We start from the raw sequence: 57,671 nt of genomic DNA, 5'->3' as shown, positions 1-57,671 counted from the left end.
TGGCGTGAGCGCGCCCAGGGCCAGGAACAGGCCCGAGCCGATCTGCCCGGCGCCCGCGGCGAGCGCGGTGAGCGTGCCGCCGCGGAAGCCGTCGTGCCGGAACTCCTCCGTCCCGCCCGCGAGGCCGTTGCCGCCGAGGCGGAAGCTGACCTTCTGCACGCCGTGTCCGGCGATGAGCAGGCCCACCACCACGCGGATGATCAGCAGTCCGGTATCCATCGTGTCCTGTTCCTGTCCCTGGTTCTGTCGCGCTTCTGGGTGTGCTTCCGGACGTGGGCCCGGGTGTGTGTGCGGGGGTGCGTGCGGGTGCCCGCCGGGTCCGGCCTCAGAGGACGAAGCAGGGGTCGAACGGAAGCTCCCGCTCGACGGCCCGGCCGCGCGAGACCCGCCACCGGTGGTGCAGCTCGGACTCCGCGACGACCTCGCCGAGCAGCTCGGCCTGGCGGGCGCCGGTGGACTGGTAGCCGCCGAAGCGGGCGACCGGGCTCCAGGCGGGGCTGACCGGCGGGAGCTCCTCGTCCATGCCCTCGTACTCGGCCGCGGCGTGCACGATCCGGCCGCCGACGACGGTCAGCACCGACTCGATGTGCGGGATCTCCTGCTCGGGCACGGTGAAGAAGTCGTCGGACAGCACCGCCAGGTCGCCGTAGTACCCCGGCCGCAGCACGCCCTTGACGTCCTGCTCGCCGGTGAGGGCGGCGCCCGCGGCGGTGTACATCGCGAGCGCGGTCGAGCGGTCCACCCGGTTCTGCGGTGGCCGCAGCGCCAGGCCGCCGACCGTGCGGCCGGAGACCAGCCAGTGCAGGGCCACCCACGGGTTGTAGGAGGAGACCCGGGTGGCGTCGGTGCCGGCCGCGACGTTCAGGCCCCGGTCCAGCATGGCGCGGATCGGCGGGGCCTCGGCGGCGGCGCCGGCGCCGTAGCGGCGGGCGAAGGCCTCGCCCTGGAAGGAGAGCCGGTTCTGCACCGAGAGCGCGCCGCCGAGCGCCGCGATCCGGTCCAGGCTCTCCGCGGAGACGGTCTCCGCGTGGTCGAACAGCCAGCGGTTCCCGGCCGGGAAGAGGCCCTCGGCGGCGAGCTTCTCGAACACCGCGAGGTCGCGCCGGATCGTCTCGTCGTAGGTGGCGTGCAGCCGGAAGCCCCAGCCGTTCTCCATGAGCAGCCGGACGGCCTTCTCGAACTCCGGCTCGTACGGGCCGAGTTCGGGGCGCGGCTCGGTGAAGTTCTCGAAGTCGGCGGCGGCCCAGGTGAGGTTCTCGCCGGCGCCGTTGAGCCGCAGCCAGCCGTCGCCGTCCTCGGGGCGGACCGTCTCGATCCAGCGGGTGAGGTCGTCGAGTTCCTGCCCGGCGGTCTGCGGGAACAGGTGGTAGGCGATGCGCAGCGAGAGCAGGCCCTCGCGGGCGAGTTCGGTGACCGTCGCGTAGTTCTCCGGGAAGTTCTGGAACCCGCCGGCGGCGTCGATCGCGGAGGTCAGGCCGAAGCGGTTCAGTTCCCGCAGGAAGTGCCGGGTGGAGGCCTTGCGGTCCTCGGGCGCCAGGGCGGGGGCCTTGGCGAGCGTGGAGTAGAGCACGAGCGCGCTGGGGGCGGCCAGCAGCATGCCGTTGGGCTCGCCGTCGCGGCCCCGGACGATCTGGCCGCCCTTCGGGTCGGGGGTGCCCCTGGTGTAGCCGACGGCCTTGAGCGCGGCGCGGTTGAGGATCGCCGACTGGTAGAGGTGCAGGACGAACACCGGGGTGTCCGGCGCGGCCTCGTTCAGCTCGGCGGGCGTCGGCAGCCGGCGCTCGGCGAACTGCTCGGCCGACCAGCCGCCGACCACCCGTACCCACTGCCCGGCGGGCGTGCGGGCGGCCTGCTCGCGCAGCATCGCCAGCGCCTGGCGCAGCGACCGCACGCCGTCCCAGCGCAGTTCGAGCACGTAGCTGAGGCCGCCCCGGATGACGTGCAGGTGCGCGTCGTTGAGGCCGGGCACGACGCGCCGGCCGAGCGCGTCCACCACGGTGGTGGACGGTCCGACGAACGGGGCGACGTCGGCGTCGTCCCCGACGGCGGTGATCACGCCGCCGCGGATGGCGAGGGCGCCGGCCTGGGGGCGGCGGGTGTCCCCGGTGTGGATCCTGGCGTTGCGGACGACGACGTCGGCGGCGTTCGCGCCCGCGTCCTCCTCCGTGCGGGGGACGAGCCCGCCGACCGGCATGACAGACACCTCGAAAGCCTCCTGTGCTGGGGTGCGGCCGCCGCCCGGTGCGGGCGGTGGCGGACGGGGCGGGAGCGGGCCTGGACGCGTGGGTCCGGGGCCGGTCCGGCCACCTGACAGGACGGTAGGCAGGGGGCGGGGCGGGGGATTTCCCCACAGCGCACTGCCTCCGACCCGGCAGCGCACCGTCCGCGGAAGGGCGGCCGGACACGCGGCGAGCCCCGGCTCCCTGCGTCCGGGCGGGACGGCGGGAGCCGGGGCTCGCGGGGTGGCGGTGCGGGTGTGGGCGGTTCAGCGGGCCTGGCCGGGCCGGACGGGGGTGCGCGGGGCGGGTCGGCGCTGGGCCGGGACGACGGCCACCGCCGGGCGCAGCGGGTGCAGGGCGAGCACGGCGCGGGCGATCGCGTCGGAGTCGCCGAGGGTCACCGAGTTGACGCCCGGGCGGATGCCGGCCGCGGTGACCCAGTGCACCGCCTCGGTGGGGATCCCGTAGGCGAAGCGGCGCGGGTGGGCCCGCCCCCGCGCGTCCAGCAGGTGGTACGGGCGCTCGGTGACCGCCAGCCCGCCCGTCTCGTACCCGGGCCCGGCGGTGTCGGGGATCCGGTAGACGCCGGCCTGCCCGTCGTCCAGCAGGCCGCGCAGCAGGCGGTCGCCGGTGCGGCGCAGGTCGGGCTCGGGCAGCCGGGCCTCGACCAGGACGCCGGCGCGCAGCGGCGGGGCGTCGACGGCGGGCGAGTGGGCGGTGAAGGCGGGCTGGGTGCCGCGCGGGTCGAGGGTGATCCGGAGGTCCGGGCCGAGCAGGTCGACCACCCCGGCCTCGATCAGGGCGCGCAGTTCGTCGATCCGGGAGGCTGGCGGGCCGATGGACAGGAAGGCGTTCAGCGGGGTGTACCAGGACTCCAGGTCGTCGCGGTAGGAGGAGCCCTCGATGCCGCCGTGGTCGACCGCCAGCCGGATCTCGTTGCGCAGGTCGCGCAGCACGTCCAGGGCGGCCTTCAGCGGGCCGCTGAGGTTGCCCGCCCGGGCGTCGCGGACGTCGCGCTCCAGGCGCTCGATGATCCAGGCGCGGTGCGCCGCCCGGGAGGGGAAGCGCCGGCCCGCGTACGGGTTGGCCAGCGTCTGCCAGTCCCAGCGCTGTTCGGCGCGCACGCCGTAGCGGTCGAGCAGGCCCGTGGCGCGGCCGGGGCCGTCGGCGGCCAGGTACTCCTCGGCGAGCCGTTCGCCGTCCTCCGGGCGGCCGGCGGCCGCGAGCAGGGTGGCGTAGTAGACGGCCTCGACCTCGCGGGCGACCAGCGGCCACAGGTCGCGGGCGAAGCGCACCGGCTCGCCGGCGGCGGCCCGTTCGCGCAGCCGGGCCGCGTACGCCTCGGTGAGCAGCCGGGGGCGGTGGCGGCCGTGCGGGCCCTTCTCGTTCTCGCCGCGCGCGTGGTACGGGACGCCGCGCCGGGAGCCGGCCAGGATCAGCGGCTCCTGTCCGGAGGGGTGGTAGACGAGCCGGCCGTCGCGTTCGGCGAACCGGCCGCCGCGGCCGCGGGTGAGCAGGGCGAGGTGGTCGAAGAAGTTGAGGCCCAGGCCCCGGAACAGGACCGGGCGGCCGGGCAGCAGGGCGGCGAGGTCGAGGTCGGCGGGGTTGGCGGGCGGCAGGTGGACCAGGCCGTGCGCGGTGGCGGACCTGGTCAGGGTGCGTTCGGCGGCGGTCGGGGCGGTCGCCAGGTGGCCGAGCGCCAGTACCACCGCGTCCAGGTCGGCGATCCGGCGGCCGTTGGCGAGCACGAGCACCTGGGCGGCGCCGGGCAGCGGGTCGGCGTCGGTGAGCCGCACGGCGCGGGTGCGGTGCTCGACGATCCGGCAGTGCGCCGGGGCGGCGGCGCGCACCCGGCGGTGGACGTCGCGCAGGTAGCGGCCGTAGAAGGCGCGGGTCGGGTAGGCGTCGGGTGTGAGGGCGCGGGCCTCGGCCCGCACCTGCTCGTCGTACTCGCCCGGACCGCCTTGCGGGACGGTCGACTTGGCCCACTCGTAGAGGCTGGGGCCCTGCTCGACCGGGCCCTCGATGGTGACGCTCGGGTCGGTGTAGACGGTGACCTGGGAGGCCACGGTGTTCATCAGCAGCAGGCGGGACTGGTTGGTGCGCCAGACCCGGCCGGCGCCGGGCGGGTAGGGGTCGACGAGGTGGACGGTGAGGGCGGCGGCCGAGGGGCGGGCCCGCTCGTTGGCGAGCAGGCGTTCGAGGACGGACAGGCCGCGCGGGCCGGCGCCGACGACGGCGATCCGGCGGTGGCGGGCGGTCGGGCCGGGGGAGTGGGGAGCCATGGGGTGAATGTCCTCCCGTGCTTGGGGCCGTTCGGACGGTGCGGCCCGGTCGGGCCGTTCATCGGGGTGACGCCCCGCCGGCGAAGGCGGAGTCCGGCGGGGCGTCGGTACCGGAGGGGTGGGGCGGGTGCGTCCTACGGGTGGCGCAGCAGGATCTTGCCGAGGCTCTCCCGGCCCTCCAGCCGGGCGTGCGCGGCGGGGGCGTCGGCGAAGTCGTAGGTGCGGTCGATCCGGGCCCGCAGGGTGCCGTCGAGGAGTCCGGCGAAGACGGCTCCGGTGCGGGCGGTGAACTCCTCGCGGGTGAGCACGTGGTCGGTGAGGCTGGGCCAGGTGAGCCGCAGCGAGCCCTTCTGGACCAGCGTGAACGGGTCGATCGGGTCGGGCTTGCCGCTGGCCCGGCCGTAGACGACGAGGGTGCCGCGCGGGCGCAGCGAGTCCAGGCTGTCGAGGAAGGTGTCTTTGCCGACCGAGTCGTAGACCGCGTCGGCGCCGGCGCCGCCGGTGAACCGGCGGACGGCCTCGCGGAAGTTCTCCCGGTCGTAGCGCACGACGGCGTCGGCGCCCAACTCGGTGACCAGCGCGGCCTTCTCGTCGCTGGAGACGGTGCCGATGACGTGCGCCCCGGCCCGCTTGGCGAACTGGACCAGGAACTGCCCGACCCCGCCGGCGGCGGCGTGCACCACGACCACCTGGCCCTTGGCGACCGGGTGCGAGTCGTGCGCCAGGTAGTGCGCGGTGAGCCCCTGGAGCATCGCGGCGGCGGCCGTCCCGGAGTCCAGGCCGTCCGGCACGGCGGTCGCCAGCCGGACCGGTACGGTCACGAACTCGGCGTAGGCGCCCGGGAGTTCGCCGTAGGCGACGCGGTCGCCGACGGCCAGCTCGGTGACGCCGGGGCCGACGGCGTCGACCGTGCCGACGGCGTCCATGCCCGGGACGAACGGCAGGGCGACGGGGAAGACGCCCTGGCGGTGGTAGACGTCGACGTAGTTGACGCCGATGACCTCGGTGCGGATGCGGATCTCGCCGGCGGCGGGCTCGGTCACCGGCACGTCGTCGACCTGCAGCTGCTCGGGGCCGCCGGGGGCGTGGACGCGGATCGCCTTCATGGGGTGGTACCTCGGCTGTTCTGGTAGGCGGGTCGGGTGGTGGTGTTGACGGGAACGGGCGGCGACGGGATGCCGTCGCCCGGGAGCGAAGGGTGGTCGGGGTCGGCCGGGGCGGGCGTGTCGCGGGCCGCGGCGGCGGGGCCGGATGCCGTGCCCGGCGCCGGGGCGGGCCGGTTGGCGAGCAGCCCGCCGCCGATCATCAGGGCCCCGCCCAGCAGTTGCAGCGGCGTCGGCGCCAGGCCGAGCGCCAGCAGGGCGACGAGCACCGTGAACGCCGGCTCCAGCTGGAGCACGCTCGCCGTCTCCCACGGCCGCAGCCGCTCCAGCGCCAGGTGCAGGGTGACGTAGGCGAGGCAGAAGTTGGTGACGGCGAGCAGGAGTTGGAGGCCGAGGGTGCCGGCCGTGGGGTGCCAGCGCAGCGGGCCGGGCGCGAGCAGCAGGACCGGCAGCAGCACGACCGCCGCCGGGACCAGCCGCCACAGGCCCAGCTGCAGCGCCGGCACCTTGGCCATCAGCGCCTTGGCGGGCAGGAAGGCCAGGCCGGCCAGCACCGCGCCCGCCAGCACCAGCGCGTCGCCGGTGCCGACGGCGGTGAAGCCCGCGCCGGGGTCGCGCAGCACCACCAGTACCCCGCCGGCCAGGGTGACCGCGAGTCCGGCCGACTGCCACCCGCGCAGCCGGTCGCCGAGCAGCAGCACGGAGGCCAGGACGGCCGTCGGGCCCTGGAGCTGGATGAGGAAGCCGCCGTTGACCGGGCTGGTCCGGCTCAGCCCGCTGATCACCAGGGCCAGCGAGAGGCCGGTGCCGATCACCGAGACGAAGCCCAGCCGGAGCCACTCCCGCCCGGTCAGGCCGCGCGGGACCAGCGGCCGGCGCCGTGCCGCCAGCTGGGTGGCGAGCAGCACGGCACCGATCGACAGGTTGATCTCGGTGGTCAGCAGCGGGTCGATCTCGCGGGTGACCCGGTTGGCCAGCACGGCGCCGGCGCCGAAGAAGGCGGCGGTCAGCAGCGCGAATGCGTACCCCTGCGCGCGCACGGTGGGCTCAGCGCGCCTTCACGCGGACGGTGTGCCCGCGCTCGACGCCGTACCGGGCCGCGAAGTCGCCCTGGTTGAGGGCGAGTCCGAGCTGGTCGCGGCTGGCGATGTAGGCCAGCGGCTCGCCCTCGCCGGTCTCGCCGAAGGTGCGGCGCAGCGGGGTGGTGATGCGGCTGTCGCCGATCTCGATCTCCAGCTCGGTGTCGAAGGCGATTCCCCGGGCGTCCAGGAATTCCCGGGTGATGCTTGTCCAGACGTTCCCGTAGTTCTTGTCGAGAATCGCCACCTCGCCGATTATCCAGTCGCCCTCGACGACCGGCTCGGCGACCTCCAGAAGGGTGATTTCGGAGGCGTCGATTTCCTCGCCTATTTCGCTGAACGGTACTCCGTCGGCGATGTGCGCGGCGGCCGAGATGACGATGTCGCGGCCGTAGAACGTCGGGTCGATGACGGGCCGGCGGACCTTCTCGGCGGTGATCCGGCGGACCTCGGCGACGCCCGCCTCCCGGACGATCCGGGTGAGCAGGCCGTTGTTGGGGGCGAAGTAGGTGTGGCCCTGCGGGGTGCGCAGGCCGATCGCGTTGTCCTGGACGCCGGTGTGCGGGAAGGTGACGCAGGCGAAGACCGCGTCGGCCGGGAAGTAGCGGAACGAGTCGCGGATGTACAGGCCGGCCTCGTAGATGTCGAACGGCGTGACGTCGTGCGTGATGTCGACGATGTTGGCGTGCGGGGCGATGCTGAGCACCATCCCCTTGCAGATGCCGACGGCGTCGTCGACGAGGCCGAAGTCGGTGAGCAGCCCGACGATCGGTCGGGGCGCGAGCAGGCCGGGGCCGGTGGACGTGGCGGGGGCGCTGGTGGAAGCGGACATGCTGAACCCTTTCAGGATTACCGAAACGGGGTGGCGTGCCAGGCGGTCCGGGATTTTTTCCGGCGGTGAATCGCCCGGGTAAAGGACGGTTCAAGCGGCGCGAGATTGAAGCGAGGCTAGCACCCGGTCGGCCGCGAAGAAAGCGTGTGCTGTTTCGGCTGTATGAAGTCGTTTTGAAGAAACGGAACGATACCGGCCGTTTTCCGGGAAAGCGGCCGCGCCGCTCGTGTGTTCGTGTGCCGGTGGATGCGGTGCGGGCGTGAACCGCCGCGGGCCGGGGCAGCCATCCGGGAGCCCGTGTCGCGCCCACCGCGGAGGTCCCGGATGCCACCCCTTCCCCAACGCGCCCTGCTCGCCGTCCTGTTGGCCGTGCTCGCCGCCGGCTGGGCGCCGACCCCGCCGCGGTGACCGGCACCGGACCGCTCGACCGCTGGAACACCAACCTCACCGGCGCACCCGTCGGTTACCCCGACCGCGCCACCACCGCCGGCACCCCGGACTGGCGCCGGCTGCGCACGCCCCGCTCCTACGCCGCCACGGCCGCCGCCCCCTTCCCCCGGACACCCCCCAGCGCCTCGCCTTCGACCTGCTCCCCACCTCCGCCCTGTTCCGCCCCGGCGACCGCGTCCGCCTCACCCTGGCCCCCGCCAACCCCTCCTCCTTCGAGCCCCGGCCCGCCGCCGTCACGGCCCTGTCCTGGTGGGAGCCGCGCCGGCCGCGCCGCCGCCACGGGCTGACGGTCCGCGTCGCGCTGGGGCGCGAACGGCCGGATTATTCGCCGTGCCAGGCTCGATGACGGACCGTCGGTCCGTTCGAGCGGCCGGGTTGCGGGTGGGCGGCACGGCGTGATTGGCTGCGGCCCGTTCGCCGTCGTGATCACATCCGGCACACCGGCCGGACCGCCGCCGAACTCGCGCCGCCGTCCTGGTGGGATGCCCTGACAGGGTGGGCGGGGGGCGCTACGGTGGGCGGGGGCGAGAGGGGCGCGTGGGGGCAGGCGTGGAGCTGGCGGTGACGACGGGCGTGCGGCCCGAGGGCGGGCTGCCGCCGGTGCGGCAGGGGTACGAGGTGTCCGGGCGGCGACCGGGCGGAGCCGCGGCGGTGAGCGGGGGGAACCCGCACGCCGAGCAGCGCGCCGTGGTGCTGCCCGCCGAGGCCGCGCAGGCCGCCGTGGACATCGCCGCGCCGCCCGGGACGGACAACCTCCCGCCCCTTGTCTCCGGGGAACTGATCGGCCGGGCCAGGGAGCTGGAACAGATCGCGGACGCCTCGGCGGCCCGCGCGGTCACCGTGCTGCACGGGCTCGCCGGCGTCGGGAAGACGGCCCTCGCCCTGCACCACGCCCACGCGCGGCGCGCCGGCCACCGCCTGGTGTGGTGGATCACCGCCGAGTCCGCCGAGCAGCTCGCCGAGGGCTTCGCCGACCTCGCCGTGCGGCTGCACCCCGCGTGGGCGCTCGGCGCGCCGCCCAGCCGCCAGGTGGAGTGGGCGCTCGCCTGGCTGCGCGCGCACGACGAGTGGCTGCTGGTGTACGACAACGTCGAGGACCCGGCCGACCTGACGCCCTACCTGGCACGGCTGGCGGGGCGCGGGCGCCACCTGGTCACCAGCCGCCGGGTGAGCGGCGCCCACCCGGCGGTCCGGGCGGTGCGGGTCGAGGTGCTGGACGGCACCCAGGCGGCCCGGCTGCTCTGCGCCACGGCCCGCCCCGGGGCGCCGGCCGACGACGGCGACCTCGCCGAAGCCCGGGCGCTGGCCGAGGAGTTGGGCCATCTGCCGCTGGCGCTGGCACAGGCCGGCGGGTACCTGCAGCAGACCGGGGCCGACTTCGGCGCCTACCGGGACCTGCTGCGCTCGGCCACCGCGGTGCGGCTGGAGAAGCGGACGGCCGCCGACCCCGTGCCGGACGCCGTCGGCACCCTCGCCCGGCTGTGGCGCACCACCCTGGCCACCGTCCGGCACACCGCCCCGTTCGCCGTGGAGCTGCTGCGCATCCTCGCCTGGTACGCGCCCGAGGCGCTGCCGCGCGAGGCACTGCTGCCGTTCGGCGAGCGCCGCCCCGAGGAGGTGGACGCGGCGCTGCGGGTGCTGGCCGACTACCACCTGATCACCCTCGGCCCGCGCACGGTGGCCGTCCACCGGCTGCTGCAGACCGTCCTGCGCGGCACCGACCCGGACGGGCGGGTGCGCCGGCGCGCCGAGCGGAACCTGGCCGGCGCGGTGACCGGACTGTGGGCCGCCGCCGACCGGCCGCTGCGGCGCGCGCTGCTGCCGCACATCCGCGAGCTGGCCGCCACCGGCCCGTCGGCCGCGCCCACCGAGCGGACCGTGGCGCTGTACCGGCTGGCCGCCGACGCCCTCGCCGAACCGGAGCAGCGGATCTTCGCGGTGCCGCTGCTGGCGGCGGTGGCGGACGGCGAGAGGCGGCTGCTGGGCGCCGGGCACCCCCGCGCGCTCGCCACCCGGGGCCGGCTCGCCGAACTGCACGCCCGGGTCGGCGACCCGGTGCAGGCGGTGGCGTACTGCGCGGCGCTGGTGGCCGAACGCGAGCGGGCGCTCGGCCCGGACGACCCGGCCGTGCTCGCCGACCGGCACTGGCTGGCCCACGCCCGCCGCCGGGCCGGCGAACACCGGCGGGCCGTCGAGGAGTTCCTGGCGGTGGCCGCGGACCGGGCGCGGGTGCTGGGCGCCGACCACCAGGACACCCTGGCCGCCCGGCGCGGGCTCGCCTACGCGCTCCAGGTGGCCGGCCGGCACCGGGAGGCGGTGGCGGAGTTCGAACGGCTGCTGGCCGACCGCGTCCGGCTGGGCGGCCCCGACGACCCGGCCACCCTGGCCTGCCGCAACAGCCTCGCCTACGCGCGGCTGACCGCCGGGGAGCACCGGCGGGCCGTGGAGCTCTACCGGCAGGCGGTCGCCGACCGGGCGCGGGTGCTGGGCGCCGAGCACCCCGACACCCTCACCGGCCGCTGCTGGCTGGCCGCCGCGCTCGCCGTCTCCGGCGACCACCCGGCGGCGCTCGCCGCCTACGAGGAGGTGGTGCGGGACCGGGTGCGCACCCAGGGCGCCGATCACGCGCAGACCCTGGACGCCCGGGTCCGGCTGGCCGCGGCCCGCGCCGAGGCCGGGCAAGCGGCCCTTGCGGTCGCCGAGTTGGCGGCCGTGGTGGCCGACCTCGGCCGGGTGCTGGGCGCCGGCCACCCGGACACCCTGGACGCCCGCACCCGGCTCGCCCGGTCCTGCGGCGAGGCCGGTTCCCACCGCCGCGCCGTCGCCGAGCACGCCCTGCTGGCCGCCGACCGCGCCCGGGTGCAGGGCCCGGACCACCCCGACACCCTGGAGGAGCGGAACGCGCTGGCCGAGGCCCGGCAGGCCGCCGGGCAGTACGGCCGGGCCCTCGCCGAACGGCGGCGGCTGGTCGCCGACCGCGAGCGCGTCCAGGGCCCGGACCACCCCGACACGCTGGAGGCGCGGGCCGCGCTGGCCCGGCTGCACGGCGAGGCGGGGGAGCGGCGGACGGCGGCCGTGCTGTGCGCGGAGCTGGTGGCGGACCGGGTGCGGGTGCAGGGCGCGGACCACCCGGACACCCTGGACGCCCGGTGGTGGCAGGCGTGGCTGTTCTCGTCGGCGGGTGAACACGCCTCGGCGGTACGGAACTTCGAGGAGCTGGCGGCCGATCGCGGGCGGGTGCAGGGGCCGGACCATCCGGCGACGCTGAACACCCGGTGGTGGCTGGCCTGGTCCTGCCGCGAGGCGGGCAGGCCGGCGCGGGCCGTCGCGCTGTACGAGGCGCTGCTCGCCGACCGCGAGCGGATCCAGGGCGCCGAGCACCCCGACACCCTCAACACCCGCTCCGGGCTGGCCTGGGCCTGCCGGGAGGCCGGTGACCCCTGGCGCGCCGTCGGAGTGAACACGGCGCTGCTCGCCGACCGCGAACGGATCCAGGGCCCCGGGCACCCCGACACCCTCAACACCCGCTCCGGCCTGGCCCTGGCCCGCCACGAGGCGGGGGAGCGGCGGGCCGCCGCCGAGCTGTGCGCGGAGCTGGTGGCGGACCGGGTGCGGGTGCAGGGCGCGGATCACCCGGACACCCTGGACGCCCGGTGGTGGGAGGCCTGGCTGCTCTCGTCGGCGGGTGAACACGCCTGGGCGGTGGAAGAGTTCGAGCGGCTGGCGGCCGATCGCGGGCGGGTGCAGGGGCCGGACCATCCGGCGACGCTGAACACCCGGTGGTGGCTGGCCTGGGCCTGCCGGGAGGCGGGACGCTACGGGCCGGCCGTCGCCCGCTACGAGGCGCTGCTCGCCGACCGCGAGCGGATCCACGGCCCGGACCACCCGGACACCCTCAACTGCCGCTCGGCGCTGGCCTGGTCCCACCGGGAGGCGGGCGAGCACGCGCGGGCCGTCGCGCTGGCCGAGGCGCTGCTCGCCGATCGCGAGCGGATCCACGGCCCCGATCACCCCGACACCCTCAACTGCCGCTCGGCGCTGGCCTGGTCGTACCGCGAATCGGGGGACCACGCACGGGCCGTGGTGCTGGCCGAGGCGCTGGTGGCCGACCGCGAGCGGATCCACGGCGTCGGGCACCCCGACACCCTGGCCGCCCTCGCCGACCTCGCCACCGCCTGCCGGGAGGCCGGCGACCACCGCCGCGCCGTCCTGCTCTGGACGTCCGTCGCCGCCGACCACGAGAACCTCCAGGGCGCCGCCGGCCGCCCGAAGCAGTTCGCCGCCCGGCTCGGCCTCGCCCTGACCCACCGGGCGGCCGGCGACCACCCGCGCGCCCTCGACGTGCTCGCCGAGCTGGTCGCCGACCGGACGCGGACGCAGGGCGCGGACCACCCGGACACCCTGGACACCCGCGGCTGGCAGGCCCGCGCCGCCCACGAGGACGGCCGGCACACCCATGCCGTCGCCCTGTACGAGGCGCTGCTCGCCGACCGCGAGCGGGTCCAGGGTCCCTTCCACCCGGCGACCCTGGACACCCGGGCCGGGCTCGCCTGGTCCTACCGGGGCGCCGGCCGGCACCGGGAGTCGGTCGCGGCCTACCGGGCGCTGCTCGCCGACCGCGAGCGGCTCCAGGGCCTCTCCCACCCGGCGACCCTGGACACCCGGGCGGGGCTCGCGCTGTCCCACCGGGCCGCCGGCGACCACGCCGCGGCCGTCGCCGGGCAGACCGAGGTCGTCGAGGCCCGGCGGCGGCTCCAGGGCGCGGACCACCCCGCCACCCTGCAGGCCCTCGCCGACCTCGCCCAGTGCCACCGGGAGGCCGGCGACCGGTCCCTGGCGATCGAGTCCTACACCGCCCTGGTCGCGGACCGCGAACGGCTGCAGGGCCCGGACCACCCCGCCACCCTCAACACCCGCTGGTGGCTCGCCCAGACCTGCCGCCAGAACGGCGAGCACGCGCGGGCCCTCGCGCTGTACGAGGCGCTGCTCGCCGACCGCGAGCGCGTCCAGGGCCCCGACCACCCGGACACCCTCAACACCCGCTCCGGCCTGGCCTGGGCCTGCCGCGAGGCGGGCGACCACCGGCGCGCCATGGAGCTGAACGAGGCCCTGGTCGCGGACCGCGAGCGCGTCCAGGGCCCGGACCACCCCGCCACCCTCAACACCCGCACCGGCCTCGCCCTCGCCCTCCAGGAGGCCGGCCGGTACGACCGGGCCGCCGAGCTGCACGCCGGGATCGTCCGGTGCCGCGTCCGGCTGCAGGGCGCGGACCACCCGGAGACCCTCAACGAACGGGCCAACCTCGCCGAGGCCCGCCAGCGCGGCGGACACCTGCGGCAGGCCGTCGCCGACTGGGCGGAGCTGGTCGCCGGCCGCGCACGCCTGCACGGACCCGACCACCCCGAGGTGCTGCGCGCCCGGCTCTGGCACGCCTGGGGCCTGCAGAAGGCCGGCGACGACCGGCAGGCGCTCACCCTGCTCCTGGCCCTGCTCGCCGACCGCGAACGGCTCCAGGGGCCGGACCACCCCGACACCCTGCACACCCGCTCCGCCGTCGCCTACGCGCTGCGCGAGGCCGGCCGGCCGCTCGCCGAGCTCGCCGAACGCGCCCGGCTCGCCGCCGACCGCGCACGCCTGCACGGACCCGACCACCCCGAGACGCTCGGCGCGCGGGCCGGCGAGGCCTGGGCCCACCGCGAGGCCGGCCGGCACCGGTCCGCCCGGCGCCGGTACGAGGCCCTGGTGGCCGACCGCACCCGCCAGCAGGGGGCCGACCACCCCGACACCCTCGCCGAGCGCGCCAACCTGGCCCTGCTCCACCGGTTCGCCGGGCGTCACGGCGAGGAGGCCGCCGCCCGCACCCGGCTGGTCGCCGACCGCGAGCGCGTCCAGGGCCCCGACCACCCGGGCACCCTGACCGCCCGGCAGTCCCTCGCCAACGCCCTGCGCTCCGGGCACGCCTACGCCGCGGCCGAGGAGGCGTACCGCGCCGTCCTCGCCGACCGCACCCGCCTGCTCGGCGCCGACCACCCCGACACCCTGGACTGCCGCGAGGGCCTGGCGCGCACCGCCCGCGAGGCCGGCCGGCACGGCGCGGCGGTCGACGCCTACCGGCAGCTGCTCGGCGACGCGGCGGCGGCGCTCGGTGCGGACCACCCCCGGACTCTGGCGCTGCGCGGCGACCTCGGCGACACCCTGCGCGTGGCCGGGCGCCCGGCCGAGGCGGTGGCGGTGCTCGGCCCGCTGGCCGAGGACTGGCGGCGCGTCCTGGGCGCCGGCACCCGGGGCTTCCTGCGGACCGCCCGCCGGCTGGCCTATGCCACCCACCTCGACGGCCGGCCCGAGGACGCCGTCACCCCGCTGGGTGCGCTGCTCGCCCCGGCGGCGGAGGCCCTGGGGCCGGACCACGACGCCGTGCTCCGCTGCCGGGAGGCGCACGCCCTGCTGGTGGCGGTGGGCGACCGGCCGTTCCGGGGCGTGGTGCTGCTGGAGGAGCTCGCCGAGGAGTGCGAGGCGAGCCACGGCCCCGAGCACCGGCTCGCCCTGAGCATCCGCCAGAGCCTCGGCTGGGCCCGGCACCGGGCCGGGGACCACGACGGCGCCGTCCGCCAGTACCGCGCCGTCCTGACCGCCCGGACCCCGGAGGCCTCGCCGGCGCTGCTGGCGGAGGCGCACCGGGACGGCGGCGGCCCGCTGCCGGAGGCCGGGACGACGCGCCCGGGCGGTGTCGAGTTGTTCCCCACGCTTGCGGTCGGACTCGCGGAGGCGCTCGCCGGCGCCGGTCACCGGGGCCCGGCCGAAGACCTGCTGGTCGGCGTCCGCACCGGCCGGGAGGCCGTGTTCGCGGACGGCCACCCGCTCGCGGTGGAGGGACGGGCGGCGCTCGCCCGCCTGCGCGCGGGCATGACCGGCGGGCCGAGTGGGGCGGGCGGGTCCGCGCCGGCCGCCCCGCTCGGGACGACGGGCGGCCCCGGCGGGCCGGCCCTCGGCGCGGGGCCGGCCGGTCCGGCGGGACCGCTTCCGCCCGCGCCCGCGGCCTCGGCCGCACCCGCACCCGCACCCGTTCCGGCACCTGTCCCGGCGCCCGCGCCCGTACCCCGTACGCCCTGGCGGCCCCGGGTCACCCTGGTCGACGAGTGGCCCGAGGTGGGCGTCCCCGCGCGGCTGGAACTGCGCTGGGAGCACGACGGCGCGGCGGCGGGCGATCCGTGCCCGCTGCCGGAGCTGTACCTGGTCGCTTCGACGGCCGGCGACGCGGTCGTCGAACCCCCCGCCGTCGACCACGATCCGGCCGAGGGCCCCGCGGAGTTCACCCTCACCGCGGGCTCGCCCGGCTCGCACCGGGTCCGGTTCACCGTCTACGAGCGGGAGTCGGGCGTGGTCCTCCAGGACCTGGCGACGGTGGTCGAGGCGGCGCGGGCGATCCGGGTCACCCGGGTCGGGTGGGGGAGGGACGACGGCGCGTTCGGGGTGGTCGTCGTCAATCCCTGGTCGCACCCCCACTCCGGCACCGAGGTCCACGGTCGGGAACGCACGTTCCACCACACCGGTTCCGACCACGTGTACGTCCACGCCGAGGACCGCGACCCCTCCACCCACCACGCGCCGTGGCCCCCCGAGTCCGCCGACGAATCCGTCCACCCCGCCCACGATCAGGAGTAGCCAGGTGTCCCGGGACCTCGCGGTCGAGATCCGGCGGAACCCGTCCGCCGACTACACCCAGCTGCCCGGCCCCTCCCGCCGGCCGGGGCCGCTGGACCTGCTGGTGTCGCTGCGCCGCTCCAACGGCGGCCTGTACGTGCACGCCTTCCGCCCCGCCGAGCGCTCCCCGCGCACCCGCGCCCACCACGCGCAGCTCGACATCGGGGAGGCCGAACTGCTGCGCCGGGCCGGCCGGCTGCGCGGCATCTGGCGCGACCGGCTGGTCGGCTACGCGCAGGTGGACGAGCACGGGCTGCCGGTCGGCTACCCCTTCGCGCAGGCCGCCAACCTGGCCGCGACGCCGGGGCTCGCCGAGAACCGGATGGGCGAGCTGGTGGAGGAGGGCCGCTTCGTGCTGCAGAAGCTGCTCGCCGGCCCGGGCCGCGACCTCGGGGGGTTCCGGGAGTTCCTGCTCGGCGCGCTCACCGAGGAGGGGCCGCTGCGGATCAGCTTCGACTCCGAACTGCACCTGCCCTGGCCGCTGCTGGCCGTCGACAGCGGCGCCGCCCAGCCGTGGGAGGACTTCCTCGGCCACCGGCACCAGGTCGAGCAGACCGGCGACGCCTACCCCCGGGTCCAGGCGCCGTACCCGGTGCGCGACCGTCCGGTGACCAGCCTCAACACCGACGCCACCCTGGAGTCGGTGGGCCGGGCGCCGGAGGTCCGCAAGCTGCTGGAGGAACGCACCCAGCTGACCGTGCGCACCGAGTCCGAGCGCTTCCTGGAGGCGCTCTCCCGCGCGGTGCTGGACGAGGACCTGATGTACTTCTGGTGCCACGGCCAGTTCGTCGAGAACGGCACCGCCTACGCGCAGCTCGCCGTCCGGCTCTCCGACGGCCGGGACATCGACGCGGACCTGGTGCGCCGCTACCGCGAGCCGCACCAGGACGCCCCGGAGGCGCTGTTCCAGCCGTTCGTGCTGCTGAACGCCTGTCACACCGGCCAGTCGGCGGCCGCCGAGCTGGAGCACCTGGGGCGCGCCCTGGTGGAGCTGGGCGCCACCGGAGTGCTCGGCCCGCAGATCGAGATCCCCCAGGTGTTCGCCGCCGAGTACGCCTTCGCCTTCCTCGACCTGTACCTGACGGGGGAGCTCACCGCGGGGGAGATCGCCCGCGGGCTGGCCCGGCACTTCGCCGACGTCTACCGCAACCCCCTCGCCCTCACCTACTCCCTGCACTGCGGGATCGACAGCATGCTGGAGCTGACGTCATGACGCACGCCGTGGTGGATCTCGACGAGAACGGGCGGCTGCTGGTGCCGGGCACCCGGACGCCGGTGCCGGAGGCCAGGGTGGCCGAGCACCTGGCGCGCCATCTGAAGGTGCCGGAGCGGGCCACCGACCTCTACGTCTACGTGCACGGCTGGCAGACCGGCGCGCAGGCGGCCGGGCGGACGGCGGACGCCCTGATCGCGCGGGCCGTCGAGCTGGGGCGCGCGGCGCCGACGGCGTACCCGGGGCTGGCGGCGCGCGGGTACCGGCCGTGGTGCGTGGTGGTGCGCTGGCCGTCGTCGAGCCTGCCCACGCCGGCCGGCTACCGGCGGATCCGGGACCGGGCGCACGCGATGAGCGGGCCCGGGCGCGGGCAGGCGGGCTTCGTGATCGGGCACCTGCTCGGCTACCTGGACGCGGCGCGCGGCCGGCCGGACGCCCCCGAGGTGCTGGCGAACCGGTCGGGACAGTACCTGCACCTGGTCGGGCACTCCTTCGGCGGCCGGTTCCTGTGCGAGGCGCTGCAGTGGGCGGCCGAGCGGCCGGCGGCGGGGCCGCAGGTGCTGGGGTGGAGCGGGCGGACGGACCCGGCGCGGCCGTTCACGGTGGACAGCGCGCTGGTCTTCCAGATGGCCGCGCCGAGGGACGCCTTCGACCGGCTGTTCCCGCGGCTCTTCCCGGCGCCGGGGCGGCCGGGGGCGCCGCTGCGCGGGCCGCTGGTGCTGACGCACTCGCGGTGGGACCGGGCGACCGGCTTCTGGCACCTGCGGGCCGAGGGCCTGCCGGGGATCGGGCACTCGGGGGCGGGGACGGCGCCGGTCGGGCAGTTCTCGACGGCGCTGCTGGCGACGGAGACGCCGTACGCCAAGCGGCTGCTGGACCATCCGATCGTCAACGTCGACGCGGGCCGGGTGTTCCGGGGGAGTGCGGCGTCCCGCCGCCTGGCGCCGGCGGGCGCGCACTCGGACTTCCAGCACCCGGAGTCGGCGCACCTGCTGCTCAGCCTGGCGGCGTTCTCCCGCTGACACGGGGGCATTGCGTCCGTTTGCCCGATTCGGTCCGTCTCATCACCTGATGATCACTTGTCCGCCGGAACCGCGACGCCCCCCGTACGGCGCGGGCCGGTCCAATCCCCTCCGTACACAGCCGGTGTGTCCAGCCGGTCCAGTCCAGCGTACGGAAGGCAGTCCAGACCATGGCCCGCACAGACGACCAGGCCTCGCACGACCAGGAGTTCCGGGAGGCCGCGACCCGGCTGGGGATCGGCCGCCGCCGCTTCCTGACCGTCACCTCGGCCGCCGCCGCGCTGGCGTTCACCACCAACCTGCCGGGCGCCCACGCCGCGGACGCCGAGATCGCGCCCCGCGCGCTGACCGAGAACCCGTTCACCCTGGGCGTCGCCTCCGGTGACCCGCTCAGCGACGCCGTGGTGCTCTGGACCCGCCTCGCCCCCCGCCCGCTGGAGCCCGGCAACGGCCTGCCGCCCACCGGCGTCGTCCGGGTCGACTGGGAGATCGCCCGCGACGACCGCTTCCGCAAGGTCGCCCGCCGCGGCACCGCCAAGGCGTACGCCGAGTTCAACTACGCGGTGCACGTCGACGCGGACGGCCTCGACGCCGACCGCGTGTACTGGTACCGCTTCAAGGTCGGCGGCTGGACCAGCCCGGTCGGCCGCACCCGCACCTCCCCGGCGCGCGGCCGCCACATCGACGAGGTCCGCTTCGGCCTGGTCTCCTGCCAGGCCTACGAGGACGGCTACTTCACCGCCTACCAGCACCTGGCGAACGAGGACCTCGACGCGGTCTTCCACGTCGGCGACTACATCTACGAGTACGGCATCGACGCCGTCGGCGGCGACCGCAAGTACACCGACCGCACGCTGCCGTCGCTGTTCAACCACGAGACCACCACCCTGGAGGACTACCGCCTGCGGTACGCCCTCTACAAGAGCGACCCGGACCTCCAGGCCGCGCACGCCGCGCACGCCTGGTACGTCACCTGGGACGACCACGAGGTGGAGAACAACTACGCGGCCGGCGTCCCGGAGAAGAACCAGTCGGTGGACGCCTTCGTCGCCCGCCGCGCCGCCGCCACCCGCGCCTACTGGGAGAACATGCCGCTGCGCATGCCCAAGCCGGACGCCACCGACCTCAAGCTGTACCGCCGCCACCACTACGGCAGGCTGGCGCAGTTCGACATCCTCGACACCCGCCAGTACCGCTCCGACCAGGCCAACGGCGACGGCTGGCAGTTCCCCACCCCGGAGTCGGAGGACCGGACCCGCACGCTGATGGGTGCCACCCAGGAGCGCTGGCTGCTGGACGGCTTCCGCAAGTCCAAGGCGGTGTGGAACGTCGTCCCGCAGCAGGTGGTCTTCTCCCGCCGGAAGAACACCACCGAGGCGAAGTCCCGGCTCTCCATGGACGCCTGGGACGGCTACCCGGCCGCCCGCGAGCGGCTGCTGGCCGGCGCCGAGGACATCGGCGTGGAGAACCTGGTCGTCCTCACCGGTGACGTGCACGTCGCCTATGCGATGGACATCAAGCGCGACTTCGACAACCCGGACTCGCGGACCGTCGGCGTCGAGATCGTCGGCACCTCGATCGCCAGTGACGGCGACGGCCAGGAGCACCCGGGCAACTGGGCCACCCTGACGGCCGCCAACCCGCACATGAAGTTCTACGACGGCCGGCGCGGCTACACCGCGATCACGCTCAACGAGGAGCACGCCCGTGCCGACTACCGGGTGATCTCGCACATCACCCGCCCGGGCGGCACCGTCAGCACCGCCGCCTCCTTCGTCAGCGAGGCCTACAACCCGGGCATGCAGCGCGCCTGACGCCCCCCGCCTCCGGCCCGGCCGTACCGTTCCCCGACACGGTACGCCCGGGCCGGTCCGCGTCCGCCCCACCTCCGCCCCGCCGCTGCTCCCGGAACCTCCGTCCGTTCCCCGGGAGGGTTCGTGGACGATGCGGAGGAGTCGTGAACCTGCGGTGATCGGCCGTTGATCGGCCGTAGAGCAGGGCCGTGGACCATCTGCGGCAGGGGAAGCCCGGGTCGACGGTCACCACCGCTCGGCGCCGTCCTCGGCGTGCCACGCGGTGGCCCGAGCCCCTGGTCCCCGTAGTTGGCCAACCCACGGAAGGCGGACGGAGCATGGACGGCGTTCACACCCTGCAGTCGACGGCGGGCTTCGGAGAGCTGCTCAGGATCCGGCGCGAGCGCATCGGCCTGACCCAGCAGGTGCTCGCCGATCACGCGACCCTGAGCGTCCGGGCGATCCGCGACATGGAGAGCGGACGGGTGCAGCGCCCCCGGCAGGAGACGGTCCGGCTGCTGGCCGACGCGCTGCGGCTGGAGGGCCGCAGCCGCACGGTGTTCGAGGCGGCCGCGCGCCGCCAGGTGCCCGTCGAGGAACCGCGCGACGAACCGGCCGCCCCGCCGGTGGCCCGCGGCGCGATCGTCGGCCGGGAGCCGGAGGTCGACCTGCTGACCGAGGCCCTCGCCGAGCACGGCGACCGGCTGGTCACGGTGACCGGCCTCGGCGGGGTCGGCAAGACCCGGCTGGTCCTGGAGGCGGCCCGCCGGCTGCACCTGACGGCCCGCTGGTCGGTGCGCTGGACGGACTGGGCGAGCCGGCCCGGCATGGGCCCCGAGCGCCGCGCCGAACTGGTCCGCGCGATCGGCAGCCGCCCCACCCTGCTGGTCCTGGACGGCGCCGACACCGGCGTGGAGCCCGCCCTGCTGGACGAGCTGTTCCAGCGCTGCCCCGGCCTGCGGGTGCTGATCACCGCCCGGGTCGCCCAGCCGCTGCCCGGCGGCCAGGTGATCCCGCTCGCCCCGCTGCCCACCCCCGGGCCGGAACTCGACCACGACCCGGTGGCGCTCGCCGAGGTCGGCGCCGTCCGGCTGCTGCTCTCGCACCTGCGCCGGCTGCGCCCCGGCTACCGGCTGGAGCCCGAGGAGGCGCCGGCGGTCGCCGCGCTCTGCCGCCAGCTCGACGGACTGCCGGGCGCGCTGGAGCTGGCCGCCGGCTGGTCGACCGTGCTCTCGCCGCGCCAGCTGGTGGCCCGGCTGGCCGAGGGCCCGTTCCAACTGGCGCCGCCGCCGGCGGGGTTCGGCGGGCGCGGCGGGGTCGGCGAGGCGCTGGACGCGGCGCTCGACCGGCTGACGCTGGGCCAGCGCGACCTGCTGGCCCGGCTGGCCGCCGAACCGGGGGACTGGTCGGGCGAGGACGCCGTCGAGCTGAGCGGGCGACCGCCGCAGGAGTCGCTGGCCGCCGTGCACGAGCTGCTGGCGAGCGGGCTGATCCGCAGCGTCCCGGCCCGCGACGGTGTGCGGTTCACCGTGCTCAACCTCTGCCGCCGCCTCTTCGGCGCCGCCGGCGTGTACCCGGTGCTGGCGGCGGCGAGCTGAGGCCGGCGCCTCCCCGCACCTCCCGCGCCTCCCCGCACCTCCCCGCACCGATACTGCCCGTCACTTGCCGGACGAGCTGCCGGTCCGTCCGCCGGTACCTCCCTAGCGTTCTGTCCGTCACCCACCGACCACTCACCGACAGCAGAGGTTTGCGCCGTGGACCAGTTGGAGCAGCAGCGCACAGAGGCCGAACCGGCCGGGCTGGACGTCGTCGTGTCGACCATGGCCTCGGACTCGCACACCTGGAACCTGGTCTTCCTGCAACTGCTGCTGGAAGAGCTCGGCCACCGGGTCACCAACCTGGGCGCCTGCGTGCCGGACGAGTCGCTGGTCGCCGAGTGCCGCCGGATCGAGCCGGACCTCATCGTGCTGAGCAGCGTCAACGGGCACGGCCACCGCGACGGTCTGCGGGTGATCGGCGCGCTGCGCGGCTGTCCCGAACTGGCCCGCACGCCGGCGGTGATCGGCGGCAAGCTCGGCATCGCCGGGCCGGGCGACCCGGACCGGCAGCGGTCGCTGCTCGCCGCCGGGTTCGACGGGGTCTTCGAGGAGGGGCGCTCGGTCGCCGACTTCCGCTCCTTCGTCCGGTCGCTGCCCTCGGCGGCAGCGCCGCCCCTGTCCGTGCCGCCCCTGTCCGCCCCGCCGCTGGGCGCCCCGCTGTTCGTGCGGACCGCCGTCGGAGGGGCGCGATGACAGGACTCGCCGCCCCCGCCAGAACCGGCTTCGGCGCCTTCGTCGCCCGCGCCCGGGCCGCCGGCGCCCTGGTGGTCCAGCCCCGGATGGGCATGGCCGACCCGCTGCGGATGCGCGACGGCCTGCTCGCCACCCGGGGCGCGGACGCCGTCACGGTCGGCACCATCACCCTGGACAGCTACACCCGCACCGGCGACCTCGCCGCCGCCCGCCGGGCGCTGGCCGACGGCGTGGGCCTCAACGGCTACCCGATCGCCGGCCACCCGGTGGACGTCACCCGGGCGGTGCTGCGCGGGGTCGCCGGCGAGGGCTTCCCGGTGCAGGTCCGGCACGGGTCGGCGCAGCCCGAGCACATCGTCCGCGCGCTGCTCGCGGTCGGCCTGGACGCCACCGAGGGCGGCCCGGTCTCCTACTGCCTGCCGTACAGCCGCACACCGCTGCGCGAGGCAGTGGAGAGCTGGCGGCGCAGCTGCGAACTGCTCGCCTCCATCCGGGAGTTCGGCGCCGAGCCGCACCTGGAGACGTTCGGCGGCTGCCTGATGGGCCAGCTCTGCCCGCCGAGCCTGCTGATCGCGGTCAGCGTGCTGGAGGCGCTGTTCTTCCGGCAGCACGGACTGCGCAGCGTCTCGCTCAGCTACGCCCAGCAGCCCGACCCGCGCCAGGACGAGGAGGCGCTCACCGTGCTCGGGCGCCTCGCCGGCGAGCTGCTGCCCGACGTCGACCGGCACCTGGTGCTCTACGCCTACATGGGCGTCTTCCCGCGCACGCCCGGCGGCGCCCGGCTGCTGCTGGAGGACGCCGCCCGGCTGGCGGTGCGCACCGGCGCGGCCCGGCTGATCGTCAAGACGACGGCCGAGGCGCACCGGATCCCGACCGTCGCCGAGAACGTCCGGGCGCTGGAGACGGCCGCCGCGGCCGCCGGCGCGGAGCACCGGCGCCCGCCGCTCGCCGTGCCGGACACCGGCATCGAGGCGGAGGCGCGGGCGCTGATCGGCGCCGTGCTGGAGCTGGACGCCGACATCGGCCGCGCCCTGGTGCGTGCCTTCGCGGCCGGCTACCTGGACGTGCCCTACTGCCTGCACCCCGACAACGCCGGCCGGGCCCGCAGCTCGCTCGGGCCGGACGGGCGGCTGCACTGGTCGGACGTCGGCGCGATGCCGATCGCCGGCCTGGCCGGCGGCCCGCGCCCGCCGATCCTCGGCTCCGCCGAACTCCTCGGCGCGCTCTCCCACGTCCAGTGGAGCTACGACAGCCGCGCCGCCGACACCCCGGACCTCGACCGAACACCCGCCGCACCACGAGAGTTGGGACTCACCACGCCATGACCACCGACGGGCCCATCCCCGCGACCGCCGCGACGCTCCCCGACCCCGGCCGCCACCTGACCTCCCCGACCACCCGCGCCGCGCTGCGGATCCAGCACCAGCTGCTCTCCGCCGCCCGCGAGTTCCTGCGCGGCCGGGGCTTCACCGAGCTGCTCCCGCCGATCATCGGCCCGGTCACCGACCCCGGTTCGCGCGGCTCCAAGCAGGTCGACGTCGACTTCTACGGCCACCGTTACAAGCTGATGACCAGCGCGATCCTCTACAAGCAGGCCTCGCTGCTGGCCTTCGACAAGATCTTCTGCATCGCGCCGAACGTCCGGCTGGAGCCGCTGGAGACCGCCGGGACCAGCCGCCACCTGGCCGAGTTCCACCAGCTCGACGTCGAGGTGGCGGGCGCGAGCCGGGACGACGTGGTGCGGCTGGTGGAGGAGCTGGTGGTGCACATGGTCGCCCGCGCGGTGCGCGAGCTGCCCAAGGAGTTCGCCGAACTCGGCCGTGACACGGACGCGTTCGCCGAGCTGCTGAAGGGCTCCTTCGGCCGGATGCGGCACGCCGAGGCGGTCGCCGAGCTGCGGGGGCTGGGCCACCCGCAGAGCCCGGACGCCGAACTCGACTGGGACGGTGAGGCGCTGCTCTCCGCGCAGCGGGACCGGCCGTTCTTCGTCACGGACTACCCCAAGGGCTCGCGCGGCTTCTACGACCGCGAGAACCCCGAGGACCCGGGCCTGCTGAGCAACTTCGACCTCATCGCGGCCGAGGGCTACGGCGAGCTGTGCAGCGGCAGCCAGCGCACCAACGACTACGCCGAGATCGTCACCCGGATGCGCGAGACGGGGGAGAACCCGCAGAAGTACCGCTGGTACCTGGACCTGGTCCGCGAGGGCGTGCCCGGCAGCGCCGGCTTCGGCATCGGCGTCGAGCGGCTGACCCGCTACGTGGCCGGGCTGGACGCGGTCTGGCAGGCCAGCGCCTTCCCGAAGGTGGCGGGGGTGGTGTCGCCGTGAGCGAGCGAACCACCAGGGGCGGCGTCTATCGCGAAGCGGCTGCCGAGCGAAGCGAGGTGGGAGCATGAGCGACCTCTCGGCACCCGGCTTTCCGGAGGAGGAGGTCCGGCAGCGGGCCCGGGCCGGGACGGCGGCGGCCTTTCCGCCGCCCGGCACGTACGGGCAGGTGCTGTTCGGCGCCGGGCGCCCGGCCGGCGGGCCCGGCGCGGACGCCCTGGACGCGCTGCGGATCGTGCCGCCGGTGTTCGTGCCGCAGCGGCTCGCCAAACTGATCGACCTGGGCCGCGAGCCGGACTACCGGGACGTCGAACTCACCACTGCCATCGGCGGGTTCGGCTCGTCCCTGCCGGTGTACGTGTCGGCGACCGGCTCCACCCGGGCGGCCGGCGGGGATCTCGGACTGGCGCTGAGCCGGCAGGCGGGCGCGCTCGGCCTGCCGATGGTGATCGGCGAGAACGTCGTCCCGGTGAACGGCTACGGCCGGCTCGGCGAGGCCGCCGACCGCGCCCTGCTCGGCCGGCTGCGCGCCTACGCCGAGGACCTGCCGGACGGGCTGGGCGGGGTGGCCGTCCAGCAGTCCACCGAGGACGCCGACGCCGAGGTGTGGAACCTCGTCTACAGCGACCCGGCGGCCCTGCCGCTGCTCGAATCCGGGCGGCTCGCCTTCGAGTTGAAGGTCGGGCAGGGCGCCAAGCCGGGCCTGGGCGGGATGACCGTGCTGGACGCCGAGGCCGCCGCCCGGCTCGGCGACCGCTACGGCATCGACCCGGTCTTCGGCGAGGACGGCCGGGTGCTGCGCGCGAGCACGCCGGGCACCTTCACGGCGGAGATCCTGCGCCAGCAGGTCCGGCTGATGCGCAACAACTTCCCCCGGGCCCGGGTCTGGGTGAAGCTGCACCCCGGCCGGGACGTCGCCGAGGCCGCCCGGGTGGCCGCCGAGGCGGGCGCGGACGCCGTCACGGTGGACGGCGCGGAGGGCGGCACCGGCTGGGCGCCGGGCGCCTTCCCGGCGCAGGTCGGGCTGCCGCTGGCGGAGTGCCTGCGCCGGCTGGCGGCCGCCGGGCCGCCGCCCTGCCTGCTGGTGTCGGGCCGGATGTGGGAGGGCGGCCGGGCGGTCAAGAGCCTGGCGCTGGGGGCGCGCGCGGTGGGCCTGGGCCGGGCGGCCCTGCTGGCCGCGGCCGAGGACCCGCAGGCGGGACTGATCCGCTTCGCCGACTGCCTCGCACTCGAACTGCGGCTGCTGATCAGCGCGCTCGGAAAGTACGCGCCGGCCGATCTGGACCGGGCCGACGTGTGGTCCCCGGATTTCCCGTCGGAATTCTGAGCAGCACCCCCTCGATCATCGAAGAGCGGATTTCCCCGAGCCCGCCGAGGCGCCCCCGTGCGCCCCGGCGGGCCGCTCGCGTTTCCTCAAGTCCCTTTCACTAAGCGGCAGTTGAAACTGCCGATCGTCTTCCGGGAGTTCTGCCGATCGGCCCCGGAAAGCCGCCCTATCGTCGAACCACTGCCCGCAGCGTCGTCAATTCATCGGGGTTGGATGATGGAATCTCGCGGTTTCCCCTTCATATCCGTCGCGCGCCGGTTCCCGGACCGGCCGGCCGTACGGCTCGGCGCCCGGACCGTCAGCTACCGGGAGCTGGACGAGCTGAGCGGCGCCCTCGCCGCCCGGATCGCCCCCGGCCGGACGGTGGCCGTCACCGGCCGCGACCGGCTGGACCACCTGGTCGGTCTGCTCGCCGCCCTGCGCGCCGGGGCCGTCTGCCTGCCGCTGGACCGGGAGGCCCCCGAGGAGCGCAACCGCTGGATCCGCGAGGACGCCGGCGCCACCCTCGCCCTCACCGACGGCGAGCTCACCGGGCTCGCGCCGTCCGAGGGCGCGGCCGCCGCCCCCGGCTACCTCATCTACACCTCCGGCACCACCGGCCGCCCCAAGGGCGTGCACGTCCCGCTCGCCGCGCTGACCGGCCACCTGGCGGCCGCCGTCGGCCGCTTCGGCCTCACCGCCGAGGACGTCGTGCTGCACCTCGCCCGCCCCACCGTGGACGTCGCCGTCGAGCAGACCCTCACCGCGCTGTCCGCCGGCGCCTGCCTGGTCGTCCCCGAGCGGCAACTGCTGGGCCCGGACGCCCTGCTGGACCTGCTGGACGCCGAGGGCGTCACCGTCGCCAACCTGCCCGCCGGCTACTTCCAGGAAGTGGTGCCGGCCCTGCGCCAGCGCGACCGCGCGCCGCGCGCCCTGCGGCTGATGATCTCCGGCAGCGACCGGCTGCACCCCGGGGCCGCCGCCTCCTGGTGGGCCGCCACCGGAGTCCCGCTGCTCAACGCCTACGGGCCCACCGAGACCGTGATCACCGCCACCGTGCACGAGCTGGCCGGTGCCACCGGGGCGGACGCCGTCCCGATCGGCACCCCGCTCGGCGAGCGCCGCGCCTACGTGCTGGACGACCGGCTGCGGCCGGTCACCGCGCCCGGCGAGGCCGGCGAGCTGTACCTGGGCGGGCCGCTGCTCGCCTCCGGATACCACGGCCGCCCCGGCCTGACGGCCGGCCGGTTCGTGGCGGACCCGTTCGCGCCCGAGCCGGGCGCCCGGATGTACCGCACCGGCGACGTCGTGCGCCGCGAGGGCCCGGACGCCCCGCTGGAGTTCGTCGGCCGCGCCGACCACCAGGTGAAGATCCGCGGCTTCCGGGTCGAGCCCGGCGAGATCGAGCAGCTGCTCGCCGCCCGCCCCGGCATCGCCGGCGCCGTGGTCACCGCCCACGAGGGCCGGCTCGCCGCGTACGTCACCGGCGAGGCCCCCGACCCCGGGGAGCTGCGCGCCCACCTGGCCGAGCGGCTGCCCGAGCACATGGTCCCGGCCACCGTCACCGTGCTGGACGCCTTCCCGCTGACCACCGGCGGCAAGGTCGACCGCGGCGCGCTGCCCGAGCCGCAGGCCGTGCCCGCCGCCGCCCCGGCCGGCCGCCGCCCGCCGCGCACCCCCGCCGAGCAGCTGATCGCCGCCGTCTGGGCGGACGTGCTGGGCGTGCCCGAGGTCGGCGCCGACGACAACTTCTTCCACCTGGGCGGCGATTCGCTCACCGCCGTGCGGGTGGTCGGCCGGGTCTTCGACGTCTTCGGGATGATCTCCCCGTACCTCATCTTCGACGCCCCGACGCTCGCCGAGTTCGCCGCCGCCGTCACCGCCTCCGCGCAGGGGGAACGGCCGCCGCTGACCCGGGCCGGGGCCGGTTCGGCGCCGCTCTCCCCGTACCAGCGCGGGCTCTGGTTCCTCGACCAGTGGAACCCGGGCGCGCCGACCTACATCGTGCCGTGGGTGTTCCGCTTCGCCGGCCCGGTCGACGCGGAGCTGCTGCGGCGGGCGCTGGAGGGCGTGGTGGCCCGGCACGAGGCGCTGCGCACCACCTTCGCGTTCACCGAGGACGGCCCCCGCCAGCTGATCCACCCCGCCGTGGAGGTGCCGTTCGCCGTGACGGACACCGAGGCCGGGCGCGTGGACGCGCTGGTCGCCGAGGCCGCGCTGGTCCCCTTCGACCTGGAGGAAGGCCCGCTGCTGCGCGCCCACCTCTACCGCACCGGCGGGACCGCCACCCTGTTGCTGCTCTGCCACCACATCGTCTGGGACGAGGGCTCGCTGCCCGTGCTGGAGAGCGAACTCGCCGAGCTGTACGCGGCGCTGGCCGAAGGACGCCCGGCCGACCTGCCCGGGCCCGCCGTCCAGTACGCCGACTACAGCGCCTGGCAGTACCAGGACCCGGCCCACGCCGAGCGCCAACTCGCCCACTGGCGCGAGCACCTGGCCGACGCGCCGACCGAGCCCGCGCTGCCCACCGACCACCCGCGGCCCGAGGTCCAGCGTTTCCGCGGCGACTTCCACCGCTTCGCGATGCCCCGCCCGGTCGCCGAGGCGGTCCGCGCGCTGGCCCGCAGCGAGGACGCCACCCCGTTCATGGTGCTGCTGGCCGGCCTGGCACTCACCCTGCACCGCCGCACCGGGCAGCGCGACCTGGTGCTCGGCTCCCCGGTGAGCGTCCGCGGCAGGGCCGAACTCGACGCCCTGGTCGGCTACTTCGTCAACCTCCTGCCGCTGCGCGTGCGGATCGGTGAGCCGGCGGACTTCCGCGAGCTGGTCCGGCACGTCCGCGAGGTGGCGATCGCCGGCTACCGCCACCAGGAGGCGCCGTTCGACGACATCGCGGCGAGCGTGCTGGAGGACCGCCCGGACGACCGGGCCGAGAACCGCAACCCGCTCTGCCAGGTGCTGCTGGAGCTGCACCCGCTGGACACCCGGCCGCTGACCGTCGGCGGTACCGAGGTGACCCGCGAGCTGTACTCCAACCCGGTCTCCCGCTTCGACCTGTCGATCTCCGTCGACGACCGGGGCACCGACTTCACCGGCCGCTTCGAGTACGACTCCGACCTCTTCGACGCCGCCACCATGGCCGAGCTGTGCGAGGCCTGGCTGGGCACCCTCGCCACCGCCGTCGAGGCGCCCGTGCACGCCCTGTTCGAGGCCCGCGCCGCCGGTGCCCCGGACGCGCTCGCCGTCGTCTCCGGGGAGCAGCGCCTCGCCTACGGGGAGCTGAACACCCGGGCGAACCGCCTCGCCCACCACCTGGCCGAAGCCGGGATCGGCCGCGGCGACACCGTCGCCGTGCTGGTCGAACGCGGACCGGACCTGGTGGTCGCCCTGCTCGCCGCGCTCAAGACCGGCGCCGCCTACACCCTGCTGGACCCGGACTTCCCGGCCGAACGGCTGACCGGCGCGGTCGCCGACAGCGCCGCAGCCCTGCTGGTCACCCACCGGCACGCGAGCCCGCCGTTCCCGGTCGGGCGCCACCTCGACCTGGACGCGCAGGCCGCCGCGATCGCCGCCCGCCCCGGCCACGACCCGGGCGTGCCGGTCAGCGGCGACGACCTCGCCTGCGTGATGTTCACCTCCGGCTCCACCGGCCGTCCCAAGGGCGTCGCCGTCCCGCACCGCGCGCTCACCACCACCTACCTCGGCCAGGACTACGCCCGCTTCGGGCCCGGGGAGGTCTGGCTGCAGTGCTCCCCGGTCTCCTGGGACGCCTTCGCCCTGGAGCTGTACGGCGCGCTCTCCTTCGGCGGCGTCTGCGTGCTGCAGCCCGGCCAGCGGCCCGACCCGCAGGCCGTCGCCGAGCTGACCCGGCGCCACGGCGTCACCCAGCTCCAGCTCTCCGCCAGCCTGTTCAACTTCCTGCTGGAGGAGTTCCCGGAGACCTACGACGACCTGAAGGTGGCCTTCACGGCCGGCGAGCGGGCCTCCGTCACGCACGTCGGCAAGGCGCTCGGCCAGTACCCGGACCTCGTCGTCGCCAACGGCTACGGCCCGGTGGAGAGCCTCGGCCTGACCACCTGCCACCGCGCCACCCCCGAGGACGCCGCCGGCAGCACCATCCCGATCGGCACCCCGCTGCACGGCAAGGCGATCCACGTGCTGGACGAGCGGCTGGCGCCCGTCCCCGACGGCACCACCGGCGAGCTCTACGCGGCCGGCGGCGGCCTGGCCCTCGGCTACGTCGGCCGGCCCGCGCTGACCGCCGAGCGCTTCGTCGCCTCCCCGTTCGGCGCCCCCGGCGAGCGGCTCTACCGCACCGGCGACCTCGGCCACCGGCGCCCGGACGGCCTGCTGGAGATCACCGGCCGGATCGACGACCAGATCAAGATCCGCGGCTTCCGGGTCGAGCCCGGCGAGATCGAGGACGCGCTGACCCGCCACCCCGCCGTCCGGGAGGCCGCCGTCACCGTCCACCGGCCCGCCGGCGGCGACCAGCGGCTGGCCGCCTACGTCACCCTGGACCGCGCGGACGGCACCGGTGCGGAGGCGCTGCTGGACCACCTCGCCGGGCTGCTGCCCGAGCACATGGTGCCCGCGACCCTCGACGTGCTGGACGCGCTGCCGCTCAACGCCAACGGCAAGGTCGACCGCAAGGCCCTGCCGGCCCCCGCCGAGCGCCGGGCCGCCGCGCCGGCCGACCCGCTCACCCCGCACGAACGGCTGGTCGCGGACGCCGTGCGCGCCGTCCTGGACCTCCCGGAGGACCTCGGGCCGGAGGCCAACTTCTTCCGGATCGGCGGCAACTCGCTGGCGGCCGTGCGGGTCGCCATGAAGCTCTCGCAGCAGACCGGCACCCGCGTCCCGCCGCACGTGGTCTTCCGCGGCCGGACCGTGGGCGCCATCGCCGAAAGGCTGGCCTCGTGATGACGGGCCGCCCCGACACCAGCCGGACAGGAAGGAACGACACCGTGAGCCCGTCAGCCGACCCCGTGGCCGCACCCCTGGTCGCACCCGTCACCGATCCCGCGACCGATCCCGCGACCGCACCCGCCCGCACCGCGCCGGTCTCCGGCCTCCAGCGCGGCCTCTGGTTCCTCGACCACCTGAACCCGCGCACCCTCACCTACACCACCCCCTGGACGTACGAGGTCACCGGCCCGCTGGACCTCGGCGTGCTGACGCGCGCCCTGGGCGCCGTCACCGCCCGGCACGAGGCGCTGCGCACCACCTTCGCGCTGCACCCCGACGGCCCCCGCCAGCACGTCCACGACACCCTCGCCGTCCCGCTCACCGTCACCGACCTGCGCAGCCTCCCGGAGGACCAGCGGGCGGACCGCGCCGAGGAGTTGATCGAACTCTGCGCCGCCGAGCCGTTCGACCTCGGCACCGGCCCGCTGCTGCGCGCCGAGGCGATCCGGCTCGCCGACGAGCGCACCACCCTGCTGTTCGTCGTCCACCACATCGTCTGGGACGGCTGGTCGGCCGAGCTCTTCGAGCACGAACTCGCCGAGTTCTACCGGGCGTTCGCCGAGCAGCGGACGCCGGAGCTGCCGGCCCTCGCCGCCGGGTACGCCGACTGGTCCGAGGAGGAGCGGCACACCTCCTACGAGGAGCACCTGGCCTACTGGAAGGACCGCCTCGACGGCGCCCCCGCCCTGCTCGACCTGCCCGCCGACCGGCCCCGGCCCGCCGAACGCGGCGACCGCGGCGCCACCGAGCACTTCGCCCTGGCCCCCGGTACCGCCGCCCGCGTCCGGGCCCTCGCCGAACAGGAGGGCGCCACCCCGTTCACCGTCCAGCTCGCCGCCTTCGCGCTGCTGCTGAACCGCTGGACCGGCGCCGACGACCTGCTCGTCGGCACCCCGGTCACCACCCGCAACCGCCCCGAACTCGCCGACCTCATAGGCTACTTCGTCAACCTGCTGCCGCTGCGCATCCGGCTCGCCCCGGGCGCGACCTTCCGCGGGCTGGTCGCCGACCTCCAGGACGGCGCCTTCGACGCCTTCGGCTACCTCGACCTGCCCTTCGACCAGCTGGTCGACCACCTCGGCACCGCCCGCACCCCGCAGCACCCGCCGCTGGTCCAGGTGGTGTTCGGCGCCCACGGCGAGGACCGCACCCCGCTCGCCCTCGGCCGGGCCACCGCCCGGCGCACCGTCCGCTCCAACGGCACCAGCAAGTTCGACCTGACCTGGTCCGTCTTCGAGCCGGCCGAGGGCACCGGCGGGGACGCGCTGCGCGGCGAGGCCGAGTACCGCACCGAGCTCTTCGACCCCGCCACCGTCCGCCGCCTCGCCGCCGACTACGCGGCCCTGCTGGACGCCGCCCTCGCCGACCCGGACGCCACCGTCCTGCGACTCACCGCCGCCCCCGCGGCCGGGCAGCGGCCCCGCCCCGCCCGGCTCGACCCCGGCCACTGCCTGCACCACCTCTTCGAGCGGGCCGCCGACGCGCACGGCGAGCGCCCGGCCGTCGACGACGGGCGGGAGACCCTCGACTACGCCGAACTCGACCGCCGCGCCAACCGCTTGGCGCACACCCTGCGCGCCCGCGGGGTGCGCCCCGGCGACCGGGTCGGCCTGCTGCTGGAACGCACCGTCGCCGTCCCGGTCGCGATCCTCGCCGTCCTCAAGACCGGCGCCGCCTACGTCCCGGTGGACCTCGCCGCCCCCGCCGACCGGGCCGCCCTGGTGTTCGGCGACACCGCCGTCACCGCCGTCCTCACCGACCGCCCCGACCGCGCCCCCGACGGCCCCTGGCAGACCCTCGACCTGACCGCCCGGGCCGCCGAGATCGCCGCCCACCCCGACACCCGCCCGCCCGCCGCCGGCCGCCCCGGCGACCTCGCCTACCTGATCTTCACCTCCGGCTCCACCGGCCGTCCCAAGGGCGTCGCCGTCGCCCACGAGCACGTCAGCCGGCTGCTCGACTCCGGCCGCGAGCACTTCGGCTTCGGCCCCGACACCACCTGGACGCTCTTCCACAGCTACGCCTTCGACTGGACCGTCTGGGAACTGTGGGGCGCGCTGCTGCACGGCGGGCGCCTGGTCGTGGTGCCCTACCTGACCAGCCGCTCGCCCGAGGAGTTCGCCGGACTCCTCGACGACCGGCGGGTCACCCACCTGTGCCTCACCCCGTCCGCGCTGCGCCAGCTCGAACCGGCCCTGCGCCGGCGCCCCCGGGCGCTGCCCGCGCTGCGCTGGATCATGCTCGGCGGCGAGGCCCTGGACCCGGGCGTCGTCCAGCGCTGGCACGACCTCGACCCGCTGCCGCCCGCCCGGCTCTGCAACCTCTACGGCATCACCGAGACCACCGTCCACGTCACGATCCACGACGTCGCCGAGGGCGGCGCCGGCTTCGAGCGCAGCCTCGTCGGCGACCCCATGGCGCACCTCACCGCGGCGGTCCTGGACGACTGGCTGCGCCCCTGCCCGCCCGGCGTCCCCGGCGAGCTGTACATCGGCGGCGGCAGCCTCGCCCACGGCTACTGGGGCCGCCCCGGCCTCACGGCCGGCCGCTTCGTCGCCGACCCCGCGGGACCGCCCGGCGCCCGCCTGTACCGCACCGGCGATGTCGCCAGGCGGCTGCCGGACGGCGGCCTGGAGTACGTCGGCCGGGCCGACTTCCAGGTCAAGCTGCGCGGCTTCCGGATCGAGCTCGGCGAGATCGAGAACGCCGTCGCCGCCCATCCCGACGTCGACGCCTGCGTGGTGACCGTCCACGACGAGCGGCTCGCCGCGTACGTCACCGGCCGCGCCCCCGAGGACCTCCGGGCCTTCCTCGGCCGCTCACTGCCCGCCTACATGGTTCCGGCGAGCGTCACCGTGCTGGACGCGCTGCCGCTGACCGTCAACGGCAAGGTGGACCGGGCCGCGCTGCCCGCCCCCGGGCGCGCCGCACCCGAGCGGACCGGGCGGCACGTCGAGCCGCGCAGCCCCGAGGAGGAACTGTTCGCCGCCGTCTGGACGGAGGTGCTCGGGGTGCCCGGGATCGGCGTCCACGACGACTTCTTCCACCTCGGCGGCGACTCCATCCGGGCCGTCCAGCTCGCCGGCGCCCTGCACGACCGGGGCTGGGAGCTGTCCCTGCGGGACGTCTTCAACGCGCCGACCGTCGCCGCCCTGCTGCCGCTGGCCCGGCCCGTGCGCTCCGACCCGGGCGCCGACCGGCCGTTCGCGCTGATCGCCGAGGACGACCGCGCCGAGCTGCCGCCCGGCATCGTCGACGCCTACCCGATGGTCTCCATGCAGCTCTCGATGGTCTTCCACATGGAGGTCGCCGGCGGCACCGACAGCTACCACAACGTCAACTCCTACCGGATCGGCGGCGACCTCGACGAGACCGCGCTGCGCCGCTCCGTCAACGAGGCGATGGCCCGGCACGCCGTGCTGCGCACCGGCCTCGACCTCTCCGGCTACGGCGAGCCGCTGCAGCTGGTGCACGGCACGCTGCCCGCCCCCGTCGAGTTCGCCGACCTGCGCGGGCGCACCGGACAGGAGCAGGACGCCGCGATCCGGTCCGTCTTCGCGCACCACCGCGACCGGCCGTTCGACCTCACCGCGCCCCCGCTGTTCCGGATCACCGTGCAGCGCCTCGCCGCCGACGCCTTCCAGCTCACCGTCTCCGAGCACCACGCGATCCTCGACGGCTGGAGCTTCACCTCCCTGCTCACCGAGATCCTCGAACGGCACGCCGCGCTCGCCGCCGACCCGGTCTCCGCGCCCACCCCGCCGCCGCGCACCGCCTTCCGCGACTTCGTCGCCGTCGAACGGGCCGCGGCCGCCGACCCGGACTCGCTCGCCTACTGGCGGCAGCGCCTCGACGGCGCCACCGGCCAGCTCTGGCCCGGCAGCGAGCACGTCCACGAACTGCCGCGCACCGTCGAGCGGGTGCTGCCGGACGCGCCCGGGCAGCTGCGCGCCGTCGCCGACGCGCTCGCCGTCCCGGTCAAGTCCGTCGCGCTCGCCGCCCACCTGCACGCCCTCGCGCACATCACCGGGCGGCGCCGGGTCACCACCGGGCTGGCGATGAACGGCCGGCTGGAGCGGCTCGGCGGCACCGAGGTGTACGGGCTCTTCCTGAACACCGTCCCGCTGGTCGCCGAGCCGGGGGAGGACCTCGCGGCGCTGGTGCGGCACGTGCACCGCGAGGAGCTGGACATGATGCCGCACCGCCGGGTGCCGTTCGCCCGGCTGGCCCGGATGATGGCCGACACCGCCCTCGACAGCCAGTTCGGCTACCTGCGCTTCCACGCCCTGGGCCGGCTCAGCTCGGCCCGCATCGAGGACGGCCGGATCGGCACCGAGCCCACCTACCGGCACGAGCCCAACAGCTTCACCTTCGGCGCGTCGCTGATCCAGGACCCGGTCACCCAGCGGGTGCTGCTCGCCGTGGACCACCAGCGGTCGCTGGTCGACGACGCCACGGCGGAGGAGTTCATGGACGCCTACGCGGCGGCCCTGGCCCGCCTGGCCGCCGGCGCCTGACGGGCCCCGACGCCGAGGACCACCGTTCCGCCCCCACCCAGCCCTTCACCGAGGAGTACCCCGCCATGACCACCTTCGCGGAGCCGGCCACCATCGCCCCCGCCACGGCCACCGACCTGCTGACCCGGCTGCGCGCCGCCGTCGCCGCCCACCCCGACCGGCCCGCCGTGCACGCCGCCGACGGCAGCCTCGACTTCGCCGCCCTGAACCGGCGCACCGCCGCCCTCGCCGCCGCCCTGCGCGCCGCCGGCGTCCGGCGCGGCGACCGGGTCGGCGTCCACCTCGCCCGCACCCTCGACCTGCCGGTCGCGCTGCTCGCCGTCTGGCGGGCCGGCGCCGCGTACGTCCCGCTGGACCCGGCCTATCCGGCCGAGCGGATCGCCTTCATGGCCGCCGACGCCCGCCTCACCGCCGTGGTCAGCGCCGACCCGGCGCCGCCCGTCCCGGCCGGCGTCGCCGTGCTGCGCCCGGACGCCGAGGGGCCCGCGGCCCCGGACACCGTCACCCACCCGCTGGACCCCGCCTACGTCATCCACACCTCCGGCTCCACCGGCCGCCCCAAGGGCGTCGAGGTGCCGTTCGGCGCCGTCGCCCGCCTCGCCGCCAACCTGGAGGCGATCGGCGCCCACCGGAGCGAGCCGGCCGTGGTCGCCTGGAACGCCAGCGTCTCCTTCGACGCCTCCGTCCCGCAGTGGATCCGGATCTGCCGCGGCGACACCCTGGTGGTCGTCGACGACGCCCGGCGCGCCGACCCGGCCCGGCTGGCCGCGCTGCTCGCCGAGCACGGCGTCACCGACCTCGACCTCACCCCGTCCCACTGGCAGCTGCTGCGCGAGCCGCTGCTCGACCCGAGGAACGGCGCCGGCGTCCCGCGCCTGTTCATGGGCGGCGAGCCGGTCCCCGAGCGCACCTGGCGCGAGCTGGCCGACGGCCGCGTCGAGGCGTTCAACCTGTACGGGCCGACCGAGTGCACCGTGGAGGTGATCGCCGCCCGGATCACCGGCCCCGGCCCGCACCTCGGCGAGCCGATGCCCGGCGTGCGCGCCTACCTGCTGGACGAGCGGCTGGTGCCGGTCACCGGGCCCGGCGCGGTCGGCGAGCTGTACCTGGGCGGGCCCGTCCTCGCGCACGGCTACGCCGGACAACCCGGGCTGACCGCCGGGCGCTTCGTCGCCGACCCGTTCGCCCCGGAGCCGGGCGCCCGGATGTACCGCACCGGCGACCAGGCCCGCCGCACCGCCGAAGGCCTGCTGGAGTACGTCGGCCGGGTGGACCGGCAGGTCAAGCTGCGCGGCTTCCGCGTCGAACTCGGCGAGGTGGAGCACGCGGTGGCGGAGCTGGACGGCGTCACCGCCGCCGCCGTGACCGTGCACGAGCCCGCGCCCGGGGACACCCGGCTGGCCGCCTACGTCACCGGCCCCGCGGCCGACCCCGCCACGCTGCTCGCCGCCCTGCGCCGCACCCTGCCCGCGCACCTGGTGCCGGCCACCGTGACCGTGCTGGACGCCATGCCGCTCACCCCGAACGGCAAGACCGACCACCGCGCGCTGCCCGCGCCCGCCGCCGAGCCGGCCGCGGAGAGCACCGGCGGGGGAGTGGCGGAGCAGGTCGCCGAGGTGTGGCGCACCGTGCTCGGCGTCCCCGAGGTGCTGCCCACCGACGATTTCCTCGGCCTCGGCGGCCACTCGCTCGCCGCCCTGCGCGTCGTCCACCTGCTGCGCCGCAAGCTCGACGTCGAGCTCCAGCTGCGCCACCTGCTGGACGCCGCCGACCTGGCCGCCTTCACCGAGGCCGTCCGGCGCGCCACCACCACCGCCCCGGCCGCCGCCCGCCCGGCCCTCACCCCCCGCCGCCCGGCCACCCGGTGACCGCCCCGGCCCCGGGGGTTCGACCGCCCCTCACCGCCCGGCCCCGTCCGGCCGCCTCCTCCGCCCCGCTCCGCCGGGGCCCGGCACCCGCGGCGGCCGCCGCCTCCGCCCGGGCCGTTCCGGCCACCCGGCCGCGCGTCGAGGGGGACTGGTTCCTCCTCCCCGCACCCCAACCCGCCGCCCCCGTCCGGCTGTTCTGCTTCCCGCACGCCGGCGGTGACGCCACCGCCTTCACCCCGCTGGCCCGGGCCATCGCCCCCGCCGCCGAGGTGTGGGCGCTGCGCCCGCCGGCGCGGGGCGGGCGCAGCCGCGATCCGATGCCCGCCGACTTCGCCGCCCTGGTCGAGGCGGTCGCCGGGGCCCTGGCCCCGCACCTCGGCCCCGGCCGGCGGGCCGCCTTCTACGGGCAGAGCTTCGGCGCCCTGCTCGCCTACGAGGTGGCCCGGGCGCTGCCCGCCGACCGCCGCCCCGAGCTGGTGGTGGTGGCCGGGGCGCCCAGCCCGGCCGAGTGGACCGAGCGCGAGACCAAGGACCTCGACGCGGCCGAACTCCTGCGCCTGACCGGGATGGAGGAGTTGCTCCGGGCCGACCCGGAGCTGGTCGAGCTGGCCCTCGGCGGCATCCGCACCGACCTCGCGGTCAGCGTCACCTACCGCCACCGGCCGGGCCCGCCGATCGGCTCCGCGCTGTACGCGGTGGCCGGCGCCGAGGACCCGATGCTGGCCACCACCGGCCTCACCGGCTGGGCCGCCCACACCCGGGGCGCCTTCGGCCACCGGGTCCTGCCCGGCGGGCACCTGCTCGCCACCGTCGACCTGCCCGGCCCGGTCGACCTGCTGACCGCGCTCCTGACCACCTGACCTCCCGTCCCAGCACCCTCCCGAGCACCGCCCCGCCCCGTACCGCCCCGCCCCCTCCCGGCCGGCCGTCGCCCGGCCGACCCGACCGCCACCGAGGAGCCGTACCCATGGTGACCACCACGACCGTCGACCTCACCGACCCCGGCCTCTGGGCACGCCCGGACATCCCGGAGCTGGTCGCCGACCTGCGCGCCGAGGCGCCCGTGCACCGCACCGACACCGTCGACGACGGCCCGATCTGGTCGGTGATGACCTACCGGGAGTCGGCCGAGGTGCTGCGCAACGCGGCCGTCTTCAGCTCGGAGTCCGGCTCGCTGCTGGGCGCGGGCGTCGGCAACGTCCCGGTCGGCTCCGGCCGGATGATGGCCCTCACCGATCCGCCCCGGCACCGCGAACTGCGGGCCCCCGCCAACCCGTTCTTCTCCAAGGGCGGGGTGCGCGGCGCCTCCCGCTCGATCGCCGACCGGGCCGCCGAGCTCTTCGACCGGGCCGTGGAGCAGGGCGAGGCGGACCTCGTCGACGTGGTCTCCGCGCTGCCGCTGGCCGTCATGTGCGACCTGCTGGACGTCCCGGAGAAGGACCGCGACATGGTGGTCCGGGTCTGCGACGTGGCCTTCCTCGGCGCCACCCCGGAGGAACGCCGCGCCGGGCACCAGCAGTTGATCCCCTACCTGCTGCACCAGGTGATGCTGCGGCGCACCGACCCGCGCGACGACCTGATCTCGATGATGGCCACCTACAAGGTGAACGGCCGCCTGATGCCGGTCGAGGACGTCGTGCTCAACCTGGACAACATCGTGGTCGGCGGCGTCCAGACGGTCCGCCACACCGCCGCGATGGGGCTGCACACCCTGGTCAACCGCCCCGATCTGTGGCGGCGGTTGCAGCGCGGCGAGGTGTCCATGGACTCCGCCGTCGACGAACTGCTGCGCTGGACCTCGGTCGGGCTGCACACCCTGCGCACCGCGACCCGGGACACCGAACTGGCCGGGCGCCGGATCCGCCGCGGCGACCGGGTCGCGGTCTGGGTGTGGTCGGCCAACCGCGACCCGGAGGCCTTCGAGGCACCCGAGGAGATCCGCCTGGACCGCTCGCCCAACAAGCACCTGGCGCTCGGCCTGGGCGCCCACTACTGCATCGGCGCGCCGCTGGCGAAGACCGAGCTGAGCGCGCTGTTCACGGCGGCGCTGGAGAAGGCGGCGTCGATCGAGCCGGCCGGTCCGGCGGAGTTCAACCGCTCGATCATCAACTTCGGCCTGGACCGCTTCCCGGTCCGCCTGACGCCCCGCTGAGCGCGTCCCGCGCCACCCCGCGCGGCACCCGTCCGCCCAGCCCGTCCGTCCGACCGAGCCACCCACCCGACCCGCCACCCGACCCGCCACCCGACCCACCCCCGATCCGCCCCCGCGCGAGGCCCGCGCAGGAGGACGGCAGTCCCGGAACTGCCGCTCTCCTGCCGGGCCTCGTGCCGCTTCCGCGCCCGCCGCGCCCCTACCTTCGAATCACCGCACCACGACCACCACTTCACCGAGGAGACCACCGTGAGCAACCCGTTCGAGGACGACAACGCCGGCTACCTCGTCCTGGTCAACGACGAGAACCAGCACTCGCTCTGGCCGGTCTGGATCGACGTGCCGGCCGGCTGGACCAGCGTCCACGGCGAGGCCCCCCGCCAGGAGTGCCTGGAGTGGATCGAGGCCAACTGGACCGACATCCGCCCGGCCTCGCTGGTCGCCGGCCTCGAAACCCGGTGAGCGCCGCCATGGTCACCTGGGAGCTGAACCCCGGCCGCCCGGCCCTCGCCCACGTGCCGGCCGTCGCCGACCTCGCCGAGGGCTGCGCCTGGCTGCGGGCCCACGAGGCCGAGCTGACCGCCGCGCTGCACGAGCACGGCACGATCTTCCTGCGCGGCCTGCCGGTCGCCGCCACCGAGGACGTCGCCGCGGTGCGCGACGTGCTGATCCCCGAGCCCACCCCGTACCGGGAGAAGGCCACCCCGCGCAGCGACTTCGGCAACGGCGTCTTCTCGTCCACCGACCTGCCGCCCGCGCAGCCGATCCGGATGCACAACGAGAACAGCTACACGCTGACCTTCCCCGGCCGGCTGCTGTTCGCCTGCCTGATCGCCCCCGAGCAGGGCGGCGCCACCCCGACCGCCGACGTCCGCAAGGTCCTCGCCGCGCTGCCGCCGCACCTGGCGGCGCGCGGCCGGACCTCCGGCTGGACGCTGCAGCGCAGCTACTCGGACTACGTCTCGCTCGGCTGGCGGACCGCCTTCGCCACCGAGGACCACGCCGAGGTCGAGCGCTACTGCCGGGAGAACGGCATCTCCTGGGAGTGGACCGAGGACGGCAACCTGCGCACCAGCCAGCTGCGCCCGGCCACCATCCACCACCCGCACACCGGCGAAGAGGTCTGGTTCAACCACCTGGCCTTCTGGAACGAGTGGTCGCTGGACCCGGAGATCCGGGAGGCCATGGTCGAGGAGTTCGGCCCGGACGGCCTGCCGTTCAACACCGGCTTCGGCGACGGCGAGCCGCTCACCCGCGAGGACGTGGACGCGCTGAACGCCGCCTACGAGGCGGCCACCGTCCGGGAGGCCTGGCAGGTCGGCGACGTGATGCTGGTCGACAACGTGCTGTGCTCGCACGGCCGTGACCCGTACCGCGGCGACCGCAGGATCGCCGTCGCGATGGGCCGCCCGGTCGACGTCCTCGACTGCCGCCCCTCGGTCCTGCCGACCACCGCCGTCGCCGCGTGACGGCGCCCCCCACCCGCCCGTGACGTGAGCAGAGGAAGCACCGTGATCCCGGTTTCGTACGCACAACAGCGTCTGTGGCTGATCGACCAGATCGAAGGGCCGACCGCGCTCTACAACCTGCCGTTCGCGGTCCGCCTGCGCGGCCCGCTCGACACCGCCGCGCTGCGCGCCGCGACGGCGGACGTGGTCGCCCGGCACGAGGCCCTGCGCACGGTGTTCCCGGTGGACGGGGAGGGCGTGCCGGTGCAGCACATCCTGCCGCCGGCGGAGGCGGCCGTCGCCTTCGCCACGGTGGAGTGCGCACCGGCCGACTACCCGGCCCTGCGGGACGCGGAAGCCGCTCACACCTTCGACCTGAGCGCCGAACTCCCGCTCCGGGTCACGGTCTTCTCGCTCAATCCGGCCGCCCCCCGCGGCGCCCACGACCCCGCCGGCACCCCCGAGCACGTGCTGCTCGTGGTGCTGCACCACATCGCCGGCGACGGCTGGTCGCTCGGCCCGCTGCTGCGCGACCTCGCCGAGGCCTACACCGCCCGGCTCGCGGGCGGCGAGCCGCAGTGGGAGCCGTTGCCGGTCCAGTACGCCGACTACGCCCTGTGGCAGCGCGAGCTGCTCGGCGAGGAGTCCGACCCGCACAGCCTGATGAGCCGTCAACTCGATTACTGGAGAGGAGTTCTCGCCGGTCTTCCGGAGGAGCTGGAGCTGCCCGCGGACCGGCCCCGGCCGCCCGTGCCGACCGGCGCCGCCGACGCCGTCCCGTTCGCCCTCGCCCCCGAGCTGCACGCCGCGCTGGCCGAGCTGGCCCGCGCCCACCGCTCGACCCTGTTCGCCGTCCTCCAGGCCGGCCTGGCCGCGCTGTTCACCCGGCTCGGCGCCGGCACCGACATCCCGCTCGGCACCGGTGTGGCCGGCCGCTCCGACGAGGCGCTGAGCGACCTGGTCGGCTTCTTCGTCAACACCCTGGTGCTGCGCACCGATACGTCCGGCGACCCGTCCTTCGCCGAACTCCTGCGCCGCGTCCGGGAGTCGCAGCTGGACGCCTTCGCGCACCAGGACGTGCCGTTCGAACGGCTGGTCGAGGAGGTCAACCCGGCCCGCGCGCTCGGCCGTCACCCGCTGTTCCAGACCCTGCTGGTGCTCCAGAACCACGAGGAGGGCGAACTCGGCCTGCCCGGGCTGGAGTCGGCGCCCGAGCCGCTCGGCCTGCGGGTCGCCAAGTTCGACCTCAACATCGGCGTCACCGAGCGGCACGGCCCGGACGGCGCCCCGGCCGGCCTGGAGGGCTCCGCCGAGTTCGCGGCCGACCTCTGGGACCGCGCCACCGTCACCACCCTGTTCGAGCGCTACGCCCGGCTGCTCGCCGCCGCGGTGGCCGACCCCGGGGTGCCGATCGGCACCCTGGACATCCTCGCCCCCGAGGAGCGCACCCGCCTCGCCCGGGAGTGGAACGCCACCGCCGCGCCGGTGCGCACCGGCGCGCTGCCCGCCCTGTTCGAGGAGCAGGCCGCCCGCACCCCGGACGCCGTCGCCCTCGCCCACGACGGCGGCGCCGTCACCTACGCCGAGCTCAACACCCGCGCCAACCGGCTCGCCCACCACCTGACCGCCGCCGGCGTCGGCCCCGAGTCCCCGGTCGCGCTGCTGATGGAGCGCTCGGTGGACCTGGTGGTCGCCACCCTCGCCGTGCTCAAGGCCGGCGGCTGCTACGTGCCGATGCACGCGAGCCTGCCGCCCGAGCGGATGGCCGCGCTGCTCGCCGACACCGGCGCGCCGGTGCTGCTCACCGACCGCGCCGAGCCCGGCTTCGCGCACACCGCCACCGTGGTGCGCCCCGGCGACGAGGCGGGGCGGCCGGACCACGACCCCGCCCTGCCCGTCCACCCGGACCGGCTGGCCTACGTGATGTTCACCTCCGGCTCCACCGGCACCCCCAAGGGCGTCGCCGTCCGCCACCGCGACGTGGTCGACCTCGCCGACGACCGCCGCTGGCGCGACGGCCGGCACGAGCGGATCCTGCTGCACTCCCCGCACGCCTTCGACGCCGCCACCTACGAGCTGTGGACGCCACTGCTGCACGGCGGCACGGTGGTCGTCGCCCCGCCCGGCACCCTGGACGCCGCCGCCCTGCACGCCCTCGCCACCCGGCACGCCGTCAGCGCGGTCTTCCTCACCAAGGCCCTGTTCGACCTGGTCGCCGAGCAGGCCCCGGAGACCTTCCGCGCCCTGCGCGTGGTCTGCACCGGCGGCGAGGCCGCCTCCGGCACCCTGATGCGCCGCGTCCTCGACCACTGCCCGGACCTGCTGCTCGCCCACGTCTACGGGCCCACCGAGGCCACCACCTTCGCCACCTTCCACCACCTGGTGCCCGCCGACCTGGACGGCGCCCGGGCGCCGATCGGCCTGCCGCTGGACAACATGCGCGCCCACGTCCTGGACGCCCGCCTCCAGCCCGTGCCGCCCGGCGTGCCCGGCGAGCTGTACGTCTCCGGGGCGGGCCTGGCCCGCGGCTACTGGCGCCGGGCCGCCCTCACCGCCGAGCGCTTCGTCGCCGACCCGTACGACGAGGGCGGCCGGATGTACCGCACCGGCGACCTGGTGCGCCGCCGGGCCGACGGCGCGATCGAGTTCCTCGGCCGGATCGACGGCCAGGTCAAGCTGCGCGGCTTCCGGATCGAGCTGGGCGAGATCGAGGCCGTGCTCTCCCGTCACCCCGCCGTCCGCCAGGTCATCGTGGTCGCCCGCGAGGACCGCCCCGGCGACACCCGGCTGGTCGGCTACTGCGCGGTGCCCGCCGCCGCCCTCGACGCGCACCCGGACCTCGCCACCGGGCTCAGGCGGTTCGCCGCCGACACCCTGCCCGGCTACATGGTCCCCTCCGCCGTCGTGGTGCTGCCCGCCCTGCCGCTGAACGCCAACGGCAAGGTCGACCGGCGCGCCCTGCCCGCCCCCGACCTCGGCGCCGACACCGCCGGCCGCGCCCCGCGCGACGAGCGCGAGCAGGCCCTGTGCGCGCTGTTCGGCGAGCTCCTCGGCATCGACGACATCACCATCGACGACGACTTCTTCGCCCTCGGCGGCCACTCCCTGCTCGCCACCCGCCTGGTCGGCCGGGTCCGCGCCGACCTCGGCGCCGAACTCGCCATCGCCGACCTCTTCCAGGCCCCGACCGTCGCCGCCCTGGCCGCCCGGATCGCCGGCGCCTCCGCCCGCCCCGCGCTGCGCCCCGAGCCGCGCCCCGAGCACCTGCCGGTCTCCTTCGCCCAGCGCCGCCTCTGGTTCCTCGGCAAGGCCGAGGGCCCCGCCGCCACCTACAACGTCACCCTCGCCCTGCGGCTGACCGGCCCGCTCGACACCGCCGCCCTGGAAGCCGCCCTCGGCGACGTCGCCGCCCGCCACGAGAGCCTGCGCACCGTCTTCACCGAGCACGACGGCGTGCCCCACCAGCGGGTGCTGGCCGCGCCGCCCGCACCGCTGCTCACCGTCACCGACCGCCCCGCGCAGGACCTCGTCCAGCACACCTTCGACCTGGCGACGGACGTCCCGCTGCACGCCTACCTGACCCCCGAGGGCCCCGAGGAGCACGTCCTCACCCTGGTGATGCACCACATCGCCAGCGACGGCTGGTCACTGCGCCCGCTGTTCCGCGACCTCGCCGAGGCCTACACCGCCCGCCGCACCGGCGCAGCCCCGGCCTGGCGGCCGCTGCCCGTCCAGTACGCCGACTACACCCTCTGGCAGCACCGGCTGCTCGGCGCGGACGACGACCCGGCGTCGCTGCTCGGCGGTCAGCTCGCCCACTGGCGCGAGGCGCTGGCCGGCCTGCCCGACGAGCTGCCGCTGCCGCTGGACCGCCCGCGCCCGCCGGTGGCCGGCCACCGCGGCGACGTCGTCGAGCTGGAACTCGACGCCGCCCTGCACGCCCGGCTCGCCGCCCTGGCCGCCGAGCACGGCGTCACCCTGTTCATGGTGCTCCAGGCCGCCTACGCCGCCCTGCTGCACCGCTTCGGCGCCGGCGACGACCTGCCGATCGGCACCCCGCTGGCCGGCCGCCTGGACACCGCCCTCGACGACCTGGTCGGCTTCTTCGCCAACACCCTGGTGCTGCGCACCGATCTCAGCGGCGCGCCCACCTTCGCCGAACTGCTGGCCCGGGTCCGGGAGGCCGACCTGGCCGCCTACGCCCACCAGGACGTGCCGTTCGAGCGCCTGGTCGAGGAGCTGAACCCGGCCCGCACCCTGGCCCGGCACCCGCTGTTCCAGGTGATGATCGCCTTCGACAACACCGCCGGCGACGGTCCTTCCTTCCCCGGCACCCGCGCCGCCTACGAGCCGCTGGGCCTGCCCACCACCGCCTTCGACCTCACCCTCACCCTCTCCGAGCGCCACCACCCCGACGGCGCCCCGGCCGGCCTGTCCGGCGGCCTGGAGTTCGCCGTCGACCTGTTCGACCGTGCCACCGCCGAGCGGCTCGCCGCCGCGCTGGTCCACCTGCTCGCCCAGGCCGCCGCGCAGCCGCACCGCCCGGTCGCCGAACTGGACGTGCTCGGCGCGGCGGGCCACGCGCAGCTCGCCCGCTGGCACGACACCGCCCGCCCCGGCGCCGAGGTGCTCCTCCCGGCCGTCTTCGCCGCCCAGGCCGCCGCCACCCCGGACGCGACCGCCCTGGTCTCCGGCGGGCTGCGGCTGAGCTACGCCGAGCTGAACGCCCGCGCCAACCGCCTCGCCCACGGCCTGACCGCCGCCGGCATCGGCCCCGAATCGCTGGTCGCGCTCGCCGTGCCCCGCTCGGCCGAGTCGATCGTCGCCCTGCTCGGCGTGCTCAAGGCCGGCGCCGCCTACCTGCCGCTGGACTCCGACTACCCGCGCGACCGGCTCGCCCACATGCTGGCCGACGCCCGCCCGGCCGCCGCGCTGAGCACCGACGGCTGGCCGCTGCCCGAGGTGCTGGAGGGCCTGACCGTGCTGCCCGCCGACGCCGCGGCCTGGGCCGACCGGCCGGCCGGTGAGCCGCCCGTGCGGATCGACCCCGAAAGCGCCGCCTACGTCATCTACACCTCCGGCTCCACCGGCCGCCCCAAGGGCGTCGTGGTCCGGCACGGCGGCCTCGCCAACCTGCACGCCTTCCACCGCGACGAAACCCTGAGGCTCGCCCGGCAGGCCCACCCCGGGCGGCGGTTCACCTTCGCCGCGACCGCCTCGATGTCCTTCGACACCTTCCTCGAAGGGATGCTCTGGCTGGCCGCGGGCCAGGAACTGCACCTGATCGGCGACGACCTGCGCCGCGACGCCGGCGCCATCGTCCGGTACCTCGCCCGCACCGGCGCCGACGTCCTCGACGTCACCCCCGGCCAGGCCGAACGGCTGGTCGAGGAGGGCCTGCTCACCACCTGCCCGCCCGCCGTGCTGATGATCGGCGGCGAGGCCTGCGGCCAGCAGCTGTGGACCACCCTGTCCGCCGCCCCCGACACCCTCGTGCTCAACATCTACGGGCCCACCGAGTGCACCGTCGACGCCCTGCACCACCGCCTCGACGCCACCGTGACCCGCCCGGTGATCGGCCGCCCGCTGTCCAACCTGCGCGCCCACCTGCTCGACGCGCGGCTGCGCCCGGTGCCCGTCGGCGTGCCCGGCGAGCTCTACCTGAGCGGTGCCGGTCTGGCCCGCGGCTACCTCGGCCGCCCGGCGCTGACCGCCGAGCGCTTCGTCGCCGACCCGTACGAGGAGGGCGCCCGGATGTACCGCACCGGCGACCTCGCCCGGCGCCGCGCCGACGGCTCGGTGGAGTTCCTCGGCCGCACCGACCATCAGGTCAAGGTGCGCGGCTTCCGGATCGAACCCGGCGAGATCGAGACCGTCCTGGCCGGCCACCCGCAGGTGCGGCAGGCCGCCGTGCTGCCGCACCGGGACGGCACGGCCGGCACCCGGCTGGTCGCCTACCTGGCCACCGGCGCCGACCCGGCGGAGCTGCGCGCCCACGCCGCCGCCGCGCTGCCCGACTACATGGTCCCGGCGGCCTTCGTCACCCTGGAGGCGCTGCCGCTCAACGTCAACGGCAAGCTCGACCGGGCCGCCCTGCCCGCCCCCGACTTCGCCGCGAGCGCGGGCGGCCGGGCCGCCCGCACGGCCCGCGAGGAGATCCTCTGCGGCCTGTTCGCCGAGGTCCTCGGCCTGGACGGCGCCGTCTCGATCGACGACGACTTCTTCGCCCTCGGCGGCCACTCGCTGCTCGCCACCAAGCTGCTCAGCCGGGTCCGCTCGGTGCTCGGCTCCGAACTCGGCATCCGGGACGTCTTCGAGGCCCCGACCGCCGCCGGCCTGGCCGAGCGCCTGGACGGCGCCGAGGTCCGGCCCGCGCTCAGCGCCGCGGCGCGCCCCGAGCGGCTGCCGCTCTCCTTCGCCCAGCAGCGGCTCTGGCTGATCGACCGGATGGAGGGCCCCAGCGCCCTCTACAACATGCCGCTCGCGCTGCGGCTGACCGGCGAACTCGACCGCGCCGCGCTCACCGCCGCGCTCGGCGACCTGGTCACCCGGCACGAGAGCCTGCGCACCGTCATCGCCGAACACGACGGCGAGCCCTACCAGCGGATCCTCCCCGTGGCCGGCGCCGAAGCCGCCGTCCCGGTCGAACTCCTCGACTGCGCACCGGAATCCGTCGACGCCGAGGTGGACCGCGCCGCCCGCCGCCCCTTCGACCTGGCCGCCGAACCGCCCGTGCGGGTCACCCTGCTGCGCCTCGCCGAGGACGAGCACGTGCTGGTCGTCGCCCTGCACCACATCGCCGGCGACGGCTGGTCGATGGGCCCGCTGCTGCGCGACCTCGCCGAGGCCTACACGCTGCGCCTCGGCGGCGAGCCCCCGGTCTTCGAGCCGCTCGCCGTCCAGTACGCCGACTACGCGCTCTGGCAGCGCGGGCTGCTCGGCGACGAGGCCGACCCGCAGAGCCTGCTCGCCCGTCAACTCGCCTACTGGCGCGACACCCTGGCCGATCTGCCGGAGGAGATCGCGCTGCCCCGGGACCGCCCGCGCGGCGCCCGCGCCGACCACCGCGGCGGGCGCGTCGCCCTGCCGATCGACGCCGAGCTGCACCGCGCTCTCGTCGCGCTCTCCCGCGAGCACCGGGTCACCCTCTTCATGACCCTGCAGGCCGCGCTCGCCGCGCTGCTCACCCGGCTGGGCGCGGGCACCGACGTGCCGATCGGCTCGGTGGTCGCGGGCCGCTCGGACGAGGCGCTGGACGACCTGGTCGGCTTCTTCGTCAACACCCTGGTGCTGCGCACCGACACCTCCGGTGACCCCAGCTTCGCCGAACTCCTGGGCCGCGCCCGGGAGACCGGCCTCGGTGCCTACGCCCACCAGGACGTGCCGTTCGAGCGGCTGGTCGAGGAGCTCAACCCGGTCCGCTCGCTGGCCCGCCACCCGCTCTTCCAGGTCGCGCTGGTCCTCCAGTCCGCCGGCGAGGGCGCGCTGGAGCTGCCCGGCCTGACCGCCGAGGCGCTGCCCTCGGACACCGGTGTCGCCAAGTTCGACCTGAACGTCACCCTGGAGGAGTTCTTCGGCCCCGACGGCACGCCCGCCGGCCTGGACTGCGCGCTCGACTACGCCACCGACCTGTTCGACCGGGAGACCGCGGCGACGATCGCCGCCCGCTTCGGCCGCCTGCTCGCGGCCGTGGTGGCCGACCCCGACCGCCCGATCGGCCGGGCCGACCTGCTGGCCGAGCACGAGCGGGCCGAACTCCTGGCCCCCGCGGCCCCGTTGCCCGCCGAGCTGCCGCTGCTGCCGGCCGCCTTCGCCGCCCAGGCGGCCCGCACCCCGGAGGCGACCGCCCTGGTCTTCGGCGCCACCCGGCTGAGCTACGCCGACCTCGACGCCCGCGCCAACCGCCTGGCCCACGGCCTGACGGCGGCCGGGATCGGCCCGGAGTCGGTGGTCGCGCTCGCCCTGCCGCGCTCGGCGCAGACCGTGGTCGCCCAACTGGCCGTGCTCAAGGCCGGGGCCGCCTTCCTGCCGCTGGACGCCGAGTACCCGCGCGAGCGCACCGCCCACATGCTCGCCGACGCCCGCCCGGCGGCCGTCCTCACCACCGACGGCTGGCCGCTGCCCGAGGTGCTGGACGGCCTGACCGTGCTGCCCGCCGATGCCGCGGCCTGGGCCGACCGGCCGGCCGGTGAGCCGCCCGTGCGGATCGACCCCGAAAGCGCCGCCTATGTCATCTACACCTCCGGCTCCACCGGCCGCCCCAAGGGCGTGGTGGTGACCCACGGTTCGATCGCCGCGCTGCTGGCCCACCACCGGGCGCAGACCTTTGGCGAGCCCGAGCGGGCCCACGGCCGGCTGCGCGTCGCCCTGACCGCCTCGCTCTGCTTCGACGCCTCCTGGGACAGCCTGCTCTGGCTGATCGCCGGCCACGAGCTGCACCTGATCGGCGACGGGCTGCGCCGCGACGCCGCCGCCCTCGTCCGGTACGTCCGCGGCGAGTCCGTCGGCGTCGTCAACGTCACCCCCAGCTACGCCGAACAGCTGCTCGCCGAGGGCCTGCTGGACGGCGAGGCGGCCCCGAAGGTGCTGCTCCTCGGGGGCGAGGCCGTCGGCCAGGCGCTGTGGACCAGGCTGCGCGAGGCGGCCCCGCACACCGAGGCCCGCAACCTCTACGGCCCGACCGAGGCCACCGTCGACACCCTCACCCACCCCTTCGCGGCCACCGACCGCCCGTCCCTGGGCCGGGCCGTGCTCGGCACCCGGGCCTACGTCCTGGACGAGCACCTGGCCCCCGTCCCGCCCGGTGTCCCCGGCGAGCTCTACCTGTCGGGCCGCAGCCTGGCCCGCGGCTACCTCGGCCGCCCGGCGCTGACCGCCGAGCGCTTCGTCGCCGACCCGTTCACGCCCGGCGCCCGGATGTACCGCACCGGTGACCTCGTCCGGCGCACCCGCGACGGCGGTCTCGACTACCTCGGCCGCACCGACCACCAGGTCAAGATCCGCGGCTTCCGGATCGAACTCGGCGAGATCGAGCACGCGCTCACCCGCCACGAGAGCGTCCGCCAGGCCGTGGTCACCCTGCACGAGAGCGCCGACGGGGACCGCCGACTGGTCGCCCACTGCGCCACCACCGCCCCGCCGAGCTCCGAACTCGCCCAGGAGCTGCGCCGGTTCGCCGCCGAGTCGCTGCCCGGCCACATGGTCCCGGCCGCCGTCGTCCCGCTCGACGCCCTCCCGCTGACCGGCAGCGGCAAGGTCGACCGGCGGGCTCTGCCCGCCCCCGACTTCGGCCTCTTCAGCGGTGGCCGAGCGGCCCGCACCGCCCGCGAGGAACTGCTCTGCGGACTGTTCGGCGACGTCCTCGGCCTCGACCGGGTCTCCATCGACGACGACTTCTTCGCGCTCGGCGGCCACTCGCTGCTCGCGATGAAGCTGGCCGGCCGGGTCCGCTCGGTGCTCGGCTCCGAACTCGGCATCCGGGACGTCTTCGAGGCCCCGACCGTCGCCGGCCTGGCCGAGCGCCTGGACGGCGGCGCCGCGACCAGGCCCGCCCTCACCGCGGGCCCGCGCCCCGAGCGGCTGCCGCTCTCCTTCGCCCAGCGCCGGCTCTGGCTGATCGACCGGATGGAGGGCCCCAGCGCCCTCTACAACCTGCCGCTCGCCCTGCGCGTCGGCGGCCCGCTGGACCCCGCCGTGCTCGCCGCGGCCCTCGGCGACCTGGTCGCCCGGCACGAGAGCCTGCGCACGGTGATCGCCGAGCAGGACGGCGAGCCGTACCAGCGGATCCTCCCGGCCGCCGGGGCCCGCGTCCCGCTGGACCACCGCACCACGGCGCCGGCCGACCCGGCGGACGCGGTCGCCGCCTTCGCGGAGGTCCCCTTCGACCTCGCCGCCGAGCTGCCGATCCGCGCCCACCTCCTCCCGGCGGGCGACGGCACCGACGACCACCTGCTGGTCCTGGTGCTGCACCACATCGCCGGGGACGGCTGGTCGATGGACCCGCTGCTGCGCGACCTCGCCGCCGCCTACGCCGCCCGCCGTGACGGCACCGCGCCCGCCTGGCGCCCGCTGCCCGTCCAGTACGCCGACTACGCGCTCTGGCAGCGCGGGCTGCTCGGCGACGAGGCGGACCCGCAGAGCCCGGCCGCGCGCCAACTCGCCTTCTGGCGCGACACCCTGGCCGGACTGCCGGAGGAGATCGCGCTGCCCGCCGACCGCCCCCGGCGCGCCGACAGCGGCCACCGCGGCGACCGCGTCGTCCTGCCGCTCGGCGCCGAACTGCACCGCGGCCTCGTCCGGTTGGCGCGCGAGCACCGGGTGACGATGTTCATGACCCTGCAGGCCGGCCTCGCCGCGCTGCTCACCCGGCTGGGCGCGGGCACCGACGTGCCGATCGGCTCGGTGGTCGCGGGCCGCTCGGACGAGGCGCTGGACGACCTGGTCGGCTTCTTCGTCAACACCCTGGTGCTGCGCACCGACACCTCCGGTGACCCGAGCTTCGCCGATCTGCTCGGCCGCGTCCGGGAGAGCCAGCTCGACGCCCACGCCCACCAGGACGTGCCGTTCGAGCGGCTGGTCGAGGAGCTCAACCCGGTCCGCTCGCTGGCCCGCCACCCGCTCTTCCAGGTGATGCTGCTGCTCCAGGGCGGCACCCCGGGCGCCGCCGGGGTCGGGGACGCCCCGCCGGACCTCGCCGGGCTCCCGGCGGTGGTCGAGCCGGTCGGCGGGTACGCCGCCAAGTTCGACCTCTCGATCGGCATGGGCGAGTCCTTCGACGCCGACGGCGCGCCCGCCGGGCTGGAGTGCGCGATTGACTACGCCACCGACCTGTTCGACCGGGAGACCGTCGAGGCGATCGCCGCCCGCTTCGGCCGCCTGCTGGCCGCCGTCGCGGCGGACCCCGGCCGGCCGATCGGCCGGGCCGACCTGCTGGCGGACGGCGAGCGGGCCGAACTCCTCGCCCCCGCGGCCCCGTTGCCCGCCGAGCTGCCGCTGCTGCCGGCCGCCTTCGCCGCCCAGGCGGCCCGCACCCCGGACGCGACCGCGCTGGTCTTCGGCACCACCCGGCTCGACTACGCCGAACTGGACGCCCGCGCCGAGCGGCTCGCCGCCCGGCTGCGCGCGGCCGGCGCCGGGCCGGACCGGGTGGTCGCCCTGGCCCTGCCGCGCTCGGCCGAGACGGTGGTCGCCCTGCTCGCCGTCCTCAAGTCCGGCGCGGCCTCGCTCCCGCTGGACGCCGAGTACCCGGCCGAGCGGACGGCGGCGACGCTCGCCGACGCCGCGCCCGCCCTGGTCGTCACCGACGACGGCTGGCCGCTGCCGGAGCTGCTCACCGGGCTGCCGACCCTGCCGGTGCACTCCGACGAACCGGCCGTCCCGGCTCCGGCACCCGCCGCCGCCCCCGACCCGGCCCACGCCGCCTACGTGATCCACACCTCCGGCTCCACCGGCCGCCCCAAGGGCGTGGTGGTGACCCACGGTTCGATCGCCGCGCTGCTGGCCCACCACCGGGCGCAGACCTTCGGCGAGGCCGAACGCGCCCACGGCCGGCTGCGCGTCGCCCTGACCGCCTCGCTCTGCTTCGATGCCTCCTGGGACAGCCTGCTCTGGCTGATCGCCGGCCACGAGCTGCACCTGATCGGCGACGAGCTGCGCCGCGACGCCGCCGCCCTCGTCCGGCACGTCCGCGCCACCGGCATCAGCGGCGTCAACGTCACCCCGAGCTACGCCGAACAACTGGTCGCCGAGGGCCTGCTGGACGGCGAGGCCGCCCCGAAGGTGCTGCTGCTCGGCGGCGAGGCCGTCGGCCAGGCGCTGTGGACCAGGCTGTGCGAGGCGGCCCCGCACACCACCGCCCGCAACCTCTACGGCCCCACCGAGTCCACCGTCGACGCCCTCACCCACCCCTTCACCGCCACCGACCGGCCCTCCCTGGGCCGGACCGTGCTCGGCACCCGCGGCTACGTGCTGGACGAGCACCTGGCCCCCGTCCCGCCCGGCGTCCCCGGCGAGCTGTACCTCGCCGGCGCGGGCCTGGCCCGCGGCTACCTCGGCCGCCCGGCGCTGACCGCCGAGCGCTTCGTCGCCGACCCGTTCACCCGGGGCGCGCGGATGTACCGCACCGGTGACCTCGTCCGGCGCACCCGCGACGGCGGCCTGGACTACCTGGGCCGCACCGACCACCAGGTCAAGATCCGCGGCTTCCGGATCGAACTCGGCGAGATCGAGCACGCGCTCACCCGCCACCCGCGCGTCCGGGCCGCCACCGTGACGGCCCGCGAGGACGGCCCCGGCGGCCCCCGCCTGGTCGCCTACGCCGTCCCCGAGGGCGCCGGCGCGCCCGACCCGGCCGAGCTGCGCGCCTTCGTCGCCGAAGCGCTGCCCGGCCACATGGTCCCGGCGGCGGTCGTCCTGCTCGACGCCCTCCCGCTGACCGGCAGCGGCAAGGTCGACCGGCGCGCCCTGCCCGCCCCCGACCTCACCGCCTCGCCCACCGGCCGCGCCCCCCGCACCCCGCGCGAGGAGCGGCTCTGCGCGCTCTTCGCGGACGTGCTCGGTGTCGGCGGCGTCACCATCGACGACGGCTTCTTCGACCTCGGCGGCCACTCGCTGCTCGCCATGAAGCTGCTCGCCCGGATCCGCACCGCCTTCGGCGCCGACCTCGGCATGCGGGCCCTGTTCGAGGCCCCCACCCCGGCCGGCCTCGCCCGCCGCCTGGACACCGCCGGGGGCGAGCGCTCCGACGCCCTGGACGTGCTGCTCCCGCTGCGCGCCGAGGGTGCCGAGGCGCCGCTGTTCTGCGTCCACCCCGCCGCCGGCATCAGCTGGGTCTACTCCGGCCTGCTGCGCCACCTCGACCCGGAGCGCCCGGTGTTCGGCCTCCAGGCCCGCGGCCTGCGCGGCGGCTCACCGGCCGCCGTCAGCGAGATCGCCGCCGACTACGTCCGGGAGATCCGGGCCGTGCGCCCGCAGGGCCCGTACCATCTGCTCGGCTGGTCCTTCGGCGCCGTGGTCGCCCAGGAGATGGCCGTCCAGCTCCAGGCGGCGGGCCAGGAGGTCGCCCTGCTCGCCCTGCTCGACGGCCTCCCGGCCGGGGCGGTCACCGAGGAGCGCCCGGCCTCCGACGACCCGGTGGAGACCCTCGCCGAACTCCTCGCCTCGCTCGGCTACGACCCGGCCGACGGGCGCGGACAGGCCGACCTGGCCGCCCTGCTCGGCGAGGCCGCGGGCCTCCTGCCGGACGTCTTCGAGCACCACCGCAAGCTGATGGCCGAGCACGTGCCCGGCCACTACCGGGGCGCGGCCGTCTTCGTCGGCGCCACCGCCGACAAGCCCGCCGACTGGCCCTACGAGGCCGCCTGGGCCCCGTACCTCGGCGGTCCCGTCACCGCCCACCGGATCGACTGCGCGCACGGCGCCCTGACCCAACCCGAGCCCCTCGCACGGATCGCCGCCGTGCTGGCCGACACGCTGGAGAGTGACCCGCGATGACCACGACTACCGTCCCGGTCGAGCCGCCCGCGGTGGACGACGGACCCCGTCGCAGCCGCTGGGGCCTCTGGGCCCAGGCGAACTTCCGCAAGCTCTGGGTCGGCGAGACGACCAGCGGGCTGGGCACCGCCGTCGGCAACGTCGCCCTCGCCCTGGTGGCGGTGGTGACCCTGGACGCCTCGCCGTTCATGGTCGGCGTGCTGACCGCCTCCGCCTGGGTGCCGTGGCTCTTCCTCGGCCTGCTGGCCGGCGCCTGGGTGGACCGCTGGCCCCGGCTGAAGGTCATGCTGGTCTGCGACCTGCTGTTGCTGGTGCTGTTCGGCAGCGTGCCGGTGGCCGGCTGGTTCGGCGCGCTGACGATGGCCCAGCTGATCCTGGTCGCGCTGCTGGCCGGGGCGGTGAAGGTGTTCTTCTCCACTGCCTACGGGGCCGTCCTGCCGTCGATCGTCGCCAAGGACGACCTGCTGGAGGCCAACGTCAAGCTGCGCTCCGGGGACTCCGCGGCGGAGATCGCCGGGCCCGGCCTGGCCGGCCTGCTGTCCCAGGTGTTCGGCGCCGCCAGCGGACTGCTCGCCGACGCGGTGACCTATCTGGTCTCGGCGCTCTGCCTGGGCACCATCAAGGTGCAGGAGACCCCGCCGCCGGTCTCCGAGCGGCGCGGCATCCTGCGCGAGATCGGCGAGGGCGTGCGCTTCCTGGCCCACGACCCCTACCTGCGGAACCTGGCGGTCTTCGGGACGGTCGGCAACCTCGGCCTCAACGGCATCCAGGCCGTCCAGACGATCTTCCTGGTCCGCAGCGTCGAGGTCTCGCCCGGTGGCATCGGCGCCGTCTTCGCGGTGGTCTCGGTCGGCGGCCTGGCGGGGGCGGCCCTCGCCGGGCGGATCGCCCGCCGGTTCGGCACCGCCCGCGGGCTGCTGCTCTGCGAGCTGGTCGCCGCCCCGTTCATCCTGCTGCTGCCGATGGCCGGCACCCGGCTGCCGCTCGCGGTGAGCGCGGTCGCCTGGTCGGTCGCGGTCTGCGGGGTGATCGCCGGGAACGTCCTGGCCGGCAGCTTCTACCAGTCCTACTGCCCGCCCGCGATGATCGGCCGGATCCGGGCCAGCGCCTCCACCGTCAACTTCAGCGCCATCCCGGCCGGCGCCCTGCTCGGCGGCTGGCTGGGCGAGGTGCTCGGCGCCCGCACCACCATCTGGATCATGGCGAGCGTGCTGCTCTCCGCCGGCGCCGTCCTGCTGGCCGGCCCGCTGCGTACCCGGCGCGACTTCCCCGAGCGCCCCGCCGCCCTCTGAACCCCCGCCTCCCGCTCCTCCCGCCCTCACCCTCACCTCCGGAGCCTGCCGTGACCCGCACCGCCCGCCCGCGCCACTACCTGATGTGCCCTCCGACCCACTTCGAGGTCAGCTACGCGATCAACCCGTGGATGGACCCGGCCAAGCCCGTCGACACCGGCCTCGCCGTGGCCCAGTGGGAGCGCCTGTACGAGCTGTACCTCGACCTCGGCCACCGGGTCGACCTGATCGACCCGCTGCCCGGCCTGCCCGACATGGTGTACGCGGCGAACGGCGCCACCGTCGTCGACGGCCGGGTGCTCGGCGCCCGGTTCCGCAACCCCGAGCGGGCCGCCGAGGGCCCGGCGTACCTGGAGTGGTTCCGGGCCCGCGGCTTCGCCACCCACGACCCGGTGCACGTCAACGAGGGCGAGGGGGACCTGCTGCTGACCGACCGCTACCTGCTGGCCGGCCGGGGCTTTCGCAGCGTCTCCGCCGGGCACGCCGAGGCGCAGGAGTTCCTCGGCCGCCCGGTGGTCGGCCTGGACCTCGTCGACCCGCGCTTCTACCACCTCGACACCGCGCTCAGCGTGCTCGACGGCGACCGGATCATGTACTACCCGGGCGCCTTCTCGGCCGGCAGCCGGGCGGTGCTGCGCCGGCTCTTCCCGGACGCGGTGCTGGTGGGGGAGGAGGACGCCGAGGCGTTCGGGCTCAACGTGGCCGGCGACGGGCTGAACGTGGTGCTCCCGGAGGCGGCCACCGGCGTCGCGGCCCGGCTGCGCGAGCACGGCTACCGGCCGATCGGGGTGGACCTGTCCGAGCTGCTCAAGGGCGGCGGCAGCGTGAAGTGCTGCACCCTGGAGATCCGGCACGCGGCCTGACCCGGCCGGCCGGCCGTCAACGCTCCGATCAACGCTCCGATCAACGCTTCGAACAACGCTCCGGTCGGAGCTCCGGTCAACGCGGCCGATCGACGCACGCTGCTCCTGCGTCGATCGGCCGTTGAACGCCCCTTGCCATGCTGATCACGTCAGCCGGGGAGAGCCCGGCACAGCCCCTTCCCGGCAGGGAACAGCACCCGAGGAGCAGTCATGGCGAAGCGCTCGACCACCGGTACCGCCCGGATCAGCCTGGCCGTCGCGGGCCTCGGCCTCGGCGCCCTGCTCGCCCTCGGCGCGGCCGGCACCGCGATGGCGGACGGCGCGACCGGCACGGGCACCGGCACCACCGCCCCCACCGCCACGCCGACCCCGACCCCGACCGACGGCAGCGGCCACTCGGACTGGAACAGCACCGGCTCCTGAGCCCCGCCCGCCCTCACGACCGCACGCAGAACCGTTTCTGCCACCCCCGCACCACCCGCCGCTCAGGGATCCACCAGCGCGAACGCCGGCTCCGCGAGCAGCCCCGCCACCTCGGCGGCCTCCGGCAGCCCCAGCCGCCGGAAGATCGCGAGCGCCTCCCGCAGCCGCGCCCCCGCCTCGCCCCCGCGCCCGAGGTCCGCCAGCGCACAGCCCAGCACCACCAGCGCCTGCGCCTGGTCCCGCTCCGCGCCCAGCTCCACGCAGAGCGCCAGCGCCTGTTCCGCGTGGTCCAGCGCCTCGTCCGCCCGGCCCAGCTCGCGCAGGCTGTCCGCCAGCCGGTAGCGCGCATGCGCGGCCCGGTCCCGCAGACCGGCCGCCACCGACACCGCCAGGCACTCGCCGAACCAGGTCACCGCCTCCTCGTGCCGCCCCAGCGCGTGCAGCGCCAGCCCCAGCACGTACAGCGTGTACGCCCGGCCCGGGTCGTCCTGCCGGGTCCGCAGCTCGGCCAGCACCTCGTGACAGATCGTCACCGCCTCGTCCGCCCGCCCGCTGCGCACCCGCGCCAGCGCCGCGTTCACCGTCGTCACCAGCGCACCCGAGCGGTGCCCGAGCCGGTTGGCCAGCAGCAGCGCCTCGTCGTAGTGGTCCACCGCCTCGTCGTAGCGGCTCAGGAACTGGCAGATCAGCCCGAGGTCGTTGAGCGCCTGCCGCAGCACCACCGAGTCCCCGGCCGCGCGGGCCGCCTCCACCGCCCGGCTGGACGCCGCCTCGGCCGCGTCCAGCCGGGTCGCGGCCAGCGCGACGTTGCCGCGCAGGAAGTGCGCCCGCCCCTCGGCCCGGCCGTCGCCGTCCCGGGCGGCGGCCTCGGCCAGCGCGTCGGCCGTCGCGGCGAGCTGACGGCTCGGCGGGGTGAGCACGAACGGGGTGAGCGCGATCAGCAGGTCGATCGCCGCCCGCAGCGCCGCGCCCCGCCCGGTGGCGGCGTCGGCGGCGACCTGCGCGGCCAGCGCCACCGCGCCCGTCCCC

Annotated in this window: 28 protein-coding genes (1 of these 28 running past the window's edge); 21 read left to right on the top strand and 7 right to left on the bottom strand. The window is 76.2% G+C overall.

From position 1 onward, the window contains the following. From ABT093_RS15185 to ABT093_RS15160, 6 genes are all read right to left on the bottom strand, one after another. Positions 1 to 219, bottom strand: the start of a protein-coding gene (locus ABT093_RS15185; protein WP_350564306.1) for a DoxX family protein. Its footprint begins 306 nt before the window's first position; only the first 219 of its 525 coding nucleotides appear in the window; its start codon is at positions 217 to 219; the stop codon falls past the left edge of the window. Between the two features lie 106 nt (positions 220 to 325). Beyond that, entirely contained in the window at positions 326 to 2,194 is a 1,869-nt protein-coding gene (locus ABT093_RS15180; protein ID WP_350564435.1) for an amidohydrolase, read from the bottom strand. Between the two features lie 291 nt (positions 2,195 to 2,485). Next, positions 2,486 to 4,504 (bottom strand): FAD/NAD(P)-binding protein, encoded by a 2,019-nt coding sequence (locus ABT093_RS15175; RefSeq protein WP_350564304.1) that lies wholly within the window; start codon positions 4,502 to 4,504, stop codon positions 2,486 to 2,488. A 134-nt stretch (positions 4,505 to 4,638) separates the two neighbouring features. Beyond that, positions 4,639 to 5,610, bottom strand: coding sequence for a quinone oxidoreductase family protein (locus tag ABT093_RS15170; RefSeq protein WP_350564303.1), 972 nt, complete (start codon positions 5,608 to 5,610; stop codon positions 4,639 to 4,641). Then, a complete protein-coding gene (locus ABT093_RS15165) occupies positions 5,607 to 6,647 on the bottom strand; it encodes a DMT family transporter (RefSeq protein ID WP_350564301.1) in 1,041 nt (346 codons plus the stop codon). Before ABT093_RS15165 ends, ABT093_RS15170 begins: the two co-directional genes overlap by 4 nt. Positions 6,648 to 6,654: 7 nt before the next feature. Continuing rightward, positions 6,655 to 7,518, bottom strand: a complete 864-nt coding sequence (locus ABT093_RS15160; protein WP_350564299.1) for an SAM hydrolase/SAM-dependent halogenase family protein — start codon at positions 7,516 to 7,518, stop codon at positions 6,655 to 6,657. A gap of 226 nt (positions 7,519 to 7,744) precedes the next feature. On the opposite strand from ABT093_RS15160, the gene ABT093_RS15155 reads away from it, so the two are divergent. From ABT093_RS15155 to ABT093_RS15055, 21 genes are all read left to right on the top strand, one after another. Continuing rightward, positions 7,745 to 8,314 (top strand): CocE/NonD family hydrolase C-terminal non-catalytic domain-containing protein, encoded by a 570-nt coding sequence (locus ABT093_RS15155; RefSeq protein ID WP_350564297.1) that lies wholly within the window; start codon positions 7,745 to 7,747, stop codon positions 8,312 to 8,314. Between the two features lie 215 nt (positions 8,315 to 8,529). Continuing rightward, positions 8,530 to 15,630, top strand: coding sequence for an FxSxx-COOH system tetratricopeptide repeat protein (gene fxsT / locus ABT093_RS15150; RefSeq protein WP_350564296.1), 7,101 nt, complete (start codon positions 8,530 to 8,532; stop codon positions 15,628 to 15,630). A 4-nt stretch (positions 15,631 to 15,634) separates the two neighbouring features. Further along, complete coding sequence (locus ABT093_RS15145) at positions 15,635 to 16,882, top strand: CHAT domain-containing protein (protein WP_350564294.1); 1,248 nt, start codon at positions 15,635 to 15,637, stop codon at positions 16,880 to 16,882. Further along, entirely contained in the window at positions 16,879 to 17,904 is a 1,026-nt protein-coding gene (locus ABT093_RS15140; RefSeq protein ID WP_350564292.1) for a hypothetical protein, read from the top strand. Before ABT093_RS15145 ends, ABT093_RS15140 begins: the two co-directional genes overlap by 4 nt. A 170-nt stretch (positions 17,905 to 18,074) precedes the next feature. Next, on the top strand, positions 18,075 to 19,718 hold the full coding sequence (locus ABT093_RS15135) for an alkaline phosphatase D family protein (RefSeq protein WP_350564290.1): 1,644 nt from the start codon (positions 18,075 to 18,077) through the stop codon (positions 19,716 to 19,718). 317 nt (positions 19,719 to 20,035) lie between these two features. Beyond that, positions 20,036 to 21,295, top strand: coding sequence for a helix-turn-helix domain-containing protein (locus ABT093_RS15130; protein ID WP_350564288.1), 1,260 nt, complete (start codon positions 20,036 to 20,038; stop codon positions 21,293 to 21,295). Between the two features lie 222 nt (positions 21,296 to 21,517). Beyond that, positions 21,518 to 21,988, top strand: coding sequence for a cobalamin B12-binding domain-containing protein (locus ABT093_RS15125; protein ID WP_502884230.1), 471 nt, complete (start codon positions 21,518 to 21,520; stop codon positions 21,986 to 21,988). Continuing rightward, the gene (locus tag ABT093_RS15120; RefSeq protein WP_350564285.1) at positions 21,985 to 23,313 is read left to right on the top strand and encodes a methylaspartate mutase; all 1,329 of its coding nucleotides are present in this window, start codon (positions 21,985 to 21,987) and stop codon (positions 23,311 to 23,313) included. The genes ABT093_RS15125 and ABT093_RS15120 overlap by 4 nt, the downstream gene beginning before the upstream one ends. Further along, positions 23,310 to 24,317: an asparagine synthetase A gene (locus ABT093_RS15115; protein ID WP_350564284.1), complete on the top strand. Its 1,008-nt coding sequence runs from the start codon at positions 23,310 to 23,312 to the stop codon at positions 24,315 to 24,317. Before ABT093_RS15120 ends, ABT093_RS15115 begins: the two co-directional genes overlap by 4 nt. A 64-nt stretch (positions 24,318 to 24,381) precedes the next feature. Continuing rightward, positions 24,382 to 25,641 carry a glutamate synthase-related protein gene (locus ABT093_RS15110; RefSeq protein WP_350564282.1) on the top strand — a complete coding sequence of 420 codons (1,260 nt, stop codon included), beginning with the start codon at positions 24,382 to 24,384 and terminating at the stop codon, positions 25,639 to 25,641. 216 nt (positions 25,642 to 25,857) lie between these two features. Beyond that, complete coding sequence (locus tag ABT093_RS15105) at positions 25,858 to 30,543, top strand: amino acid adenylation domain-containing protein (protein ID WP_502884229.1); 4,686 nt, start codon at positions 25,858 to 25,860, stop codon at positions 30,541 to 30,543. A 44-nt stretch (positions 30,544 to 30,587) separates the two neighbouring features. Next, a complete protein-coding gene (locus ABT093_RS15100) occupies positions 30,588 to 35,105 on the top strand; it encodes a non-ribosomal peptide synthetase (protein ID WP_350564278.1) in 4,518 nt (1,505 codons plus the stop codon). Between the two features lie 65 nt (positions 35,106 to 35,170). Further along, complete coding sequence (locus ABT093_RS15095; RefSeq protein ID WP_350564276.1) at positions 35,171 to 36,973, top strand: non-ribosomal peptide synthetase; 1,803 nt, start codon at positions 35,171 to 35,173, stop codon at positions 36,971 to 36,973. Next, on the top strand, positions 36,970 to 37,833 hold the full coding sequence (locus ABT093_RS15090; protein ID WP_350564274.1) for a thioesterase II family protein: 864 nt from the start codon (positions 36,970 to 36,972) through the stop codon (positions 37,831 to 37,833). The genes ABT093_RS15095 and ABT093_RS15090 overlap by 4 nt, the downstream gene beginning before the upstream one ends. Positions 37,834 to 37,940: 107 nt before the next feature. Further along, on the top strand, positions 37,941 to 39,125 hold the full coding sequence (locus ABT093_RS15085) for a cytochrome P450 (protein WP_350564273.1): 1,185 nt from the start codon (positions 37,941 to 37,943) through the stop codon (positions 39,123 to 39,125). Between the two features lie 249 nt (positions 39,126 to 39,374). After that, positions 39,375 to 39,587: an MbtH family protein gene (locus ABT093_RS15080; RefSeq protein ID WP_350564271.1), complete on the top strand. Its 213-nt coding sequence runs from the start codon at positions 39,375 to 39,377 to the stop codon at positions 39,585 to 39,587. Between the two features lie 8 nt (positions 39,588 to 39,595). After that, positions 39,596 to 40,594 carry a TauD/TfdA family dioxygenase gene (locus ABT093_RS15075; protein ID WP_350564433.1) on the top strand — a complete coding sequence of 333 codons (999 nt, stop codon included), beginning with the start codon at positions 39,596 to 39,598 and terminating at the stop codon, positions 40,592 to 40,594. A gap of 42 nt (positions 40,595 to 40,636) precedes the next feature. Continuing rightward, a complete protein-coding gene (locus ABT093_RS15070; RefSeq protein ID WP_350564269.1) occupies positions 40,637 to 54,064 on the top strand; it encodes a non-ribosomal peptide synthetase in 13,428 nt (4,475 codons plus the stop codon). Further along, positions 54,061 to 55,356 (top strand): MFS transporter, encoded by a 1,296-nt coding sequence (locus ABT093_RS15065; protein WP_350564267.1) that lies wholly within the window; start codon positions 54,061 to 54,063, stop codon positions 55,354 to 55,356. Before ABT093_RS15070 ends, ABT093_RS15065 begins: the two co-directional genes overlap by 4 nt. A 50-nt stretch (positions 55,357 to 55,406) precedes the next feature. Then, positions 55,407 to 56,219 (top strand): dimethylargininase, encoded by an 813-nt coding sequence (ddaH, locus tag ABT093_RS15060; RefSeq protein ID WP_350564266.1) that lies wholly within the window; start codon positions 55,407 to 55,409, stop codon positions 56,217 to 56,219. A 210-nt stretch (positions 56,220 to 56,429) separates the two neighbouring features. Next, entirely contained in the window at positions 56,430 to 56,642 is a 213-nt protein-coding gene (locus ABT093_RS15055) for a hypothetical protein (RefSeq protein WP_350564264.1), read from the top strand. 62 nt (positions 56,643 to 56,704) lie between these two features. On the opposite strand, the gene ABT093_RS15050 is transcribed toward ABT093_RS15055, so the two are convergent. After that, on the bottom strand, positions 56,705 to 57,671 hold a 967-nt coding region (locus tag ABT093_RS15050; protein ID WP_350564262.1), incomplete at its 5' end, for a tetratricopeptide repeat protein.

Source organism: Kitasatospora sp. NPDC002551, assembly GCF_040296005.1.
In the GTDB taxonomy this organism is placed as follows: Bacteria; Actinomycetota; Actinomycetes; order Streptomycetales; family Streptomycetaceae; genus Kitasatospora.
This window is presented reverse-complemented; position numbering and strand designations above follow the sequence as displayed.

Bases quoted from the DNA above. Each gene is read 5' to 3' on its own strand.
- ABT093_RS15180 (WP_350564435.1), bottom strand. From the start codon at position 2,194: ATGCCGGTCGGCGGGCTCGTCCCCCGCACGGAGGAGGACGCGGGCGCG.
- ABT093_RS15175 (WP_350564304.1), bottom strand. From the start codon at position 4,504: ATGGCTCCCCACTCCCCCGGCCCGACCGCCCGCCACCGCCGGATCGCC.
- ABT093_RS15170 (WP_350564303.1), bottom strand. From the start codon at position 5,610: ATGAAGGCGATCCGCGTCCACGCCCCCGGCGGCCCCGAGCAGCTGCAG.
- ABT093_RS15160 (WP_350564299.1), bottom strand. From the start codon at position 7,518: ATGTCCGCTTCCACCAGCGCCCCCGCCACGTCCACCGGCCCCGGCCTG.
- ABT093_RS15140 (WP_350564292.1), top strand. From the start codon at position 16,879: ATGACGCACGCCGTGGTGGATCTCGACGAGAACGGGCGGCTGCTGGTG.
- ABT093_RS15135 (WP_350564290.1), top strand. From the start codon at position 18,075: ATGGCCCGCACAGACGACCAGGCCTCGCACGACCAGGAGTTCCGGGAG.
- ABT093_RS15130 (WP_350564288.1), top strand. From the start codon at position 20,036: ATGGACGGCGTTCACACCCTGCAGTCGACGGCGGGCTTCGGAGAGCTG.
- ABT093_RS15125 (WP_502884230.1), top strand. From the start codon at position 21,518: ATGGCCTCGGACTCGCACACCTGGAACCTGGTCTTCCTGCAACTGCTG.
- ABT093_RS15120 (WP_350564285.1), top strand. From the start codon at position 21,985: ATGACAGGACTCGCCGCCCCCGCCAGAACCGGCTTCGGCGCCTTCGTC.
- ABT093_RS15115 (WP_350564284.1), top strand. From the start codon at position 23,310: ATGACCACCGACGGGCCCATCCCCGCGACCGCCGCGACGCTCCCCGAC.
- ABT093_RS15110 (WP_350564282.1), top strand. From the start codon at position 24,382: ATGAGCGACCTCTCGGCACCCGGCTTTCCGGAGGAGGAGGTCCGGCAG.
- ABT093_RS15105 (WP_502884229.1), top strand. From the start codon at position 25,858: ATGGAATCTCGCGGTTTCCCCTTCATATCCGTCGCGCGCCGGTTCCCG.
- ABT093_RS15095 (WP_350564276.1), top strand. From the start codon at position 35,171: ATGACCACCTTCGCGGAGCCGGCCACCATCGCCCCCGCCACGGCCACC.
- ABT093_RS15085 (WP_350564273.1), top strand. From the start codon at position 37,941: ATGGTGACCACCACGACCGTCGACCTCACCGACCCCGGCCTCTGGGCA.
- ABT093_RS15075 (WP_350564433.1), top strand. From the start codon at position 39,596: ATGGTCACCTGGGAGCTGAACCCCGGCCGCCCGGCCCTCGCCCACGTG.
- ABT093_RS15065 (WP_350564267.1), top strand. From the start codon at position 54,061: ATGACCACGACTACCGTCCCGGTCGAGCCGCCCGCGGTGGACGACGGA.
- ABT093_RS15055 (WP_350564264.1), top strand. From the start codon at position 56,430: ATGGCGAAGCGCTCGACCACCGGTACCGCCCGGATCAGCCTGGCCGTC.